Source organism: Pseudomonas sp. 7P_10.2_Bac1 (assembly GCF_025465935.1).
Taxonomy (GTDB): domain Bacteria; phylum Pseudomonadota; class Gammaproteobacteria; order Pseudomonadales; family Pseudomonadaceae; genus Aquipseudomonas.
Window position 1 is genome coordinate 1 of the sequence record NZ_JANLNV010000068.1, and the last position, 57,671, is coordinate 57,671.

General features: G+C 56.9%; 51 protein-coding genes (1 of these 51 running past the window's edge). 39 read left to right on the forward strand and 12 right to left on the reverse strand.

Features of this window, described 5'->3' with window-relative positions; all coding sequences use genetic code 11:
• Positions 1-79: 79 nt before the first annotated feature.
• Together NTD86_RS14155 and NTD86_RS14160 are read right to left on the reverse strand one after the other, a co-directional pair.
• On the reverse strand, positions 80-967 hold the full coding sequence (locus NTD86_RS14155; protein ID WP_262203123.1) for a lysophospholipid acyltransferase: 888 nt from the start codon (positions 965-967) through the stop codon (positions 80-82).
• Positions 968-1,075: 108 nt separating this feature from the next.
• Positions 1,076-1,633 (reverse strand): DNA-3-methyladenine glycosylase I, encoded by a 558-nt coding sequence (locus tag NTD86_RS14160; protein ID WP_262203124.1) that lies wholly within the window; start codon positions 1,631-1,633, stop codon positions 1,076-1,078.
• An 81-nt stretch (positions 1,634-1,714) separates the two neighbouring features.
• On the opposite strand from NTD86_RS14160, the gene glyQ reads away from it, so the two are divergent.
• The 4 genes from glyQ to NTD86_RS14180 all read left to right on the forward strand — a co-directional run bounded on the left by glyQ (position 1,715) and on the right by NTD86_RS14180 (position 6,111).
• On the forward strand, positions 1,715-2,668 hold the full coding sequence (glyQ, locus tag NTD86_RS14165; RefSeq protein WP_003437964.1) for a glycine--tRNA ligase subunit alpha: 954 nt from the start codon (positions 1,715-1,717) through the stop codon (positions 2,666-2,668).
• On the forward strand, positions 2,665-4,719 hold the full coding sequence (gene glyS, locus NTD86_RS14170; RefSeq protein WP_262203125.1) for a glycine--tRNA ligase subunit beta: 2,055 nt from the start codon (positions 2,665-2,667) through the stop codon (positions 4,717-4,719). The genes glyQ and glyS overlap by 4 nt, the downstream gene beginning before the upstream one ends.
• Before the next feature lie 10 nt (positions 4,720-4,729).
• A complete protein-coding gene (gene gmhB, locus NTD86_RS14175; protein WP_262203127.1) occupies positions 4,730-5,263 on the forward strand; it encodes a D-glycero-beta-D-manno-heptose 1,7-bisphosphate 7-phosphatase in 534 nt (177 codons plus the stop codon).
• Positions 5,264-5,340: 77 nt separating this feature from the next.
• A complete protein-coding gene (locus tag NTD86_RS14180) occupies positions 5,341-6,111 on the forward strand; it encodes a lysophospholipid acyltransferase family protein (RefSeq protein WP_262203128.1) in 771 nt (256 codons plus the stop codon).
• Between the two features lie 180 nt (positions 6,112-6,291).
• Here NTD86_RS14180 and NTD86_RS14185 read toward each other — a convergent pair whose 3' ends face one another.
• Both NTD86_RS14185 and NTD86_RS14190 read right to left on the reverse strand, forming a co-directional pair.
• Entirely contained in the window at positions 6,292-7,917 is a 1,626-nt protein-coding gene (locus NTD86_RS14185; RefSeq protein ID WP_262203130.1) for an MFS transporter, read from the reverse strand.
• A gap of 90 nt (positions 7,918-8,007) precedes the next feature.
• The gene (locus tag NTD86_RS14190) at positions 8,008-9,669 is read right to left on the reverse strand and encodes a GMC family oxidoreductase (RefSeq protein WP_262203131.1); all 1,662 of its coding nucleotides are present in this window, start codon (positions 9,667-9,669) and stop codon (positions 8,008-8,010) included.
• A 135-nt stretch (positions 9,670-9,804) separates the two neighbouring features.
• Between NTD86_RS14190 and NTD86_RS14195 the strand changes: the two genes are divergently transcribed.
• From NTD86_RS14195 to NTD86_RS14210, 4 genes are all read left to right on the forward strand, one after another.
• Positions 9,805-10,692: a LysR family transcriptional regulator gene (locus tag NTD86_RS14195; RefSeq protein WP_262203132.1), complete on the forward strand. Its 888-nt coding sequence runs from the start codon at positions 9,805-9,807 to the stop codon at positions 10,690-10,692.
• 107 nt (positions 10,693-10,799) lie between these two features.
• Entirely contained in the window at positions 10,800-11,300 is a 501-nt protein-coding gene (locus tag NTD86_RS14200; protein ID WP_262203133.1) for a sigma-70 family RNA polymerase sigma factor, read from the forward strand.
• A gap of 5 nt (positions 11,301-11,305) precedes the next feature.
• Positions 11,306-12,253: a FecR domain-containing protein gene (locus NTD86_RS14205; protein ID WP_262203134.1), complete on the forward strand. Its 948-nt coding sequence runs from the start codon at positions 11,306-11,308 to the stop codon at positions 12,251-12,253.
• Between the two features lie 100 nt (positions 12,254-12,353).
• Positions 12,354-14,786: a TonB-dependent siderophore receptor gene (locus NTD86_RS14210; RefSeq protein WP_262203135.1), complete on the forward strand. Its 2,433-nt coding sequence runs from the start codon at positions 12,354-12,356 to the stop codon at positions 14,784-14,786.
• 119 nt (positions 14,787-14,905) lie between these two features.
• On the opposite strand, the gene gyrB is transcribed toward NTD86_RS14210, so the two are convergent.
• From gyrB to dnaA, 4 genes are read right to left on the reverse strand one after another with little or no spacing between them, the layout of a single operon-like run.
• Positions 14,906-17,323 (reverse strand): DNA topoisomerase (ATP-hydrolyzing) subunit B, encoded by a 2,418-nt coding sequence (gyrB, locus tag NTD86_RS14215; protein ID WP_262203136.1) that lies wholly within the window; start codon positions 17,321-17,323, stop codon positions 14,906-14,908.
• A 5-nt stretch (positions 17,324-17,328) separates the two neighbouring features.
• On the reverse strand, positions 17,329-18,432 hold the full coding sequence (recF, locus tag NTD86_RS14220) for a DNA replication/repair protein RecF (protein ID WP_262203138.1): 1,104 nt from the start codon (positions 18,430-18,432) through the stop codon (positions 17,329-17,331).
• Between the two features lie 21 nt (positions 18,433-18,453).
• A complete protein-coding gene (gene dnaN / locus NTD86_RS14225) occupies positions 18,454-19,557 on the reverse strand; it encodes a DNA polymerase III subunit beta (RefSeq protein ID WP_262203140.1) in 1,104 nt (367 codons plus the stop codon).
• Positions 19,558-19,595: 38 nt separating this feature from the next.
• Positions 19,596-21,113 carry a chromosomal replication initiator protein DnaA gene (gene dnaA, locus NTD86_RS14230; protein ID WP_262203142.1) on the reverse strand — a complete coding sequence of 506 codons (1,518 nt, stop codon included), beginning with the start codon at positions 21,111-21,113 and terminating at the stop codon, positions 19,596-19,598.
• A 564-nt stretch (positions 21,114-21,677) separates the two neighbouring features.
• On the opposite strand from dnaA, the gene rpmH reads away from it, so the two are divergent.
• The 24 genes from rpmH to NTD86_RS14350 all read left to right on the forward strand — a co-directional run bounded on the left by rpmH (position 21,678) and on the right by NTD86_RS14350 (position 45,754).
• On the forward strand, positions 21,678-21,812 hold the full coding sequence (rpmH, locus tag NTD86_RS14235; protein WP_003213577.1) for a 50S ribosomal protein L34: 135 nt from the start codon (positions 21,678-21,680) through the stop codon (positions 21,810-21,812).
• 16 nt (positions 21,813-21,828) lie between these two features.
• A complete protein-coding gene (gene rnpA / locus NTD86_RS14240) occupies positions 21,829-22,230 on the forward strand; it encodes a ribonuclease P protein component (protein WP_026014053.1) in 402 nt (133 codons plus the stop codon).
• On the forward strand, positions 22,223-22,456 hold the full coding sequence (gene yidD, locus NTD86_RS14245; protein WP_082148803.1) for a membrane protein insertion efficiency factor YidD: 234 nt from the start codon (positions 22,223-22,225) through the stop codon (positions 22,454-22,456). The genes rnpA and yidD overlap by 8 nt, the downstream gene beginning before the upstream one ends.
• A 13-nt stretch (positions 22,457-22,469) precedes the next feature.
• Positions 22,470-24,155: a membrane protein insertase YidC gene (gene yidC / locus NTD86_RS14250; RefSeq protein ID WP_262203144.1), complete on the forward strand. Its 1,686-nt coding sequence runs from the start codon at positions 22,470-22,472 to the stop codon at positions 24,153-24,155.
• Positions 24,156-24,237: 82 nt separating this feature from the next.
• A complete protein-coding gene (mnmE, locus tag NTD86_RS14255) occupies positions 24,238-25,605 on the forward strand; it encodes a tRNA uridine-5-carboxymethylaminomethyl(34) synthesis GTPase MnmE (protein ID WP_262203146.1) in 1,368 nt (455 codons plus the stop codon).
• 180 nt (positions 25,606-25,785) lie between these two features.
• Positions 25,786-27,402: an ABC-F family ATP-binding cassette domain-containing protein gene (locus NTD86_RS14260; RefSeq protein ID WP_262203148.1), complete on the forward strand. Its 1,617-nt coding sequence runs from the start codon at positions 25,786-25,788 to the stop codon at positions 27,400-27,402.
• A 509-nt stretch (positions 27,403-27,911) separates the two neighbouring features.
• A complete protein-coding gene (mnmG, locus tag NTD86_RS14265; RefSeq protein ID WP_262203149.1) occupies positions 27,912-29,804 on the forward strand; it encodes a tRNA uridine-5-carboxymethylaminomethyl(34) synthesis enzyme MnmG in 1,893 nt (630 codons plus the stop codon).
• Entirely contained in the window at positions 29,801-30,445 is a 645-nt protein-coding gene (gene rsmG, locus NTD86_RS14270; protein WP_262203150.1) for a 16S rRNA (guanine(527)-N(7))-methyltransferase RsmG, read from the forward strand. The genes mnmG and rsmG overlap by 4 nt, the downstream gene beginning before the upstream one ends.
• An 18-nt stretch (positions 30,446-30,463) precedes the next feature.
• The gene (locus NTD86_RS14275; RefSeq protein ID WP_262203151.1) at positions 30,464-31,255 is read left to right on the forward strand and encodes a ParA family protein; all 792 of its coding nucleotides are present in this window, start codon (positions 30,464-30,466) and stop codon (positions 31,253-31,255) included.
• Between the two features lie 9 nt (positions 31,256-31,264).
• Positions 31,265-32,137 (forward strand): ParB/RepB/Spo0J family partition protein, encoded by an 873-nt coding sequence (locus NTD86_RS14280; protein WP_262203152.1) that lies wholly within the window; start codon positions 31,265-31,267, stop codon positions 32,135-32,137.
• A 147-nt stretch (positions 32,138-32,284) separates the two neighbouring features.
• Positions 32,285-32,692, forward strand: a complete 408-nt coding sequence (locus NTD86_RS14285; RefSeq protein ID WP_262203154.1) for a F0F1 ATP synthase subunit I — start codon at positions 32,285-32,287, stop codon at positions 32,690-32,692.
• A gap of 16 nt (positions 32,693-32,708) precedes the next feature.
• The gene (atpB, locus tag NTD86_RS14290; protein WP_262203155.1) at positions 32,709-33,575 is read left to right on the forward strand and encodes a F0F1 ATP synthase subunit A; all 867 of its coding nucleotides are present in this window, start codon (positions 32,709-32,711) and stop codon (positions 33,573-33,575) included.
• Positions 33,576-33,695: 120 nt separating this feature from the next.
• The gene (gene atpE / locus NTD86_RS14295) at positions 33,696-33,953 is read left to right on the forward strand and encodes a F0F1 ATP synthase subunit C (protein WP_002555987.1); all 258 of its coding nucleotides are present in this window, start codon (positions 33,696-33,698) and stop codon (positions 33,951-33,953) included.
• A 57-nt stretch (positions 33,954-34,010) separates the two neighbouring features.
• A complete protein-coding gene (locus NTD86_RS14300; protein WP_262203156.1) occupies positions 34,011-34,481 on the forward strand; it encodes a F0F1 ATP synthase subunit B in 471 nt (156 codons plus the stop codon).
• A 12-nt stretch (positions 34,482-34,493) separates the two neighbouring features.
• Complete coding sequence (locus NTD86_RS14305) at positions 34,494-35,030, forward strand: F0F1 ATP synthase subunit delta (RefSeq protein ID WP_048373558.1); 537 nt, start codon at positions 34,494-34,496, stop codon at positions 35,028-35,030.
• A 21-nt stretch (positions 35,031-35,051) separates the two neighbouring features.
• Positions 35,052-36,596, forward strand: a complete 1,545-nt coding sequence (gene atpA, locus NTD86_RS14310; RefSeq protein WP_010207686.1) for a F0F1 ATP synthase subunit alpha — start codon at positions 35,052-35,054, stop codon at positions 36,594-36,596.
• Positions 36,597-36,646: 50 nt separating this feature from the next.
• The gene (gene atpG / locus NTD86_RS14315) at positions 36,647-37,507 is read left to right on the forward strand and encodes a F0F1 ATP synthase subunit gamma (RefSeq protein ID WP_262203158.1); all 861 of its coding nucleotides are present in this window, start codon (positions 36,647-36,649) and stop codon (positions 37,505-37,507) included.
• A 27-nt stretch (positions 37,508-37,534) separates the two neighbouring features.
• Positions 37,535-38,911: a F0F1 ATP synthase subunit beta gene (atpD, locus tag NTD86_RS14320; protein ID WP_262203159.1), complete on the forward strand. Its 1,377-nt coding sequence runs from the start codon at positions 37,535-37,537 to the stop codon at positions 38,909-38,911.
• 53 nt (positions 38,912-38,964) lie between these two features.
• Complete coding sequence (locus NTD86_RS14325; protein ID WP_410016984.1) at positions 38,965-39,384, forward strand: F0F1 ATP synthase subunit epsilon; 420 nt, start codon at positions 38,965-38,967, stop codon at positions 39,382-39,384.
• A gap of 114 nt (positions 39,385-39,498) precedes the next feature.
• Positions 39,499-40,866, forward strand: coding sequence for a bifunctional UDP-N-acetylglucosamine diphosphorylase/glucosamine-1-phosphate N-acetyltransferase GlmU (gene glmU / locus NTD86_RS14330; protein ID WP_262203163.1), 1,368 nt, complete (start codon positions 39,499-39,501; stop codon positions 40,864-40,866).
• A gap of 337 nt (positions 40,867-41,203) precedes the next feature.
• Positions 41,204-41,971, forward strand: coding sequence for a DeoR/GlpR family DNA-binding transcription regulator (locus NTD86_RS14335; RefSeq protein WP_262203164.1), 768 nt, complete (start codon positions 41,204-41,206; stop codon positions 41,969-41,971).
• 9 nt (positions 41,972-41,980) lie between these two features.
• Positions 41,981-43,816, forward strand: a complete 1,836-nt coding sequence (gene glmS / locus NTD86_RS14340; protein WP_262203165.1) for a glutamine--fructose-6-phosphate transaminase (isomerizing) — start codon at positions 41,981-41,983, stop codon at positions 43,814-43,816.
• Between the two features lie 75 nt (positions 43,817-43,891).
• Positions 43,892-44,260 carry a hypothetical protein gene (locus NTD86_RS14345; protein WP_262203166.1) on the forward strand — a complete coding sequence of 123 codons (369 nt, stop codon included), beginning with the start codon at positions 43,892-43,894 and terminating at the stop codon, positions 44,258-44,260.
• A 159-nt stretch (positions 44,261-44,419) separates the two neighbouring features.
• Positions 44,420-45,754 carry a serine hydrolase domain-containing protein gene (locus NTD86_RS14350; protein ID WP_262203168.1) on the forward strand — a complete coding sequence of 445 codons (1,335 nt, stop codon included), beginning with the start codon at positions 44,420-44,422 and terminating at the stop codon, positions 45,752-45,754.
• A gap of 9 nt (positions 45,755-45,763) precedes the next feature.
• Here NTD86_RS14350 and NTD86_RS14355 read toward each other — a convergent pair whose 3' ends face one another.
• Positions 45,764-46,390, reverse strand: coding sequence for a LysE family translocator (locus NTD86_RS14355; protein WP_262203169.1), 627 nt, complete (start codon positions 46,388-46,390; stop codon positions 45,764-45,766).
• A 142-nt stretch (positions 46,391-46,532) separates the two neighbouring features.
• Between NTD86_RS14355 and NTD86_RS14360 the strand changes: the two genes are divergently transcribed.
• The 6 genes from NTD86_RS14360 to cfaB all read left to right on the forward strand — a co-directional run bounded on the left by NTD86_RS14360 (position 46,533) and on the right by cfaB (position 54,391).
• Positions 46,533-47,006 carry an Lrp/AsnC family transcriptional regulator gene (locus NTD86_RS14360; protein ID WP_262203240.1) on the forward strand — a complete coding sequence of 158 codons (474 nt, stop codon included), beginning with the start codon at positions 46,533-46,535 and terminating at the stop codon, positions 47,004-47,006.
• A 140-nt stretch (positions 47,007-47,146) separates the two neighbouring features.
• Positions 47,147-49,084, forward strand: a complete 1,938-nt coding sequence (gene hflK / locus NTD86_RS14365; RefSeq protein WP_262203170.1) for a protease modulator HflK — start codon at positions 47,147-47,149, stop codon at positions 49,082-49,084.
• Between the two features lie 11 nt (positions 49,085-49,095).
• A complete protein-coding gene (gene hflC, locus NTD86_RS14370) occupies positions 49,096-50,127 on the forward strand; it encodes a protease modulator HflC (protein WP_262203172.1) in 1,032 nt (343 codons plus the stop codon).
• The gene (gene hflK, locus NTD86_RS14375) at positions 50,124-51,182 is read left to right on the forward strand and encodes a protease modulator HflK (protein ID WP_262203173.1); all 1,059 of its coding nucleotides are present in this window, start codon (positions 50,124-50,126) and stop codon (positions 51,180-51,182) included. The genes hflC and hflK (NTD86_RS14375) overlap by 4 nt, the downstream gene beginning before the upstream one ends.
• Complete coding sequence (locus tag NTD86_RS14380) at positions 51,179-53,092, forward strand: cation-translocating P-type ATPase (RefSeq protein WP_262203174.1); 1,914 nt, start codon at positions 51,179-51,181, stop codon at positions 53,090-53,092. The genes hflK (NTD86_RS14375) and NTD86_RS14380 overlap by 4 nt, the downstream gene beginning before the upstream one ends.
• A gap of 117 nt (positions 53,093-53,209) precedes the next feature.
• The gene (gene cfaB / locus NTD86_RS14385) at positions 53,210-54,391 is read left to right on the forward strand and encodes a C17 cyclopropane fatty acid synthase CfaB (protein ID WP_262203175.1); all 1,182 of its coding nucleotides are present in this window, start codon (positions 53,210-53,212) and stop codon (positions 54,389-54,391) included.
• Here the strand turns inward: cfaB and NTD86_RS14390 are convergent.
• Both NTD86_RS14390 and cls read right to left on the reverse strand, forming a co-directional pair.
• Positions 54,382-54,864: a hypothetical protein gene (locus tag NTD86_RS14390; protein WP_262203176.1), complete on the reverse strand. Its 483-nt coding sequence runs from the start codon at positions 54,862-54,864 to the stop codon at positions 54,382-54,384. The genes cfaB and NTD86_RS14390 overlap by 10 nt on opposite strands.
• A 135-nt stretch (positions 54,865-54,999) precedes the next feature.
• The gene (gene cls, locus NTD86_RS14395; protein ID WP_262203177.1) at positions 55,000-56,439 is read right to left on the reverse strand and encodes a cardiolipin synthase; all 1,440 of its coding nucleotides are present in this window, start codon (positions 56,437-56,439) and stop codon (positions 55,000-55,002) included.
• 134 nt (positions 56,440-56,573) lie between these two features.
• On the opposite strand from cls, the gene NTD86_RS14400 reads away from it, so the two are divergent.
• Positions 56,574-57,092 (forward strand): DUF3617 domain-containing protein, encoded by a 519-nt coding sequence (locus NTD86_RS14400; protein ID WP_262203179.1) that lies wholly within the window; start codon positions 56,574-56,576, stop codon positions 57,090-57,092.
• A 52-nt stretch (positions 57,093-57,144) separates the two neighbouring features.
• On the opposite strand, the gene folE2 is transcribed toward NTD86_RS14400, so the two are convergent.
• Positions 57,145-57,671 carry the 3' portion of a GTP cyclohydrolase FolE2 gene (folE2, locus tag NTD86_RS14405; RefSeq protein ID WP_262203180.1) on the reverse strand. Its footprint extends 370 nt past the window's final position, so only the last 527 of its 897 coding nucleotides appear in the window; its start codon lies off the right edge, out of view; its stop codon occupies positions 57,145-57,147.

Here is a 57,671-nt window from a genome sequence, read left to right on the forward strand (position 1 = left end):
GCGAGAGGGGCGCCGCAAATTTTAAAAAAAAAAAACCCCCCCCCCCCCACCCCCGCTCCTACAAGGGTTATGTTGTGCCTCAGTACCAGCGCGCCTCGCCCGGCGGGCGTTTTTTGAAGCGCTTCATGCTCCACATGTATTGGCTTGGGTAAGCCCGCACGTATTTTTCCACCACTTGGCTCATGGCCGCGCACGCGGTTTCGGTGTCTTCGCTGTACATGGCTTCGGGTGCCGCCTCCAGCATCACTTTAAAGCCCGAACCGTCCGGCAGGCGCACCGCGTGCAGGAACACACCCACTGCTTTGCCGCCCGCCAGCATGTTGGGGACAAACTTGCTGGTCAGGGCCATGGTGCCCAGGAACGGCACGAAGATACCCGCGGACTCGGCAGGTTCGGGATCGGCGGGAATCCCGACCTGGCCACCTTTGCGCACTTCTTTGATGACGCTCAAGATGCCTTCTTTGGTCGACGCGGCCACGCGGTTGCCCAGTTGCACGCGCTGTTTGCGCAGCAATTCATCGACCGCCTTGAGCTTGGGCGGGCGGTAGAAAATGATCGGTTTGCACTGGCTGCAATAGAAGTGATTGAGCACTTCCCAGTTGCCGAGGTGGCTGGTGATGCCGACCACGCCTTTGCCCGAGGCCAAAGCGTCTTTGAGCACGTCCAGGCCTTCGACTTCGCGCACCAGGTCTATCGACCGCTGGGCCGGCCAGATCCATGCACAAGCGCTCTCGGTCAGGCTTTTACCGATGTCTTTGAGGCTTTGACCAACCAGTTGTTCACGGGCCACCGGGTCCATTTCCGGGAAGCATTTGGCCAGGTTGATCCGCACCACTTCGCGTGAGCGATTGGGCAGTTTCCACATCAGCCAGCCAATGGCCGAGCCTACGCGTTGCACTGCGCCCCAAGGGAGCATTGCAAACAACCGTAAAGCCCCGACCAGCAAGGCGCCTTTAAACTTTTCCACAGGCAAATCTCTCAGAAGTAACGATGTCTGTAGGAGCGAGCTTGCCTGGCGAGCTTTTAAAAGATCGCGAGGCAAGCTCGCTCCTACAGGTTTTGCGCAGGCGGCATTCTAACCGGCGTTGGACAGCTCAGCGTAGCGGTCGCACGTGGTGGCGTGGTCCATGACCATGCCGCTGGCCTGCATGAAGGCGTAGCAAATGGTCGGGCCGACGAAGGTAAATCCGGCTTTTTTCAGCGCTTTGCTCATGGCCTCAGCTTCGGGAGTGACGGCCGGAAATTCATGCCGCTCCGTAAAATGGTTGATCTTGGGCTTGCCGCCGACAAACGACCAGAGGAACTCAACCGGGTCTTTGAGCGCCAGCCAGGCTTGGGCGTTGCGCCGCGCGCCGGTGACTTTCAAGCGGTTGCGCACAATCCCCGGATCCAGCAGCAACGCCTCTATCTCGGCGTCTGTCATGGCGGCCAGGCGGTGCACATCAAAGCCGAACATGACCTTGCGATAGTGCTCGCGTTTGCGCAAAACGGTGATCCATGACAAACCGGCCTGGAACCCTTCGAGCAATAGCAACTCGAAGAGCGCATGCGCATCGCGCAACGGCACGCCCCACTCTTGATCGTGATAGGCCGCATACAAAGGGTCATCAGGGCACCAGAAACAACGTGGCATAGAGGCTCCAAGAGGTGGTGGCGCGACCGAATCGGGTATACTCCCGCTCTTTAAATCGCAGCCCAAGAAACAGGTGAATTTGTGAGCCAGCCTACGCCAGCAGTGCGTACCTTCCAAGACTTGATCCTCGCCCTCCAGCAATACTGGGCCGAGCAAGGTTGTGTGGTGCTTCAGCCCTACGATATGGAAGTGGGCGCCGGCACTTTCCATACCGCCACGTTTTTGCGCTCTCTGGGCCCAGAAACCTGGAACGCCGCTTATGTGCAGCCCAGTCGTCGCCCGACTGACGGCCGCTACGGCGAAAACCCGAACCGTCTGCAGCACTACTACCAGTTCCAGGTGGTATTGAAGCCCAATCCGCCTAACTTCCAGGAGCTGTACCTGGGTTCTCTGAAGCACATCGGCCTGGACCCGCTGGTCCACGATATTCGCTTTGTGGAAGACAACTGGGAATCGCCGACCCTGGGCGCCTGGGGCCTGGGCTGGGAAATCTGGCTCAACGGTATGGAAGTCACTCAGTTCACTTACTTCCAGCAAGTTGGCGGCATCGAGTGCTACCCGGTCACCGGCGAAATCACCTACGGCCTTGAGCGTTTGGCGATGTACCTGCAAGGCGTGGATTCAGTCTACGACCTGGTATGGACTGACGGCCCGTTCGGCAAAGTGACCTACGGGGACGTGTTCCATCAAAACGAAGTCGAGCAGTCGACTTACAACTTTGAACACGCCAACGTCGACAAGCTGTTTGAGCTGTTCGATTTCTATGAAAGCGAAGCCAAGCGCCTGATCGAACTCGACCAGCCGCTGCCGCTGCCAAGCTACGAAATGGTGCTCAAGGCCTCTCACACCTTCAACCTGCTGGATGCGCGCCGGGCGATCTCGGTCACCGCGCGTCAGCAATACATTCTGCGTGTGCGGACCCTGGCACGTTCGGTGGCGCAGGCGTATCTCGAAGCTCGCGCCAAGCTGGGCTTCCCGATGGCTCCCCCTGATTTGCGTGATGAAGTGTTGGCTAAGTTGGAGGCTGCACAATGAGTGCTCAAGATTTTCTGGTTGAACTGGGCACTGAAGAACTGCCGCCAAAAGCCCTCAATACCCTGGCCGAAGCCTTTTTGGCGGGTATCGAGAAAGGCCTGCAAAGCGCCGGCCTGAACTTCAAGGCGAAAAAAGTCTATGCCGCACCGCGCCGTCTGGCCGTGCTGCTGACCCAACTCGACACGCAACAGCCTGATCGCAGCATCAACATCGACGGCCCGCCTCGCCAGGCCGCCTTCGACGCTGAAGGTAACCCGACCCAAGCCGCCCTGGGCTTTGCCAAGAAGTGCGGTGTTGAGCTGAGCGACATCGATCAGAGCGGTCCAAAACTGCGTTTCAGCCAAGTGATCATTGGCAAACCGACCGCCAGCCTGCTGCCGACCATCGTGGAAGACTCGCTGAACGACTTGCCGATCCCCAAGCGCATGCGCTGGGGTGCACGCAAAGAAGAGTTCGTGCGTCCAACCCAATGGCTGGTGATGCTGCTGGGTGATGAAGTCATCGACTGCACCATCCTCGCGCAAAAGGCCGGCCGTGACTCTCGCGGTCACCGTTTCCACCATCCGCAAAGCGTGCGCATCACCGCGCCCGCCAACTACCTCGAAGACCTGCGCAAAGCCCGCGTGCTGGCAGACTTCAATGAGCGTCGCGAGCTGATTGCCAAGCGTGTCGAAGAACTGGCCCGCATGCAGGAAGGCACCGCGATCGTGCCACCAAGCCTGCTCGACGAAGTGACCGCGCTGGTTGAGTGGCCGGTACCGCTGGTGTGCTCGTTCGAGGAGCGCTTCCTGGACGTGCCGCAAGAAGCCCTGATCACCACCATGCAGGACAACCAGAAGTATTTCTGCCTGCTGGACATCGACGGCAAGTTGCTGCCGCGCTTCATCACCGTGGCCAACGTCGAGAGCAAGGATCCAAAGCAGATCATCTCGGGCAACGAGAAAGTGGTTCGCCCCCGTCTGACCGACGCCGAGTTCTTCTTCAAGCAAGACAAGAAACAGCCGCTGGAAAGTTTCAACCAGCGTCTGCAGAACGTGGTGTTCCAGGCGCAACTGGGCAGCGTTTACGACAAGGCAGAGCGTGTGTCCAAGCTCGCCGCGTTCATCGCTCCACGCATCGGCGGCGACGCTCAACGCGCAGCCCGTGCAGGCTTGCTCTCCAAGTGCGACCTGGCCACTGAAATGGTCGGCGAGTTCCCGGAGATGCAAGGTATCGCCGGTTACTACTACGCCCTCAATGACGGCGAGCCGGAAGATGTCGCACTGGCGCTGAACGAGCAGTACATGCCGCGCGGTGCGGGTGCTGAACTGCCGGAAACCCTGACCGGTGCGGCAGTGGCCATCGCTGACAAGCTCGATACGCTGGTAGGGATTTTCGGTATCGGCATGCTGCCTACCGGTAGCAAGGACCCGTATGCGCTGCGTCGCGCCGCGTTGGGTATCTTGCGCATCCTGATCGACAAAAAGCTCGACCTCGACCTGACCGACGCGGTGAACTTCGCGGTCAGCGCCTACGGCTCGAAGATCAAGTCGGCAGGTTTGGCGGATCAAGTGCTGGAATTCATCTTCGACCGCCTGCGTGCGCGTTACGAAGACGAAGGCGTGGATGTGGCGACGTACCTGTCGGTTCGTGCGTTGCAGCCGCGTTCGGCGCTGGACTTTGATCAGCGTGTCCAAGCCGTGCAGGCGTTCCGTCAGTTGCCGGAAGCCGAAGCCCTGGCCGCTGTGAACAAGCGTGTATCGAACCTGTTGAGCAAAGTGGAAGGCAAGATTTCGACGAATGTCGAAGCCAAGTTCTTCGACAACGCCAGCGAGTTCTCGCTGTACTCGGCCATTCAAAAGGCGGACGAAGCGGTACAACCGATGGCCGCTGCCCGTCAGTACAACGAAGCGTTGACCCGTCTGGCCTCGCTGCGCGAGCCGGTGGACTCGTTCTTTGAAGCGGTGATGATCAACGCCGATGATGCCAGTGTGCGGGCGAACCGTTACGCGCTGCTGGCACGCCTGCGCAGCCTGTTTCTGGGCGTCGCTGACATTTCGTTGCTGAGCTAAGGGGCCGACGTTGAAACTGCTGATTCTCGATCGGGACGGCGTCATCAACCATGACTCCGACGCTTACATCAAGTCAGTCGAGGAGTGGATTCCGCTCCCCGGCGCGATTGAGGCCATCGCGCAGTTGAGCAAGGCCGGCTGGACGGTTGCGGTTGCAACCAACCAGTCCGGCATTGCCCGCGGCTATTACGACCTCGCCACGCTGGACGCCATGCACGCACGCTTGCGCGCGTTGGTGGCCGAACAGGGTGGCGAGCTTGGCCTGATCGTGTATTGCCCTCACGGCCCCAATGAAGGCTGCGCATGCCGCAAGCCAAAGCCGGGCATGTTGAAAACCATTGCCGCTCATTACGGTGCCGATCTGGCCAAATGCTGGTTTGTGGGCGACAGTTTGGGTGACTTACAGGCCGCACATGCCGTCGATTCACAGCCCGTTTTGGTAAAAACCGGAAAAGGCCTACAAACTTTGACCAAAGTGTTTCCGGTTAATACCCTAATATTTGACGATCTGGCGGCAGTTGCCGCAGAACTTATCCACAAATAGGGCAGGTTTGAACACGCGCCAGCATTCTGTGCACAGGCCTGTTCAGTCATGCCTTATCCGCAACGGTAAAAGTCGCTATGTCGATACTGCAGGCCATCAGAACTTTTTTCTTTTACCTGCTGCTGGGCACCAGCTCTCTGCTGTGGTGTTCACTGAGTTTTTTTGTTGCTCCCTTTTTGTCCTTTCCAGCGCGTTATCGCTTCATCAACGTGTATTGGTGCCGCTGCGCGTTGTGGCTGACGCGGGTGTTTCTGGGCATCAACGTCAAGGTCACCGGGGCTGAACACATCCCTGAGCGCCCGTGCGTGATCCTGGCCAACCACCAAAGTACCTGGGAGACTTTTTTTCTCTCGGCCTACTTTCAGCCGTTGAGCCAGGTGCTCAAGCGCGAACTGTTGTACGTGCCGTTTTTTGGTTGGGCGATGGCAATGCTGCGCCCGATTGCAATTGACCGGGACAACCCGAAAGCGGCGCTCAAAGACATCGCCAAAAAAGGTGATGAGCTGCTCAAGGACAACATCTGGGTGCTGATTTTCCCCGAGGGCACCCGGGTGCCTTACGGTCAGATCGGCAAGTTCTCCCGGGGTGGAACGGCGCTGGCAGTGAACGCCGAGCTGCCGGTACTGCCGATTGCCCACAACGCGGGTAAATTCTGGCCGAAAACCGGCTGGGCCAAGCGCTCTGGCACCATTGAAGTGGTCATTGGCGAGTTGATGTACGCCAACGGCAGCGGTCCACGGGCCATTGCCGAGCTCAATGACCGGGTCCAAGCCTGGAATGAAAATACGCAGCGGGCCTTGGGCGCCTTACCACCGGTGCCGGTGCAGGAAGAATCGATCGTCAGCTAAGCGTTTTGTGGATAACTTGTGCACAAGTTTTGGATTTCTTTTCAAAAGCAGTCGTAACCCAATGATTTACATGCTTATTTCTAGGTATGACTTTTGAACAGAAAACGTGCATAAGTTTTTCTGACGCATAAAAAAACCGACCTTATGGTCGGTTTTTTTGTGCGTTTTATCCGCCCGGCTTTAAACCTTATCGATATTCACGTTTCGGGTTTCCTTGAGGAACAGCATCCCCACAACGAAGCTGACGCCGGTGATCACAATTGGGTACCACAGCCCGTAGAAGATATCCCCGGTGTACACCACCAGCGCAAACGACACCGTCGGCAGGAACCCGCCAAACCAGCCGTTACCAATGTGGTAGGGCAGGGACATCGAGGTGTAGCGGATACGGGTCGGGAACAGCTCGACCATCACCGCCGCCAGAGGGCCGTAGGTCATGGTGGCGATGAGGGTGAGCACCACCATGATCAACACCACCATCGGCTGGTTCACGGTGCTGGGGTCGGCCTTGGCCGGGTAGCCAGCGGCGGCAACGCTTTCGCGCAGGGCAGCTTCGTTGAAACCGATGATCTTTTGCTCACCCACAGTAACCAGTACATCGGCACCCGTCGGAGCGGACTGCGACACGTATGGCAAACCTTGTTTGACCAGGAAGGTTTTGACCTTGTCGCAAGGGCTGTCAAAGCGCGCCTTACCCACCGGGTCGAACTGGAAGGTGCAGGTGGCCGGGTCAGCCGTTACCACAATCGGTGACTGGCGGCTGGCGGTATCAATCTGCGGATTGGCGTAATGGCTCAGGGCTTTGAACAGCGGGAAGTACAGCAGGGTGGCCAGCAGCAGGCCGAGCATCAGAATCGGTTTGCGCCCGACTTTATCGGACAACCAGCCAAAAAAGATGAAGAACGGCGCGCCAATGACCACGCTGATAATCAGCAGCATGTTGGCCTGGGCCGGGTCCATCTTGAGCATTTGGGTGAGGAAGAACAGTACGTAGAACTGCGCCGCATAGAAGGTCACGGCCTGGCCAGCGTTGATACCGAACAGGGCAATCAGGACGATTTTGAGGTTTTCCCATTTGCCGAACGATTCACGGATCGGCGACTTGCTGGTCTTGCCTTCGGCCTTCATTTTGGCGAACGCAGGCGACTCGTGCATGCTCATGCGGATCCAGGTCGAGATGCCCAGTAACACGATGGACAGCAAGAACGGCAAGCGCCAGCCCCACTCTTCAAATTGATCGCCGGTGATGTAACGGCAACTCAGCACCACGATCAGCGAGAGCAGCAGGCCCAGGGTCGCGGTGGACTGAATCCAACTGGTGTTAAAGCCGCGCTTGCCGGGGGCAGCGTGTTCGGCCACATAGGTCGCCGCACCGCCATATTCACCGCCCAACGCCAAGCCCTGGAGCATGCGCAACAGCACCAGCATGATTGGCGCAGCGATGCCGATGCTGGTGTACGTGGGTAGCAGGCCCACCGCGAAGGTCGACAGGCCCATCAGGATGATGGTCATGAGGAAGGTGTATTTGCGCCCGATCATGTCGCCCAAACGGCCAAACACCAGCGCCCCGAACGGTCTCACCAGGAACCCGGCGGCAAACGCCATCAAGGCAAAGATGAACGCAGTGGTGTCGTTGACCCCGGCAAAAAACTGTTTGCTGAGCACGGTCGCCAATGCGCCATACAAGAAAAAGTCATACCACTCGAACACCGTCCCGAGGGATGACGCAAAAATGATCTTTCGTTCTTCACGGCCGGTCGTCCCTTTCGCGGGGACGGCTGCCGATTGTGCAATTGAGTCCGACATATTCAATGTCCTCAGCCCTGTGGGCCACAGTGATTATTGTTGTTGTCCACTGTCGGTTTCGGATGACTGCGACCGAAACCACGATCGCTGTCAGGCGACCGGTACTGCTGCAGTACGGCTGTTACCTGCTTGTTTCTCCAGTGCGTTTAAAGGTGTTGCCAGAATCAATTGCGCGGCCTTTTCACCGATCATCACGGTGGGCGAACACGTATTGCCCGAGACGATAGTCGGCATGATGGATGCGTCCGCAACTCGCAAGCCGGCGATGCCATGCACCCGCAACTCGGCATCGACCACGGCTTCGGCGTCTTGGCCCATGCGACAAGTGCCGACCGGGTGAAAGATCGTCGTACCGATTTTGGCCGCCGCTTCGTGCAATTCCTGCTCGGTTTGCAAATTAGCGCCGGGTAGGTACTCCTCGGGGCTGAAGGTCTGCAGGGCAGAGCTGGCCACGATGCGCCGGGTCAGGCGGATCGCATCGGCGGCGACTTTGAGATCGTCCGGATGGCTCAGGTAATTGGGGTCAATCAAGGGCGCATCATCCGGGTTGGCTGAGCGAATATCGACCCGCCCACGGCTTTTGGGCCGCAGGTTGCACACTGATGCGGTAAACGCCGGGAAGGTGTGCAGCGGCTCGCCAAAGCGCTCCAGCGACAGCGGCTGGACGTGGTACTGCAAATTGGCCGAAGGCTGGTCCGGATCGGATTTAACGAAGGCCCCCAGTTGGCTCGGCGCCATGGCCAATGGACCGCTGCGGTCGTAGGCATAACGCAGGCCCATGCCGACTTTGCCCCACAGGCTGTTGGCCACCTGGTTAAGCGTGCGGGCATTGCTCAGTTTGAAGACCAGGCGCAATTGCAGGTGGTCTTGCAGGTTGCCACCCACACCCGGCAGTTCGTGCTGCACCGTTATCCCCAGGCTCTCCAGCAATGGCCGGGGGCCAATGCCTGAGCGTTGCAAGATGCCGGGAGAGCCGATCGAGCCCGCACTCAGGATAATCTCGCGCCGTGCTGTGAAAGTGTGATCCGCCCCTTGCCAGCGCGCTTTTACCTGCGTGGCGCGGTGGTTTTCAAGCAGCACCTTGTCGACCTGTACACCGGTCAACACGGTCAGATTGGGGCGTTTGAGCACGGGCCGTATAAAGGCTTTCGAGGCGTTCCAGCGCACACCGGCGCGCTGGTTCACTTGAAAGTATCCACAGCCCTGGTTGTCGCCACCGTTGAAGTCATTGACGCTGGCTATGCCGTTTTGTGCGGCCGCGTCGCGGAAGGCATCCAGAATCGACCAGCTATAGCGCTGTTGCTCCACCCGCCATTCACCATCGGCGCCATGCAGCGTCGAGTTGCCGGCGAAGTGTTTTTCGCTGCGTTTGAACAGCGCCAGCACATCTTTCCAGGCCCAGCCGGGGTTGCCCATGTCTGCCCAGCGGTCGTAATCACTGGCCTGGCCGCGCATGTAGATCATGCCGTTGATCGAAGAACTGCCGCCCAGCACCTTACCGCGCGGGTAACTCAGGCTACGGCCTTGCAAGCCGGGCTGGGCTTCGGTTTTGAAGCACCAGTCAGTGCGCGGATTACCGATGCAATAGAGGTAACCCACCGGGATGTGGATCCACGGGTAGTTGTCTTGCCCACCCGCTTCGAGGAGCAGGACTGAGTTCTTGGGATCAGCAGACAGCCGATTCGCCAGCACCGACCCTGCGGGCCCGGCGCCTACGACAATGTAGTCGTAGATCTGATTGGCTGATGGCATGGAGCACCTCGCCTGTTTATTTTTTGTTCTTGTTGTTCTCCATCCTATTGATTAATTTCGAGTTGAAAACGTGTGATTTCACCCATGGCTTGTGCGTTTTTGCACAGCTCGCTTTGCCGGACACGAGGGATGATGATGTTCGACTGGAATGACCTGCGGTATTTCCTGGAGCTCCAGCGCAGCGGGCGCCTGCTCACGGCGGCCAAGCGCCTCAACACCACGCACAGCACCGTGGCGCGGCATATTGAGAGCATTGAACAACACCTGGGCACGGCGCTGTTTGTGCAGCACGCCCAGGGCTACCAACTGACCCCAGCCGGGCAGGCGCTGCTAAAACATGCCGAAGCGATGGAAAACGTCGCCCTGCTGGCCCAGGAAGAAATCACTCAGGCCATCACCCCCTTGGGCAAAATCCGCCTGGGCGTGACCGAAGGCATCGGCATCATGTTTCTCACCTCGCGGTTGCGCGGGTTGTTCGAGCGCTATCCGGGCTTGGAAGTTGAACTGGTGGCGGTGCCGCGCTTTGTCAGCATCCTTAACCGCGAGGCCGAAATAAGCATCCACCTCGACCGCCCGCATGCCGACCTGTTAATCACGCGCAAACTCACCGATTACCGACTGGCGCTGTATGCCAGCCGTGACTACCTCGACAAGGCACCGCCCCTGAACGATCGCGACGACCTGGCCAATCATTTTTGGATCGGCTACGTCGACGACCTGCTGTTCAGCGAAGAACTGCTGTTTATCAACCACTTCTGCCGCAACCCGACCGTGACCTTTCGCAGCACCAGCGTGATAGCCCAACAACAAGCAGCGCGAGCCGGGCTGGGCATTGCCGTGCTGCCCAACTACATGGCCAGCCAAGACCCTGAGTTGGTGCGCGTATTGCCCGAAGAATCAGTGCAACGCAGCTACTGGATCAGCACCCGTCGGGAGTTGCACAAATCAGTGAGGTTGCGGGTTGTGTGGGATTTTTTGCTGGAGCTGTGCAGGGAAGAGCAGGGGGTTTTGTTGGCGGTTTAACCACGGGCAAACGAGAATTCGGCCAACCCCCTTTGCGCCGGGGTTGTCTTTCGTGATGGATTTCGCCACTATCCAACAGATAATCATTCTCAGTAACAATTCCTACAATGTCTCTCTCAGATTCTTCTGTGTTGCATCGGCTGTACAGCGATCACAACGGTTGGTTAAACGGATGGCTGCGTGCACGTCTGGGCAACTCTAGTGATGCTGCCGACTTGGCGCAAGATACCTTCGTACGGGTACTGACGGCACGTAATGTCGAGGCCATTCGTGAACCGCGGACTTATCTGAGCGCCATTGCGCGGGCACTGATGATTGACAAGTTTCGTCGACGCGCCGTGGAACAAGCCTATCTGGACGTACTGATGCGACGTCCGGAGCCTGTGGATATCTCACCGGAGACCCGCCTGCAAATCCTCGAAACCTTGGTGGCCATCGACACCATGCTTGACGCGTTGGGCAAGCGTGCCCGTGAGATCTTTTTGGCCGTGCAACTCGAAGGCTTGAGCTATGTCGCCACCGCAGAGCGTTTTGGGGTGTCAGTGACCACCGTGAAAAAACACATGGTCAGCGCCATGACCCAGTGCCTCATGCTGGTCGAGGATTGAAGCCCATGACAGGCACGCTGGACGCTCAGGTGCTTAAAGCGGCGGCCACTTGGTATGTGCAGCTCACGGCATGTCCTCCCAGCGCTCATCAGCAGCAAGCCTGGCAGGCCTGGTTAGCGCAAAGTTCAGCGCATGCACAGGCGTGGGCCCGGGTGGAAAAGCTGCAACAACAATTAGGCAGTCTGCCCACAGACGTCGCCTTGCCGACGTTGGTAGGCGTACGGGCGCGACGCCGGGCGGTGCTCAAAACCTTGGTGCTGCTATTGGCGGCCGGCGGCACGGGGTGGGGCACCCTTGAACTTGAGCCAGTACAGGCACGAATGGCACAACATCGCACGGCCACAGGGCAGCGCAAGCATTGGCAACTGGCCGATGGCAGCCAGTTGGATCTCAACACCGACAGCGCGGTCGACGTGCACTACAACGACAGTGTTCGGGCATTGCATTTGATTCGTGGCGAGATCCTCATCCAGACGGCTGCTGACTCGCTTGGAAGGCCTTTTATCGTGCACACCCCACAAGGCAGCGTGCGCGCCTTGGGCACCCGATTTAGTGTGCGAAGTGAGGCAGGCAGCACCGAGGTACACGTGATGGAGCATGCCGTTGAGTTACGACCGCTGGCCGACACGAGCCGCGTGCTGCGCCTGGAGAGCGGCCAACAAGCGCATTTTGATCGCCAGCGAGTTAGCGCCCCCAGCGCTTTGCCTGCGGGGGCGGATGCATGGACGCGCGGTATGTTGATGGTGGTGGATGGACGGTTGGCTGACGTGCTGGATGAAATCGGGCGTTACAGGACCGGCATTCTGCACTACAGCCCGGCGGTGGCTAACGTGCGTGTATCCGGAGCTTTTCGCCTGGATGATAGCGATACGCTTCTGCAAAACCTCAGCCGTTCTTTGCCGATTCGCGTGCGCTACCTGACGCGTTATTGGGTTCGTGTGGAGGCGGTGTAAAAAATAACCCGCTCAAGGGTTGCTGATTTCCATTCTCATTCGGCCAAGCACTAAGCGGCGATAACAGCCGCCCCCGTGCCCCCTACCGAAGGAAATTTTCATGCCCCGTTTATCTCTGCGAGCGGCCATGCCTCTGGCCAGCGCTGTGCATCTGGCGCTGCTGGGTGTGACCGGTGCATCGCTCACCGCACTTTCAAGTCAGACCATTGCCCAGACACAGGTCATCGACTACCACATCAGCGCAGGTTCGCTGACCACCACCCTGAGCCAATTTGCCGCGACCTCGCAGGTAACCCTTTCGTTCGCCAGCGAACAAACCCAAGGCCTTGACTCGCCCGGTCTGCAGGGCCAGTACTCGGTTGATGAAGGTCTCAACCGTCTGCTGGTAAACAGCGGCCTGCGTGCACAGCGCCAGAGTAACGGCAGCTATGTGTTGATCCCGGTGAAAACACTGGGCGATACCGCGCTGGAACTGAGCGCGGTGAGTATTTCTGGCAAGGCGCCCGGCTCGACCACCGAAGGTACGGGCTCTTACACCACCGAATCCTCCAGCAGTTCGACCCGGCTGAACCTATCGATCAGGGAAACCCCGCAGTCGGTCACGGTGCTCACCCGCCAGCGGCTGGACGATCAAAAGCTCGATAACCTCACTGACGCGCTGGATGCGACCACGGGCATTACGGTAATTCGCGAAAGCCTGGGGGCTGACAGCACGACCTACCTGTCGCGCGGCTTCCCGATCACCAACTTCGAGATAGATGGGGTGCCGACCTCTTCGCGCATGGACAATTACACCCAAAACACTGCGATGTACGACCGGGTGGAAGTGGTGCGCGGCGCCACCGGGTTGATCAGTGGCCTGGGCAATCCCTCGGCGACCATCAACCTGATCCGCAAACGCCCCACCAGTACGCCCCAAGTGATTCTATCGGCCGAGGCGGGCAGTTGGGATCGCTATGGGTTGAGCGTTGACGTCGGTAGCCCCTTGAACGATACCGGCACGGTACGCGGACGGTTTGTCGCCGACCAAAAGGTCCAGCGTGCCTGGATTGACCGTTTCAATCAGGAATTGACGACGCTGTATGGCATCACCGAATTCGACCTCACAGAGTCGACACTGCTGACCTTGGGGTTCAGTTATCAGGGCACCCACAGCAATGCGCCGATGCGCACTGGCTTCCCGCTGTTTACAACCAATGGTGACCGGACCGACATCAAACGCTCGTTCAACACCTCGCCAGACTGGAGCTATTACGACCGCCACCAGAGCACGCTCTTCACCTCGGTGGAGCATCACTTTGACAATGGTTGGAGCGGCAAGCTGGAATACAGCCACTCGCGTAATGATTACGACACCGTGATCAGTTACATGGACGGCGAGATCGATCCACAGACCGGTGCTGGCGCCCTCATCATGCCGACTCGCTGGGCTGCAGTCCCGCAACAGGACAACCTGGATGCTTACCTGACCGGCTCGTTCCCGTTTTTGGGGCGTGAGCATGAGTTGATCGGCGGTGTCACCCTGTCGCGCCTCGAAGAGCGCGGAACCCCCAATTACGGAGGCTGGCAACAACCGGGGTCGGGCTATGACGGGACTATTGCAGATATCTACAACTGGGACGGCGTGACGCCGAAACCGCACTTCAACAAAGTCGGGGACAGCGACCTGACCGAAACCCAATACGCGGCCTACCTGACCTCACGCTGGCACCTGACCGACGCCGCCAGCCTGATCGTCGGCGCCCGTGTTGTGGATTGGGAACGCGACAACACAAGCCGCCTCAACACCGGCGTCATCAGCAAGACCAACCGGACTGAAACCGGCGTGTTTATTCCTTATGCCGGGTTTGTCTACGACCTTGATGAGGTATGGACGGCGTACGCCAGCTACACCCAAATCTTCAACCCACAGCCTTCTACCGTACGCGACGTCAACGGAACGCCGCTCAACCCGCTAGAAGGCACTGGGTATGAATTGGGTATCAAGGCCGGGTTCTATGAAGGGCGCCTGAATACCAGCCTCGCGTTGTTCCGGGTCGAGCAAGACAACTTGGCCGTAGCCGATGGCGACAAGCTGGCGCCCAACGGCTTCCAGGCCTACAAAGCTGAAAACGGCACCACCAGCAAAGGCGTCGAACTGGAAGTGAATGGCCAACTGACTGAAGGCTGGCAACTGACGGGCGGCTACTCCTATAGCGTCAGCCTCAACTCGGACGGCCAGCGCATCGTCACCGAAATCCCGCGTAACAGCATCAAACTGTTCACCACCTACAACCTGCCTGGCACATGGGACAAACTCACCGTCGGCGGCGGCTTGAACTGGCAAAGCCAATCCGGCTACGACCTGAGCTACGCCACCACCCAAGGCAGCTATGCCTTGGCAAGCCTGATGGCCAAATACCAAATCACACCTGAAGTATCGGCTTCAGTGCACGTCAACAACCTGTTCGACAAGCAATACCTGACCACAACGGCCGCAGGGTTGTATGGCGCGCCGCGAAACGTCATGACAACTTTGCGGTATGCGTTTTGACGAGATGAAAGCCTGAAGGAAGGCGATTCGGGCCAAATGACAAAAGCCCGCCCTGTCTCTCAACAGGGCGGGCTTTTTTGATGGGTTGGGGATAAGTCGCTATCCCCGCTCATCACGCATCAGAAGTCCAGGTTGGACACGGCCAGTGCGTTGCTCTCGATGAAGTCGCGGCGAGGTTCTACCGCGTCGCCCATCAAGGTGTTGAAGATCTGATCGGCGCCGATCGCGTCTTCAATGGTGACTTTCAGCATGCGGCGCACACTTGGGTCCATGGTGGTTTCCCAGAGTTGATCCGGGTTCATTTCACCCAGCCCTTTGTAGCGCTGGATGGTGTGGCGCTTGGTGCTTTCGGCCATCAACCAGTCCAGGGCTTCTTTGAACTCGGTGACTTGCTTGCGACGCTCGCCACGCTGGATGTAAGCACCTTCGTCGAGCAGGGTGCTCAGTTGCGCGCCCAGGGTCACAACGGTTTTATAGTCGTTGCTGCCGAAGAAGTCGCGGTTGAAGGTGATGAAGGTCGACAGACCATGGGAGATCAGTTCGACTTCCGGCAACCAGACGTTACGCTCGCGGTCTTCACGCAGGCTGGCTTTGTACACCAGACCCGACTTCTCAACCAGACGCAGACGCTCTTCGAACTTGGCCATCCAGGCTTGCATGGCAGCATGGTCGCCCAACTGCTCAAGGGTGACGGCCGGCAGGTAGATGAAGTGCTCGGTCAGCTCCTGGGGGTACAGGCGCGACAGACGCTTGAGAGTTTTCATGACCATGCGGAAGTCGTACACCAGACGCTCCAGCGCTTCACCGGAGATGCCAGGCGCATCTTCGTTGAGGTGCAGGCTGGCGTCTTCAAGGGCCGACTGGGTCATGTATTCTTCCATGGCGTCGTCGTCTTTGATGTACTGCTCTTGCTTGCCCTTTTTCACTTTGTACAACGGTGGCTGAGCGATGTAGATGTAGCCACGCTCGATCAGCTCCGGCAACTGACGGAAGAAGAAGGTCAGCAGCAGGGTACGGATGTGCGAACCGTCGACGTCAGCATCGGTCATGATGATGATGTTGTGATAACGCAGTTTGTCGATGTTGTACTCTTCACGGCCGATCCCGCAGCCCAATGCGGTGATCAGGGTGCCGACTTCTTGCGAAGAGATCATCTTGTCGAAACGGGCTTTCTCAACGTTGAGGATTTTACCCTTCAACGGCAGGATGGCCTGGGTACGGCGGTTACGTCCCTGCTTGGCGGAGCCGCCAGCAGAGTCACCTTCCACGAGGTACAGTTCGGACAGCGCCGGGTCTTTTTCCTGGCAGTCGGCCAGTTTGCCCGGCAAGCCTGCGATGTCCAGTGCGCCTTTGCGGCGGGTCATCTCACGGGCTTTACGCGCCGCTTCACGGGCACGGGCGGCGTCGATCATCTTGCCGACGATCAGCTTGGCTTCGTTCGGGTTTTCCAGCAGGAAATCGGAGAAGAACTTGCCCATTTCCTGTTCAACTGCGGTCTTCACTTCAGAAGACACCAGCTTGTCTTTGGTCTGGGAGCTGAATTTCGGGTCCGGGACTTTCACCGAAATAATCGCCGTGAGGCCTTCACGGGCGTCATCACCGGTGGTGGCGACTTTGTGCTTCTTGGCCAAGCCTTCAGCTTCGATGTAGGTGTTGAGGTTACGCGTTAGGGCGGAGCGGAAGCCCACCAGGTGCGTACCGCCATCACGCTGCGGAATGTTGTTGGTGAAGCACAACAGGCTTTCGTTGAAGCTGTCGTTCCACTGCAGGGCCACTTCGACGCCAATACCGTCTTCGCGTTGCACGTTGAAGTGGAACACTTGGTTGACCGTGGTCTTGTTGGTGTTCAAGTACTCAACAAACGCGCGCAGACCGCCTTCGTATTTGAACAGCTCTTCCTTGCCGGAGCGCTCGTCCTTGAGGACGATACCCACACCCGAGTTCAGGAAGGACAGTTCACGAATACGCTTGGCCAGGATGTCCCAGCTGAAGTGAATGTTCTTGAACGTCTCGGCAGATGGCTTGAAGTGAATCTGGGTACCGGTGGTGTCACTTTCACCAACGATTGCCATCGGCGCTTGAGGCACGCCGTGAACGTAGGTCTGTTCCCAGATCTTGCCGCTGCGGCGTACAGTCAGTACCAGCAGTTCCGACAGCGCGTTGACCACCGACACACCTACACCGTGCAGGCCGCCGGATACTTTGTAGGAGTTGTCATCGAATTTACCGCCAGCGTGCAGCACGGTCATGATGACCTCGGCTGCCGATACGCCTTCTTCTTTATGCACATCAACCGGGATGCCGCGGCCGTTGTCGCGCACGGTGATGGATTCATCCGGGTGAATGATGATGGTGATGTCGTCGCAATGGCCGGCCAGCGCTTCGTCGATGGAGTTATCGACTACTTCAAACACCATGTGGTGCAGACCGCTACCATCGTCAGTATCACCAATGTACATACCGGGACGTTTGCGTACGGCATCCAGGCCTTTCAGCACTTTAATGCTCGTTGAGTCGTACGTATTTTCTTCGCTCAAAGCCTTCACTCCCGATGGTCGTGGGTCTGGGTGATACAGCCCTGTTCCACGTGGAACAGGGCAACTGGCGTTTCCGTCTGCCAGCCTTCCCTCATAAATTCGTGGTCTACACAGGTAATGAACACCTGGCAGCGTAAGTCTTCCAACAAGCGACACAGTGCTTTGCGATGCTGCTCATCCAGTTCGGACGGCAAATCATCCACCAGATAAATACATTGGCCACGCCGGGCTTGGCTGACCAAGTGCCCCTGGGCAATACGCAATGCACAGACCACCAATTTTTGCTGACCACGCGACAGGATGTCTGCAGCGTTGTTGGCGCCTATCTTCAAGCGCAAATCAGCACGTTGTGGCCCGGCTTGGGTATGCCCCATCTGCTGGTCCCGGTGGACAGACGCGGCGAGTACAGCACTCAGCTCACGGTCTTTGTCCCAACCACGGTAATAACTCAGCGTTAATCCTTCGAGTTCAAGCAACTCACTTAAGGTCTGCTCAAAGACAGGTTTCAAGGCCTTGATGTAAGCACGACGGTATTCATCAATTTCAGCACTGGCCAGACACAGTTCCCGGTCCCAGGCCGCTTGTGAAACGGCGTCGAGTGTACCATGCCGCAGCCATGAGTTCCGCTGCCGCAGGGCCTTCTGTAGCCGCTGCCAGGTCGACATAAAGCGCGGCTCGACATGGAATACTCCCCAGTCGAGAAACTGCCTACGGATCTTTGGGGCACCTTCGAGTAGACGAAAGCTGTCAGGGTTGATCAATTGCAGTGGCAGGATCTCGGCCAACTGCGCAGCACTGCGCGCATTTTGGCCGTCGATCCGAATCTGAAACTCCCCGTTGCGGTCCCGCGAAATACCCAAGGCGCTGTGTCCGCCTTCAGCCAGTTCGACCTGGCCAAACACCGTACAGGTCTGCAGTTCGTGCTGAATGACCGGCGTAAGCCGGACACTGCGAAACGAGCGCGCAAGCCCCAGCAAATGGACCGCTTCCAGCACGCTGGTTTTTCCGCTGCCGTTGGCGCCATACAAAATGTTGATGCGGGGGGAGGGGGAGAAGGTCACCGGGTGCAGGTTACGCACGCCGGTGACGGTGACACGGCTAAGGGACATCTAGCTTGAGCTGTGCATAAGTTACAGGCGCATCGGCATGACAACGTAGGCCGAGTCGTCGTTGTCCGACTCTTGCACCAAGGCGCTGCTGTTGGAGTCAGACAGAATCAGACGCACTTGTTCAGTGGTCATCACACCCAGCACGTCCAGCAGGTAGCTTACGTTGAAACCAATTTCGAGCGAGCCGCCGTTGTAGTCGACGCCCACTTCTTCTTCGGCTTCTTCCTGCTCCGGGTTGTTGGCCTGGATTTTCAGCTGGCTATTGGCCAGTTGCAGACGAATGCCCCGGTATTTCTCGTTGGACAGGATCGCAGTACGGCTGAACGCTTCACGCAGTGCCTGACGATCACCAATCACGACCTTGTCGCCACCTTTAGGCAGCACACGCTCGTAATCGGGGAACTTGCCGTCTACCAGCTTGGAGGTGAAAGTGAACTCACCGGTGGTGGCACGAATATGGTGCGCGCCCAATACGATGCTCACTTCGCCTTCTGGCTCGGTCAACAAACGCGCCAGCTCGAGGATACCTTTACGCGGCACGATGACCTGGTGGCGATCTGGCTGACCAATGTCGGCTTTCATAGAGCACATGGCCAGACGGTGACCGTCGGTAGCCACGGCGCGAATGATGCCAGCCGAAACTTCGAGCAACATGCCGTTGAGGTAGTAACGAACGTCCTGCTGAGCCATGGCAAAGCTGGTGCGTTCGATCAGGCGTCGCAGTTTGCTTTGCTGCAGGCTGCAGGTCAGTGAGCCCGGGCCTTCTTCAACCGTCGGGAAGTCATTGGCAGGCAAGGTGGACAGGGTAAAACGGCTACGGCCTGCCTTGACCACCAGCTTTTGATCATCGAGCTTGATGTCGATCAGCGCATCGTTGGGCAAGCTTTTGCAGATATCCATCAGCTTGCGCGCCGGTACGGTGATTTCGCCTGGCTCGGCAGGCTCTTCAAGCTGAACGCGACCAACCAGCTCGACCTCAAGGTCGGTACCGGTCAGCGACAGCTGCTGGCCTTCGACAACCAACAGCACGTTGGACAATACCGGCAAGGTCTGGCGGCGTTCAACAACGCCTGCGACCAGTTGCAGGGGTTTCAACAAGGCTTCGCGTTGAATGGTGAAATGCATGGTCTAGTCCCTTGCCTTAATAAGCTGCATTGGTGTCATCAGGTTGTCAGGGTTCGCAGCAGGTTCTTGTAGTCCTCGCGGATGTCCGCGTCGGATTCCTTGAGCTCATTGATCTTGCGGCATGCGTGCAAGACAGTGGTGTGATCGCGGCCGCCAAACACATCGCCGATTTCCGGCAAGCTGTGGTTGGTCAGTTCTTTGGACAGTGCCATGGCCACTTGGCGAGGGCGGGCGACCGAGCGTGAGCGACGCTTGGACAGCAAGTCCGAAATTTTGATCTTGTAGTACTCGGCCACTGTGCGCTGGATGTTATCCACAGAGACGAGCTTGTCTTGCAACGCCAGAAGGTCCTTCAGAGATTCGCGAATCAGTTCGATGGTGATGTCGCGACCCATGAAGTGCGAGTGAGCAATGACCCGCTTGAGCGCACCTTCGAGCTCACGCACGTTGGAGCGAATGCGTTGGGCAATAAAGAAGGCGGCATCATGAGGCAGCTCGACCTTGGCCTGGTCTGCCTTTTTCATCAGGATCGCCACCCGCGTCTCAAGCTCAGGCGGCTCAACGGCAACGGTCAAGCCCCAGCCGAAACGGGATTTGAGGCGCTCTTCGAGCCCTTCGATCTCTTTAGGGTAGCGGTCACTGGTCAGAATCACTTGCTGACCGCCTTCAAGCAAGGCGTTGAAGGTGTGGAAGAACTCTTCCTGAGAGCGCTCTTTGCGTGCAAAGAATTGAATGTCATCGATGAGCAGCGCGTCTACCGAACGGTAGAAGCGCTTGAACTCATTGATTGCGTTGAGCTGCAGGGCCTTGACCATGTCGGCTACGAAACGCTCGGAATGCAGGTACACCACCTTGGCATTCGGGTTCTTCTTTAACAGGTGGTTACCCACCGCGTGCATCAAGTGCGTTTTACCCAGGCCAACGCCGCCATAAAGGAAGAGCGGGTTATAGCCGTGCTTGGGGTTGTCCGCCACTTGCCACGCCGCTGCGCGGGCCAGTTGGTTGGACTTGCCCTCGACGAAGTTTTCGAAGGTAAAGGTACGGTTCAGGTAGCTGGTGTGCTTGAGCGCACCTTCAACCTGCACGGTACGTTGTTCTGCACGTGCTGGCGCCTGTTGCGAACTGGCACCCGCCATGGGGTCGAAGCTGTCACGCGAAGGCTCTTCGCTCGTCTGGTCCGGCTGCTTGGGGGTCGGCGCGGGAGCGGGGGCTGCACTTGCAGGTGCACTGGGTGCTGGCGCAGGCGCTGCTTGCTGTTGAGAAGCCGCGGCGGCCAATGGCGCATTGGGCGCAGCACGCGGAGCCGAGCTGCGTTTGCTGCCTATTAATAAGGACAGCGCAGGCGCCATGCCATTGCTGTGCTCGTTCAGCAATTCAAGCAAACGGCTCAGGTACTTCTCGTTAACCCAGTCGAGCACAAAACGATTGGGCGCATAGACGCGCAACTCGTCGCCTTCGGCTTCGACCTGTAGTGGACGGATCCAGGTGTTGAATTGCTGGGCAGGCAGCTCATCGCGCAAAAGCTCTACGCACTGCTGCCAAAGTTCCACTGACACGGATATCCCCTAAGTTGAAAGCCGGTGAGGCAAAAACAGGCGCCATTGTAGCGACCACTCGCCCACTTATCCACATGTAGGTTGCCTGCCTATAAGGAGAGGCCAGGTTTTTTACTGTGAACAAAGCGACAAATGGTATGTGCATAAGCTCTGTGGATAAGCGGGCCTAAGCTCGTTGCACAAGTGGGCGGAAAACACTGTGCATAACTGCCCTGTGGATAAAGAAGCGTTTCGTGCACAGCTTATCCGAGGTCGCAGCACAGGCAGAGCACCGCTTCTCGACAGTGTTGTCATTCTATGCAGGCCTTGATTTTTAAGGTCTATAGCCAGTTATCCACAGATAGGTGGCTCCCTAAAGTTAATAAGATTTTTAAAAGAGCTTTAAATACTTCGTCTTTTTATTTTTATGACTGCGTGAACAAATGCTTGTGCACAACACCCCCTCATCTATTTAGGCGTTCACGTTGGTTGGAAATTGACCTATTGGCCTGCATTCACTAGAATCGCCGGTCTCTTAAAACGGGGGCCATTCCGGCCCGTTGTGGACGAACCAGGTAGCACGACATGAAACGTACTTTCCAACCAAGCACTATCAAACGCGCCCGCACTCACGGTTTCCGTGCTCGCATGGCTACTAAAAACGGCCGTGCAGTCCTGTCGCGTCGCCGCGCCAAAGGCCGTGCGCGTCTGGCAGTTTGATAATCAGACAATGGTGGTGAGTCAGGACTTCAGTCGGGAAAAGCGGTTACTCACTCCCCGACATTTCAAGGCAGTCTTTGACTCCCCCACCGGCAAGGTTCCGGGGAAAAATCTCCTGCTCCTTGCGCGCAGCAACGATCTTGATCACCCCCGGTTGGGGTTAGTGATCGGGAAAAAGAGCGTCAAGCTCTCCGTTCAGCGCAATCGCCTTAAGCGTTTGATGCGTGAATCGTTTCGTCTCCACCAGGATCAACTGGTTGGTTGGGATATCGTTATCGTCGCGCGCAAAGGTTTGGGTGACGTAGAGAACCCCGAATTGATTCAGCATTTCGGCAAACTGTGGAAACGTCTGGCCCGTAACACGCCAGTTCCAGCTGTTAAAACCGAAACTGTAGGGGTAGGCAGTCCTGATGCGTAAACTGGCGCTCGTTCCGATCCAGTTTTACCGTTATGCCATTAGTCCTTTGATGGCAAACCACTGCCGTTTCTACCCCAGTTGTTCCTGCTACGCGTTGGAAGCCATCGAAACTCATGGCGTTCTTCGCGGCGGCTGGCTGACCTTTCGTCGTTTAGGTCGCTGTCACCCGTGGAATCCCGGTGGTTACGACCCGGTTCCACCTATCCCTACCTCCCGTTCTTCTTGATGGCCGAGTAATCATGGATATTAAACGCACGATCCTGATCGTCGCTCTCGCAGTCGTGTCCTACGTTATGGTTCTGAAATGGAACCAGGATTACGGCCAAGCTGCCCTGCCGACTCAGAATGTTGCCGCCAGCACTACTACCGCGCAGGGTTTGCCTGACTCGGTGCCAGGTAACAACGCTTCGACCAGTGCCGATGTACCCACAGCCAATGCCGACACCAGCACACCGACAGAAACACCGGTTGCTGCAAGCAAAGACCTGATCCACGTAAAAACCGACGTACTGGATATCGCGATTGATCCACAGGGTGGTGACGTTGCCCAGTTGCGTCTGCCGCTTTATCCACGTCGCCAGGACCACCCGGATGTACCTTTCCAGCTGTTTGATAACGGCGGCGAACGTACGTATCTGGCCCAAAGTGGCCTGACCGGCGTTGATGGTCCGGATGCTCGTACCGCAGGTCGCCCGGTTTTCAGCACTGAGAAAAAAACCTATGAACTGGCTCCAGGCCAGGATCAGTTGGTTGTTGATCTCAAGTTCAGCGATAACGGCGTTAACTACATCAAACGTTTCACGTTCAAGCGTGGTCTGTACGATGTACAAGTCAGCTATCTGATTGATAACGAGAGCGGCAAGCCGTGGACCGGCAACCTGTTCGCGCAATTGAAACGCGACGCCAGCTCTGATCCATCTTCCAGCACCGCCACCGGTACTGCGACTTACCTGGGCGCTGCCCTGTGGACAAGTGCAGAGCCGTACAAAAAAGTGTCGATGAAAGATATCGACAAGGGTCAGCTGAAAGAAACCGTTCAAGGTGGTTGGGTTGCCTGGCTGCAACACTACTTCGTCACTGCGTGGATTCCTCAGAAAGGCGATAACAACGTCGTTCAGACCCGCAAAGACAACCAGGGCAACTACATCATCGGTTTCACTGGCCCAACCTTGACGGTTGAACCGGGTAAAACAGGTGAAACCAGCGCCACGCTGTACGCAGGTCCAAAGAGCCAAGGCGTACTCAAAGAGTTGTCCCCAGGTCTGGAACTGACGGTCGACTACGGCATTCTGTGGTTCATTGCCCAGCCTATTTTCTGGCTGCTGCAACATATCCACAGCCTGGTTGGTAACTGGGGTTGGTCGATTATCTTCCTGACCATGCTGATCAAAGGGATCTTCTTCCCGTTGTCGGCCGCCAGCTACAAATCGATGGCTCGCATGCGCGCTGTGGCACCAAAACTGGCCGCTCTGAAAGAGCAGTTCGGTGATGACCGCCAGAAAATGTCGCAAGCGATGATGGAGCTGTACAAGAAAGAGAAGATCAATCCACTGGGCGGCTGCTTGCCGATTCTGGTGCAGATGCCGGTTTTCCTGTCCTTGTACTGGGTACTGTTGGAAAGCGTTGAAATGCGTCAGGCGCCTTTCATGCTCTGGATTACCGACCTGTCGATTAAAGACCCGTTCTTTATTCTGCCGATCATCATGGGCGCAACCATGTTCATCCAGCAGCGTCTGAACCCGACTCCACCGGATCCGATGCAAGCCAAGGTGATGAAGCTGATGCCAATCATCTTCACCTTCTTCTTCCTGTGGTTCCCTGCAGGTCTGGTGCTGTACTGGGTTGTGAACAACTGCCTGTCCATCGCTCAACAGTGGTACATCACTCGTAAGATCGAAGCTGCTACCAAAAAAGCTGCTGCTTAACTTACTCTGTTGATCACCACTCAAAACGCCCCCTAGTGGGGCGTTTTGCTATCTGTCACTTTTGTTGTTGAGGCCTGTTTTTATGAGTGTTCCAGCACAAACCATTGCTGCTGTGGCAACCGCCCAAGGCCGAGGTGGTGTGGGGATCGTGCGTGTTTCCGGGCCACTCGCCCGTGTCGCGGCGCAAGCGTTCACAGAGCGCGAACTGAAACCGCGCTATGCCCATTACGGACCGTTTTATGGTGAAAACGGCGAAGTCCTGGATGAAGGTATTGCGCTGTATTTCCCGGGCCCCAACTCGTTCACCGGCGAAGACGTGCTCGAATTGCAAGGCCATGGCGGCCCGATCGTTCTGGACATGTTGCTGCAGCGCTGCATTGAACTGGGCTGCCGTTTGGCACGACCGGGCGAATTCAGTGAGCGTGCGTTTTTAAACGACAAGCTCGATCTGGCTCAAGCCGAGGCTATTGCGGACCTTATTGAGGCCAGTTCTGCACAGGCAGCTCGCAACGCATTACGCTCTTTGCAGGGTGCTTTCTCACACCGTGTGCATAACTTGACTGAGCAACTCATCAGTTTGCGTATCTACGTCGAAGCGGCGATTGACTTCCCCGAGGAAGAAATCGACTTCCTGGCCGATGGCCACGTCCTGGGTATGCTCGATAAGGTGCGCGAAGAGTTATCCACCGTTAAGCGTGAAGCTGGCCAAGGCGCCTTACTGCGCGATGGCATGACGGTGGTGATTGCCGGTCGTCCTAATGCCGGCAAGTCCAGTTTGCTTAACGCGCTGGCCGGTCGTGAAGCCGCCATCGTGACCGAGATCGCCGGCACCACGCGCGACGTGTTGCGTGAACATATCCACATTGATGGCATGCCCCTGCACGTGGTGGATACGGCAGGTCTGCGTGACACTGAAGACCAGGTCGAAAAAATCGGCGTGCAACGAGCTCTCAAGGCCATTGGCGAAGCAGATCGTGTGCTGCTGGTGGTGGATGCAACGGCGCCGGAGGCCAATGACCCCTTCGCGTTGTGGCCAGAGTTTTTGGAGCAGCGCCCGGACCCGGCCAAGGTCACCTTGATTCGTAACAAGGCCGACCTCACCGGTGAAGCCGTCGAACTGGAGGTCAGTGCTGATGGCCATGTAACGATCAGCCTAAGTGCGCGATCAACCGATGGACTCGATTTGCTGCGTGAGCACCTCAAGGCCTGTATGGGGTATGAACAGACGTCCGAGAGCAGCTTCAGCGCTCGTCGTCGCCACCTCGAAGCCTTGCAGCACGCCAGCAATGCGCTTGAACATGGCCGGGCACAACTGACACTGGCAGGTGCAGGTGAATTGCTGGCCGAAGATTTGCGCCTGGCCCAGCAATCGTTGGGCGAGATTACCGGGGCATTCAGCTCGGATGATCTGCTGGGGCGGATCTTCTCCAGTTTCTGTATCGGGAAATAATGCCCAGAAATCCGTAGGAGCGAGCTTGCCTCGCGATCTTTTGATCTGTTAAAAGGTCACGAGACAAGCTCGTCTCCTACAGGTATTAGTCCAATGCGCCATTGATGCCGCCGCGAATCTTGCGGCCAGTTCTTGATTCCCCTGCAACAGGGGGTAGATCTGTGCATCTCTGGAGTGCGTATGACTCACGCGACCTGTGTAACGCTGGAAGGCGTTTCTTATCAGTTGCCCGATGGCAGCCCGCTGTTTTCTGACCTAAACCTGCATCTCGATCAACGCCACACCGGCTTGGTCGGGCGAAATGGTGTGGGTAAAAGTGTATTGGCACGTCTGATTGCTGGGGATATCTCCCCTACCACTGGGCGCTGCCTGCGCACCGGAAAGGTGTATTACCTGGCACAGCACATCACCCATGCCCTCGAGCAGACGGTGGCTGATCTGGCCGGTGTGCAACCCATCATCAGTGCGCTGGAACGCATCGAACAGGGCAGTACCACACCAGCGGACTTTGACGCGGTGGGCGAGCAATGGAACATTCGGCAGCAGTTACTCGACCAACTGGCCCACAACAACCTCGAGCACCTCACGCCTTCAACCCTGACCTCACGGCTCAGTGGCGGCGAAGCCATGCGTGTCGCGCTGATGGGGGCGTTTATGTCACAGGCCGAGCTGCTGATTCTGGATGAACCGACCAATCACCTGGACTGTGAGCAGCGTTTGGCATTGCAGGCGCAACTCAGCCACTGGCCGAGGGCGTTGCTGGTGATCAGTCATGACCGTGAGCTGCTGGAGTCCATGACGCGCATCCTCGAACTCTCAGCCTTGGGGCTGGCCAGCTACGGCGGTGGTTATTCGTTTTATGCACAGGCCAAAGCCCAGCAGCAATCCGCCGCCGAACAGCAACTGGCCCACGCCAAGTTGGAACGACACCGGCAAGAACAACGGCTGCGCGATCAAGCTGAACAGGTTGAACGCAGGCAGGCACGGGGCAACAAATCCGCCAGTTCCCGTAATCAGGCGAAGATTTTGCTGGGGCGACAAAAGGAGCGCAGTCAAAACAGCAGCGGCAAATGGCAGCAGCATCAGCAAGCCGCGCGCGCGGTGTTGTCGGTACGCGTCAGTCAAGCTGCCCGCCAGGTTGAAAGACAGCAGGCCATGTTTGTCTATGCCCCCACAACGAGCCAGCACAGCGCTACCCATATCGCCGAGCTGGTTGAAGCACGCTTGCCATATGGCTTCGAACCGTTGCGTACACTCAGCCTTACGCTCAGTCGGGGCCAGCGGGTTGCCTTGCTCGGCCCCAATGGTTGCGGTAAATCAACGGTACTCAAGGTGTTGGCTGGGCAAGTGCCGATCCTGGCTGGGCTAGCGGATGTCAGCGTCAAATCAGCTTATCTTGATCAGCACCTGGCCTTGCTGAACCTTGAATATTCGGTGCTGGAGCAGTTGCAGGCACTCAATCGGCAACTCACGGAGAGTGAATTGCGTACCCGGCTGGCGCAATTAGGGCTTGGCGCCGAGCAGGTGAATCGACCCTGTGCACAACTCAGTGGTGGTGAACAGCTGAAGGCGGCAATGGCCTGTGTGTTTTATGCCGAGCAACCTGCGCAGTTGTTGTTGCTCGATGAACCCGCCAATCACCTCGATCTGGTGTCCTTGCTGGCGCTGGAAAACATGCTCAATCAGTACACCGGCACGTTGGTTGTGACCTCACACGATCAGAGGTTTCTCGACGCTATTGAAATTACCCACAGGCTCATCGCGAGTGCCAACGGCTGGTTGAGCGCCGCCGTTTGAGTACCGGCTAGGCTGCCGTTCATCACCTTTATCCCTTTTTAATCTGCTAGCCGCTGGATGACGTGTTCATCCAGGCGGCTTTCGGCTGCCTTTTTGTTGGCCTGATAGGGAGAATTTCGTCGGTTAAGCTCTGTGTATAACTGGCCCTTAGCTCAGTGGGTAAGTGGCCTCTAAAACTGAAGATAAACCCCTCTGTGGATAACGTTATCATTTACCCACAGGCTTAATGCACTTATTCACCCCGCTCATGGCCACATGACCACAGACTTTCAAATCTCTGTACAGTACGAAAATAAAGGCTTACAGACACTTATCCACAGAAAGGAGCCTCTCTAAGAATAAACATAAAAACAAAGCTTTTATAAATTTCTTCTTTATTTATTTTTCTTTCTATCTGGCCTTATCCACACGCTGGTTAAATTTTGTGCAAAGGGTTCTTTAAGAAGGGCTAAGTCCCTATACTTCTCGGTCTATCCAAAAAACCCCTAGTAACAGGCACGAGGTGCGTGGTGAATTTCCCTTCCCGTTTTGCAGTGATCGTCATCGGTGGCGGTCACGCCGGAACCGAGGCTGCACTTGCTTCAGCACGTATGGGTGTAAAAACCCTGCTGTTGACCCACAACGTGGAAACCCTCGGGCATATGAGCTGCAACCCTGCAATCGGTGGCATTGGTAAAAGCCATCTGGTTAAAGAAATCGATGCGCTCGGCGGCGCAATGGCAGTCGCTACTGACAAAAGCGGTATCCAGTTCCGTGTGCTTAACGGCCGTAAAGGCCCAGCCGTACGCGCAACCCGCGCACAGGCTGACCGCGCTATCTACAAGTCGGTGGTGCGTGAAATTCTGGAAAACCAACCGAACCTGTGGATATTTCAACAAGCGGCGGATGACCTGATTGTTGAAAACGATCAAGTACGCGGTGTTGTGACTCAGATGGGCCTGCGTTTTCTGGCCGACTCTGTGGTTTTGACCACCGGTACGTTCCTGGGGGGACTTATCCACATCGGTTTGCAGAATTACTCGGGCGGACGTGCCGGTGATCCACCGTCGATTGCCCTGGCACACCGCCTGCGTGAACTGCCTTTGCGTGTTGGTCGTCTGAAAACCGGTACGCCGCCACGCATTGATGGCCGCTCGGTTGATTTTTCAGTGATGACTGAACAACCTGGTGACACACCGATCCCGGTCATGTCGTTCATGGGCAACAAGGAACAGCACCCGACTCAAGTCAGCTGCTGGATTACCCATACCAATGCGCGCACTCATGAGATCATTGCGTCCAACCTCGATCGCTCGCCGATGTACTCAGGTGTGATTGAAGGGATTGGTCCGCGTTACTGCCCGTCGATTGAAGACAAGATTCATCGTTTTGCTGACAAGGAAAGCCATCAGGTGTTTATCGAACCCGAAGGTTTGAACACCCATGAGCTGTATCCGAACGGTATTTCGACGTCGCTGCCTTTTGATGTTCAGTTGCAACTCGTGCAATCGATTCGCGGCATGGAAAATGCCCACATCGTGCGCCCAGGCTACGCCATCGAATACGATTATTTCGATCCGCGGGACCTGAAATACAGCCTGGAAACCAAAGTGATTGGCGGGTTGTTCTTTGCCGGGCAAATCAACGGCACCACCGGTTATGAAGAAGCCGGCGCACAAGGTTTGCTCGCCGGGACCAACGCAGCCTTGTTGGCACAAGGCAAAGAGACCTGGTGTCCGCGTCGTGACGAAGCGTATATCGGCGTGTTGGTTGATGACCTGATTACATTGGGGACTCAAGAACCGTACCGAATGTTTACCTCCCGCGCCGAATACCGTTTGATCCTGCGCGAAGACAATGCCGATATGCGCCTGACTGAAAAAGGTCGTGAACTCGGTTTGGTCGATGACGCCCGTTGGGCGGCGTTCTGCACCAAGCGCGAAAGCATTGCCCTGGAAGAACAACGCTTGAGAAGCACGTGGGTGCGCCCGGGGACTGAACAAGGTGAAGCGATTGCGGCCAAATTTGGCACGCCGTTGACCCATGAATACAATTTGCTGAGTTTGTTGACCCGTCCGGAAATCGATTACGCAGGCCTGGTTGAAGTGACTGGCGAGGGCGCAAGCGATCCGCTGGTCGCCGAACAGGTTGAAATCAAAACCAAGTATGCGGGTTACATTGACCGTCAACAGGACGAGATCGCTCGCCTGCGCGCCAGTGAAAACATCAAACTGCCTGTGGATATCGATTACACGACCATCTCGGGGTTGTCGAAAGAGATCCAGAGCAAGCTCGGTGCCACGCGCCCCGAGACGCTGGGCCAGGCTTCGCGGGTTCCCGGTGTCACCCCGGCAGCGATTTCCCTGTTGATGATTCATCTGAAAAAACGCGGCGCTGGCCGCAAGTTGGAGCAAAACGCTTGAGTTCGCTGGTCACTGCACAACACGCCGAAGAATTATCCACAGGTGCGCGCCAGCTGGGCGTTGCACTGACCACAACCCAGCATGAGCAACTGCTGGGTTATTTGGCCCTGTTGATAAAATGGAACAAGGCCTACAACCTCACGGCTGTGCGTAACCCGGACGAGATGGTGTCACGTCACTTGCTCGACAGCCTCAGTGTGATGCCGTTTATCGAAAACGGTCGTTGGCTGGATGTGGGCAGTGGTGGCGGGATGCCCGGCATCCCTTTGGCGATCCTGTTTCCTGAGTCGCACGTGACTTGCCTTGACAGCAACGGCAAGAAAACGCGGTTTCTGACGCAGGTGAAACTCGAACTCAAGCTGGACAACCTGAATGTTATCCACAGCCGTGTTGAGGAGTATCAACCGGAACTGGCGTTCAACGGAATTGTTTCCAGGGCTTTCAGCAGCATGGAGAACTTTACCAACTGGACGCGGCACCTGGGTGACAGCGAAACACGCTGGTTGGCAATGAAGGGCGTTCATCCGGCCGATGAGCTGGTAGCATTGCCGTCTGATTTTCGTCTAGATAGCGAACACGCCTTGACCGTTCCAGGTTGCCAAGGCCAACGCCATCTGCTGATACTGCGCCGAACGGCATGATTGGGAACGCAAGCAAGAATGGCTAAGGTATTCGCAATAGCGAACCAAAAAGGGGGAGTGGGTAAGACCACCACCTGCATCAACCTCGCAGCATCGCTGGTCGCGACCAAGCGGCGCGTGCTGCTGATCGACCTCGATCCACAAGGCAACGCCACCATGGGCAGCGGTGTGGATAAACATGGTCTTGAGAATTCCGTTTACGATCTGCTGATCGGCGAATGCGATCTGGCCCAGGCCATGCACGTCTCCGAGCACGGTGGTTACCAGCTGTTGCCGGCGAACCGTGACCTGACAGCCGCCGAAGTCGTGTTGCTCGAAATGCAGATGAAAGAAAGCCGTCTGCGTACAGCGCTGGCGCCGGTTCGCGAAAGCTACGATTACATTCTGATCGACTGCCCACCTTCGCTGTCGATGCTGACGCTTAATGCCTTGGTGGCCGCTGATGGGGTCATTATCCCCATGCAGTGCGAATACTTCGCCCTTGAAGGCTTGAGCGACCTTGTGGATAACATCAAGCGCATCGCCGAGCTGCTGAACCCCAACCTCAAAGTCGAAGGCCTGCTGCGTACTATGTACGACCCGCGCCTGAGCCTGATGAACGATGTCTCGGCTCAGCTCAAGGAACACTTCGGCGAGCAACTGTACGACACGGTGATACCGCGCAACATTCGCCTGGCTGAAGCACCGAGTTACGGTATGCCGGCATTGGCCTATGATAAAAATTCCCGTGGCGCGATTGCTTACCTGGCCTTGGCCGGCGAGCTGGTTCGTCGTCAACGTCGCACCTCCCGCACTGCTCAGCCAACTTAAGGATATTCCATGGCCGTCAAGAAACGAGGTCTAGGACGAGGACTGGATGCACTCTTGAGTGGTCCTACGGTCAGCTCGCTGGAAGAGCAGGCCGTCAAGGTCGATCAAAGCGAACTGCAGCATTTGCCCCTGGACCTGATCCAGCGCGGCAAATACCAGCCTCGTCGCGACATGGACCCGCAAGCACTCGAAGAGCTGGCGAACTCGATCAAGACTCAGGGTGTGATGCAGCCGATCGTGGTGCGTCCGATCGCTGGCGAGCGGTTTGAGATCATTGCCGGTGAGCGTCGCTGGCGCGCCAGTCAACAGGCCGGTAAAGACACAATTCCGGCAATGGTCCGTGATGTTCCAGATGAAACCGCCATTGCGATGGCGCTCATTGAAAACATTCAGCGCGAAGATCTTAATCCGATTGAAGAAGCGATTGCTTTGCAACGTTTGCAGCAAGAGTTTCAATTGACTCAACAACAAGTCGCTGATGCGGTGGGTAAGTCCCGAGTATCCGTGGCTAACTTGTTGCGTTTAATTTCATTGCCGGAAGTTATTAAGACCATGTTGTCCCACGGTGACCTTGAAATGGGACATGCGCGGGCATTGCTCGGCTTACCTGACAATAAGCAGGTTGAAGGGGCGCGACACGTTGTCGCACGTGGTCTGACAGTTCGCCAGACCGAAGCCTTGGTTCGCCAGTGGTTGAGCGGTAAACAAGAGCCTGCTGAACCGGCTAAACCTGATCCGGATATCACCCGCCTTGAACAGCGTCTGGCCGAGCGCCTAGGCTCTGCGGTGCAGATCCGCCACGGAAAGAAGGGTAAAGGCCAATTAGTTATTGGTTATAACTCTCTTGATGAGCTTCAAGGAGTGCTTGCTCACATCCGCTGAAACATATCCTTTTGTAGCGCGCAGTCGGAAATCACTACCTGACAGTTGAATAGGGGCTTCCACGCCCCTATACTCTGCGCGCATTTTGTCGGCACAAATTATGCCAAGTTTTAGCTTTTGGCCGCCGACCTTTGAGGAGCAGTTGTGATGGAAACCCGCACGCCAAACCGCTTGCCATTCCATCGCTTGGCGGTTTTTCCGGTTTTGCTAGCTCAATTTGTCATTTTATTGCTGGCTGCTTTGGGGCTCTGGCAATGGCATGGAGTTGTAGCCGGATATTCAGGGCTCTGCGGAGGCCTGATTGCTTTGCTGCCCAATGTGTATTTTGCTCACCGAGCTTTCCGGTTTACCGGTGCTCGAGCAGCGCAAGCCATCGTCCGGTCGTTTTACGCCGGCGAGGCAGGCAAATTAATTTTGACGGCAGTGCTGTTCGCGCTGACGTTTGCAGGTGTGAAGCCATTGGCGCCGCTAGCTGTATTCGGCGTCTTCGTGTTGACCCAATTGGTCAGCTGGTTCGCTCCCCTGCTAATGAGAACAACACTTTCGAGACCTTAGGGCGTTTGAGGCAACCATGGCAGAAACAACCGCTTCGGGCTATATCCAGCACCACTTACAGAACCTGACCTTCGGGCAGCTACCTGATGGCGGCTGGGGCTTTGCTCACACCGTTGCAGAAGCTAAAGCAATGGGCTTTTGGTCATTCCATGTCGATACCCTCGGCTGGTCTGTATTCGTTGGCTTGCTGTTTATCTTCATTTTCCGCATGGCGGCCAAGAAGGTAACTTCCGGTCAACCAGGCGCACTGCAGAACTTCGTTGAAGTGATGGTGGAATTCGTTGATGGCAGCGTAAAAGACAGCTTCCATGGCCGTAGCGCCGTGATTGCTCCGCTGGCGCTGACTATTTTCGTCTGGGTATTCCTGATGAACGTCATCGACTTGATCCCGGTTGACTGGATTCCTCAGTTGGCGATCCTGATCTCTGGCGATGAGCACTTCCCATTCCGTGCCGTACCGACGACCGATCCGAACGCTACCTTGGGCATGGCCCTGTCGGTATTCGCGCTGATCATCTTCTACAGCATCAAAATCAAGGGTATCGGTGGCTTCATCGGCGAACTGACCCTGCACCCGTTCAGCAGCAAGAACATCTTTGTTCAGGCCCTGCTGATTCCGGTGAACTTCCTGCTCGAATTCGTGACGCTGGTCGCCAAGCCAATTTCGCTGGCACTGCGACTGTTCGGCAACATGTACGCTGGCGAACTGGTATTTATCCTGATCGCCGTAATGTTCGGCAGCGGCCTGCTCTGGCTTAGCGGTCTGGGCGTGGTGCTGCAATGGGCGTGGGCTGTGTTCCACATCCTGATCATCACCTTGCAAGCGTTCATCTTCATGATGCTGACCATCGTTTATCTGTCGATGGCGCACGAAGAGCACTAAGACCCGTTTCGACGTGTCTTGTGGCCCTCCCGCCTCGGGGGGAGGGCGTAGCAAATTGTTTTTGTTTTACCGCTTTAATCTAAAAACCTAAACCATACGACGTAAAAGTCGGGAGGAAAGATGGAAACTGTAGTTGGTCTAACCGCTATCGCTGTTGCACTGTTGATCGGCCTGGGTGCACTGGGTACTGCAATTGGTTTCGGCCTGTTGGGTGGCAAGTTCCTGGAAGGCGCAGCGCGTCAGCCAGAAATGGTTCCAATGCTGCAAGTTAAAATGTTCATCGTTGCCGGTCTGCTCGACGCCGTAACCATGATCGGTGTTGGTATCGCACTGTTCTTCACTTTCGCGAACCCTTTCGTTGGTCAGCTCGCTGGCTAATCACTCGAATTTTCGAGTTGATTAGAGAGATGGACAACGAACGAGCGAGGTGTTGGCGTGAACATTAATGCAACCCTGATTGGCCAGTCCGTTGCGTTCTTCATTTTTGTACTGTTTTGCATGAAGTTCGTGTGGCCTCCGGTCATCGCGGCATTGCAAGAACGTCAGAAGAAGATTGCGGCTGGACTGGACGCTGCGAACCGAGCAGCTCGTGACCTGGAGTTGGCCCAAGATAAAGCGGGTCAACAACTGCGCGAAGCTAAGGCTCAGGCAGCTGAAATCATTGAGCAAGCCAAGAAACGCGGTACTCAGATTGTCGACGAAGCCCGTGAACAGGCTCGCGTTGAAGCTGAACGTGTGAAGGCTCAGGCTCAGGCCGAGATCGAACAGGAACTGAACAGCGTCAAAGACGCCCTGCGTACCCAACTGGGTGGCTTGGCTGTTGAAGGCGCAGAGAAGATCCTGGGTGCCACAATCGATCAAAACGCGCACGCGGAGCTGGTTAATAAACTGGCTGCTGAAATTTAAGCGAGGGCGATCATGGCAGAATTGACCACGTTGGCCCGACCTTACGCTAAGGCAGCCTTCGAGCATGCCCAGGCCCACCAGCAACTGGCCTCTTGGTCAGCCATGCTCGGCCTGGCTGCAGCAGTGTCGCAGGACGACACTATGCAGCGCGTGCTCAAGGCCCCGCGACTGACGAGCGCAGAAAAGGCCGCCACGTTTATTGACGTGTGCGGCGACAAGTTTGATGTGAAAGTGCAGAACTTCATCCACGTCGTTGCAGAAAACGACCGTCTCCTGCTTCTGCCGGAGATCGCCGCACTGTTCGACCTGTACAAGGCCGAGCAAGAGAAGTCGGTAGACGTTGAAGTGACCAGTGCTTTCGCATTGAACCAAGAACAGCAAGACAAACTCGCCAAGGTTCTCAGTGCACGACTCGACCGGGAAGTGCGCCTGCAAGTTGCGGAAGACAAGTCCCTCATTGGGGGCATCGTCATTCGCGCCGGCGACCTGGTTATCGATGGCTCGATTCGCGGCAAACTCGCGAATCTTGCCGAAGCATTGAAATCTTGAGTTTGAAGGGGCAGCAGAGCAATGCAGCAACTCAATCCTTCCGAAATAAGTGAAATTATCAAGGGCCGCATCGACAAGCTCGATGTGACCTCCCAAGCCCGTAACGAAGGCACTGTCGTCAGCGTATCTGACGGTATCGTGCGGATTCACGGTCTGGCCGACGTAATGTCCGGCGAGATGATCGAGTTTCCGGGCGGCGTCTTCGGTATGGCCCTCAACCTGGAGCAAGACTCCGTAGGTGCCGTTATTTTGGGTGCTTACCAGTCTCTGGCTGAAGGCATGAGCGCCAAGTGCACTGGCCGTATCCTGGAAGTTCCGGTTGGTAAGGAACTGCTGGGTCGCGTAGTCGACGCACTGGGTAACCCTGTTGACGGTAAAGGTCCACTGGGCAACACCGAGACCGACGCGGTCGAGAAAGTTGCTCCAGGCGTGATCTGGCGTAAGTCCGTAGACCAGCCTGTACAGACTGGCTACAAGGCTGTCGATGCCATGATTCCTGTCGGCCGTGGCCAGCGTGAGCTGATCATTGGTGACCGTCAGATCGGTAAAACCGCTCTGGCGATCGACGCGATCATCAACCAGAAAGACAGCGGCATTTTCTGTGTCTACGTAGCGATCGGTCAGAAGCAATCGACTATCGCCAACGTGGTTCGCAAGCTGGAAGAAAACGGCGCACTGAAAAACACGATCATCGTGGCAGCCAGTGCTTCTGAATCGCCTGCGCTGCAGTACCTGGCACCTTATGCCGGTTGCACCATGGGTGAATTCTTCCGCGACCGCGGTGAAGACGCGCTGATCGTTTATGACGATCTGTCCAAGCAAGCAGTGGCTTACCGCCAGATTTCCCTGCTGCTGCGCCGTCCACCAGGCCGTGAAGCTTACCCAGGCGACGTGTTCTATCTCCACTCCCGTCTGCTGGAGCGCGCATCCCGCGTTTCGGAAGAGTACGTAGAGAAGTTCACCAACGGCGCAGTGACTGGTAAAACCGGTTCCCTGACCGCATTGCCGATCATCGAAACTCAAGCTGGCGACGTTTCCGCGTTCGTTCCGACCAACGTGATTTCCATCACCGACGGTCAGATCTTCCTGGAATCGGCCATGTTCAACTCGGGCATCCGCCCTGCAGTGAACGCCGGTGTTTCGGTATCCCGTGTGGGTGGTGCCGCTCAGACCAAGATCATCAAGAAGCTGTCCGGTGGTATCCGTACCGCTCTGGCTCAGTACCGTGAACTGGCGGCATTCGCCCAGTTCGCATCTGACCTGGACGAAGCGACCCGTAAGCAACTTGAGCATGGTCAGCGCGTTACCGAGCTGATGAAGCAGAAGCAATACGCCCCTATGTCGATCGCTGACATGGCGTTGTCGCTGTATGCCGCTGAGCGTGGGTTCCTGACTGACGTCGAAATCGCCAAGGTCGGCAGCTTTGAACAAGCGCTGATTGCTTACTTCAACCGCGATCACGCCGACTTGTTGGCCAAGATCAACGTGAAGGGTGACTTCAATGACGAAATCGACGCTGGCCTGAAAGCCGGTATCGAGAAGTTCAAGGCCACCCAAACCTGGTAAGCCGCAGCGGGAGCCGCAAGGCTCCCGCTTGCTAACCTGATAGGTGTTACATGGCAGGCGCAAAAGAGATTCGCAGTAAGATTGCGAGCATCAAAAGCACGCAAAAAATTACCAGCGCCATGGAAAAAGTGGCGGTCAGCAAAATGCGCAAGGCACAAATGCGCATGGCTGCTAGCCGTCCTTATGCGGAGCGCATCCGCCAGGTTATTGGGCATTTGGCCAACGCCAACCCGGAATACCGCCACCCGTTCATGATCGACCGCCCAGTTAAGCGTGTTGGTTATGTGGTTGTGAGCAGTGACCGTGGTTTGTGTGGTGGTTTGAATACCAACCTGTTCAAGGCCCTGGTCAAGGACATGGCGGTAAACCGCGATAACGGCGTCGAGATTGATCTGTGTGTCGTTGGTAGCAAGGGTGCGGCCTTTTTCCGCAACTTCGGCGGTAACGTCGTTGCAGCTATCAGCCACCTGGGTGAAGAGCCGTCGATCAATGACCTGATCGGCAGTGTGAAGGTGATGTTGGATGCGTACCTGGAAGGCCGGATTGACCGCCTGTCCGTGGTATCCAACAAGTTCATCAACACCATGACCCAGCAGCCAACCGTGGAGCAATTGATTCCACTGGTGGCGACCCCGGATCAAGAACTCAAGCACCACTGGGACTACCTCTACGAACCAGACGCCAAAGAGCTGCTTGACGGCTTGATGGTGCGCTACGTGGAGTCGCAGGTGTACCAGGCGGTGGTCGAGAACAACGCAGCTGAACAAGCGGCGCGGATGATCGCGATGAAAAACGCTACCGATAACGCCGGTGATCTGATCAGCGAATTGCAGCTGGTCTACAACAAGGCGCGTCAGGCTGCGATCACCCAAGAGATCTCGGAAATCGTCGGCGGCGCTGCCGCGGTTTAACGGTTCAAATATTCAGAGGATCCAGCTATGAGTAGCGGACGTATCGTTCAAATCATCGGCGCCGTTATCGACGTGGAATTCCCACGCGACAGCGTACCGAGCATCTACAACGCGCTGAAAGTACAAGGCGCGGACACTACTCTGGAAGTTCAGCAGCAGCTGGGCGACGGCGTAGTTCGTACCATTGCGATGGGTTCCACCGAAGGCTTGAAGCGCGGTCTGGACGTTGTCGACACTGGCGCAGCCATCTCCGTACCGGTCGGTAAAGCGACCCTGGGCCGGATCATGGACGTACTGGGTAACCCAATTGACGAAGCTGGCCCGATCGCCACTGAAGAGCGTTGGGGTATTCACCGTGCAGCGCCTTCGTTCGCCGAACAAGCGGGCGGCAACGATCTGCTGGAAACCGGTATCAAGGTTATCGACCTGGTTTGCCCGTTCGCCAAGGGCGGTAAAGTAGGTCTGTTCGGTGGTGCCGGTGTAGGCAAAACCGTAAACATGATGGAACTGATCCGTAACATCGCCATCGAGCACAGCGGTTATTCCGTGTTCGCCGGTGTGGGTGAGCGTACTCGTGAGGGTAACGACTTCTACCACGAGATGAAGGATTCCAACGTACTGGACAAAGTAGCACTGGTTTACGGTCAGATGAACGAGCCGCCGGGTAACCGTCTGCGCGTTGCACTGACTGGCCTGACCATGGCTGAGAAGTTCCGTGACGAAGGTAACGACGTACTGTTGTTCGTCGACAACATCTACCGTTACACCCTGGCCGGTACTGAAGTATCCGCACTGCTGGGCCGTATGCCTTCGGCAGTAGGTTACCAGCCGACCCTGGCTGAAGAGATGGGCGTTCTGCAAGAACGTATCACTTCGACCAAGGAAGGTTCGATCACTTCGATCCAAGCGGTATACGTACCTGCGGACGACTTGACTGACCCGTCGCCAGCGACCACCTTCGCCCACTTGGACGCCACCGTTGTACTGTCCCGTGACATCGCCTCCCTGGGTATCTACCCAGCGGTCGATCCACTGGACTCGACTTCGCGCCAGTTGGACCCGAACGTAATCGGTCAGGATCACTACGACACCGCTCGCGGCGTTCAGTACGTGCTCCAGCGTTACAAAGAACTGAAGGACATCATTGCGATCCTGGGTATGGACGAGCTGTCGGAAGCCGATAAGCAGTTGGTAAACCGTGCTCGTAAGATCCAGCGTTTCTTGTCTCAGCCGTTCTTCGTGGCTGAAGTCTTCACTGGCGCTTCGGGTAAGTACGTTTCCCTGAAAGACACCATTGCTGGCTTCAAAGGCATCCTCAACGGTGACTACGACCACCTGCCAGAACAAGCGTTCTACATGGTCGGCGGCATCGAAGAAGCGATCGAGAAAGCCAAGAAACTGTAATTCGGGCGCCCGGAAACGGGCGCTAATCAGGTTGAGGCAATCAGATGGCTAATATGACAGTCCATTGCGATATCGTCAGCGCGGAAGGAGAAATCTTTTCCGGTCTGGTTGAGATGGTGATTGCGCACGGTGCACTGGGTGATCTTGGTATCGCTCTGGGCCACGCTCCGCTGATCACTAGTCTGAACCCAGGTCCGATCCGCCTGATCAAACAGGGTGGCGAAGCCGAGGTGTTTTACATCTCGGGTGGTTTCCTCGAGGTTCAGCCGAACATGGTCAAGGTTCTTGCCGACACTGTGCAACGTGCTGCCGACCTGGATGAAGCCTCCGCTCAGGAAGCCGTCAAGGCTGCCGAGAAGGCCCTGAACGAAAAAGGCGCAGATTTCGATTACGGATCTGCTGCTTCTCGTCTGGCCGAGGCCGCAGCTCAGCTGCGCACCGTCCAGCAAATCCGCAAGAAGTTCGGCGGCTAAGCCGCTTGCTGATTGTGTGATTGATTAAAAAGGGTAGCCTCGGCTACCCTTTTTTCTTTTCCGCGAACTACTTTTTGGTCGCATCCGCTGACCACCCAGGATTGGTAGCCAGTCATGTCTCTCGATATCGTTATTCTCGCTGCAGGCCAGGGCACTCGCATGCGTTCGTCCCTGCCCAAAGTTCTTCATCCCGTGGCCGGCAACTCCATGCTCGGGCATGTTATCCACACCGCGCGCCAGCTCAAGCCAAACGGCATTCATGTAGTTATCGGTCACGGTGCCGAGTTGGTCCGTGAGCGTCTGGCAGCGGACGATCTGAATTTTGTCCTGCAGGACAAACAGCTGGGTACCGGCCACGCCGTGGCTCAGGCCCTGCCATTTTTGACGGCAGAAAACGTATTGGTGTTGTACGGCGATGTGCCGTTGATCGAAGTCGAAACGTTGCAGCGCCTGCTCAAGCAAGTGGGCCCGGAGCAACTGGGACTGCTGACCGTTAACCTGGCTGACCCGACCGGTTATGGCCGAATCGTGCGTGATGCTGCGGGCAAGGTCAGCGCCATCGTTGAGCATAAAGATGCAACCGATGAGCAACGCGCTATCACCGAAGGCAATACTGGCATTCTGGCCTTGCCGAGTGCGCGTCTCTCTGACTGGATGAGCCGCCTGTCGAACAACAACGCTCAAGGCGAGTATTACCTGACAGACGTGATCGCCATGGCCGTGAATGATGGTTTGCTCGTTGCCACCGAGCACGCCCACGACCCGATGGAAGTGCAGGGCGCCAATGACCGTAAACAGCTCAGCGAACTGGAGCGTCATTACCAGTTGCGTGAAGGTCGTCGATTGATGGCGCTGGGTGTGACCTTGCGTGACCCGGCCCGTTTCGACGTGCGCGGTGAAGTAACTGTCGGTCGCGACGTGCTGATCGACATCAACGTGATTCTTGAAGGTCGCGTCGTCATCGAAGATAACGTGGTGATCGGCCCCAACTGTGTGATCAAAGACAGCACCTTGCGCAAAGGCGCGGTGGTCAAAGCCAACAGTCATCTGGATGGCGCAGTGCTGGGTGAGGGCAGCGACGCTGGCCCATTCGCGCGCTTGCGTCCGGGCAGTGTGCTCGATGCCCGCGCCCATGTGGGTAACTTTGTAGAATTGAAAAATGCCCATCTGGGCGAAGAAGCCAAGTGTGGTCATCTGACCTATTTGGGCGACGCCGAAGTCGGCCCGCGCACCAACATCGGGGCGGGCACCATCACCTGTAACTACGATGGCGCCAACAAGTGGAAAACCGTGTTGGGGGCTGACGTATTTATCGGTTCCAACAATTCCTTGGTCGCACCTGTGGATATCTCTGATGGCGCCACCACTGCGGCCGGTTCAACCATCAACCAAGCCGTGGGGGCCGAACAACTGGCCGTGGGTCGTGCGCGCCAACGCAACATCGACGGTTGGAAACGCCCGGTGAAGCAACCCAAGCCGTAAGTTTACGTTCTCTGTAGGAGCCAACTTGCCTCGCGATCTTTTGCCCCATCGAAAGATCGCAGCCTTCGGGGGAGCAGTTATCCACAGCTGTGAAAGGTGTTTTGTTACACATTTAAGTCATCGTATAACTGTTTTAAATCAATGAGTTACACAAAGCCTTATCCATCGCCTGTGGATAAGGCTTTGTTTTATCTGCCATTTGTTGCCCGCCAAACCCCCGGCCGCTGGGGACGAAAGTGAGTTATTCACAAAATAATCTGCAACAATTTCTTGACGAGCATTTCGAGATCAGGTTTCATTGCTTTCGTTTTCTTTCGAACCGAAACTTAGAGCCAGCATGTCCAAGCGCAACACGCCCCAACGCAGACACAACATCATGGCCTTGCTCACCGAGCAGGGCGAAGTCAGCGTAGATGAATTGGCCAAACGCTTCGAAACTTCCGAGGTCACGATTCGCAAAGATCTGGCGGCACTTGAAAGTAATGGCCTGTTACTGCGTCGTTATGGCGGTGCTATCACTATGCCGCAAGAACTGGTGAGTGACGTCCCTCAGCCGGCCTCTCTTTATAAGCAAGCCATTGCCCGCGCGGCAGTTGGCCTGATTAAAGAACATGCGCGGATCATCATCGACAGCGGCAGCACTACAGCTTCGATGATTCCGCAATTGGGCCTGCAACCGGGCCTGGTGGTGATGACTAACTCCTTGCACGTAGCCAACGCGCTCAGTGAACTTGAGCACGAACCCGTCCTGTTGATGACAGGTGGCACGTGGGATCCGCACTCCGAGTCCTTTCAGGGACAGGTGGCGGAGCAGGTATTGCGCTCTTACGACTTCGACCAATTGTTCATCGGTGCTGACGGGATCGACCTGCAGCGTGGCACGACAACGTTCAATGAGTTGTTGGGGCTGAGCCGGGTCATGGCCGATGTCGCGCGTGAAGTGATTGTGATGGTCGAGTCCGACAAGATCGGCCGCAAAATACCCAACCTGGAACTGCCCTGGAGCAGCGTCCATACCCTTATTACAGATGATCGCCTGCCCGCCGAGGCGCGCGAACAGATTCAGGCCCGGGGCATAACGTTGTTATGCGCCGCCCTCGATTAGGAGAAATTTATGTGTGGAATCGTTGGCGCAGTCGCCGAACGTAATATCACGGCCATTCTGCTCGAAGGCCTGAAGCGTCTTGAATACCGTGGCTATGATAGCGCCGGTGTCGCTGTGTTTACCAATAACGGTGCGCTGGAGCGCACGCGTCGTAACGGTAAAGTATCTGAGCTGGAACAAGCGCTGGCCGGCGAACCGCTGGTTGGTCGCCTGGGCATCGCCCACACCCGTTGGGCCACCCACGGTGCGCCATGCGAGCGCAATGCGCACCCGCATTTTTCGGGCTCGGATCTGGCCGTTGTACACAACGGCATTATCGAGAACCACGAAGCCCTGCGCGAACAACTCAAAGGCCTGGGTTACGTATTTACTTCGGACACCGACACCGAAGTCATCGCCCACCTGCTGCATCACAAACTCAAAGAACAAAGCGACCTGACCGAAGCCCTCAAGGTCACGGTCAAAGAACTGCACGGTGCTTACGGCCTGGCCGTTATCAGCGCCAAACAACCTGATCGTCTGGTTGCTGCCCGCAGTGGTAGCCCGTTGGTGATTGGTCTGGGCCTTGGGGAAAACTTCCTCGCGTCCGACCAATTGGCCCTGCGCCAGGTCACTGACCGCTTCATGTACCTGGAAGAAGGCGACATCGCTGAAATCCGCCGTGACAGCGTGCAAATCTGGGATGTGGACGGTCAGACCGTTCAGCGCGAAACCGTGCAATACCGCGACGGTGCCGAAGCTGCCGACAAAGGCGAGTTCCGTCACTACATGCTCAAAGAAATTCACGAGCAGCCAAGTGTTGTCCAGCGCACCCTGGAAAACCGTCTGGGTCAGGACCACGTTCTGGTTCAAGCATTTGGTCAAAACGCCAAAGAACTGTTCGCCAAAGTGCGCAACGTTCAGATCGTGGCCTGCGGTACCAGCTACCACGCCGGTATGGTTGCCCGTTACTGGCTTGAAAGCCTGGCCGGCATCCCGTGCCAGGTTGAAGTGGCGAGCGAGTTCCGCTATCGCAAAGTCGTGGTGCAGCCAGACACCTTGTTCGTTTCGATCTCCCAATCGGGCGAAACCGCTGACACCCTGGCCGCGCTGCGCAATGCCAAAGAACTGGGCTTCCTCGGCAGCCTGGCGATTTGCAACGTCGGCATCAGTTCGCTGGTCCGCGAGTCTGACCTGACCCTGCTGACCCAAGCCGGCCGTGAAATTGGCGTGGCCTCCACCAAAGCCTTCACCACACAATTGGTTGGCCTGTTGTTGCTCACCTTGTCCCTGGGCCAAGTGCGCGGCACCCTCGAAGCCGGTGTTGAAGCACAGTTGGTTGAAGAACTGCGCCGCCTGCCGACCCGCTTGGGTGAAGCGCTGGCAATGGACGCTACCGTGGAAAAAGTGGCCGAGTTGTTCGCCGACAAACACCACACTTTGTTCCTGGGCCGTGGTGCTCAGTACCCGGTAGCCATGGAAGGATCGCTCAAGCTCAAAGAAATTTCGTACATCCACGCTGAGGCGTACCCGGCTGGCGAATTGAAGCACGGCCCGTTGGCCCTTGTGGATAACGACATGCCAGTGGTGACCGTTGCACCGAACAATGAACTGTTGGAGAAACTGAAATCCAACCTGCAAGAAGTTCGCGCCCGTGGTGGTGAGTTGATCGTGTTTGCAGACGAACAAGCCGGCATGAGCAACGGCGAAGGCACCCACGTGATCAACATGCCGCACATCCACGACGTGCTGGCGCCGATCCTCTACACCATCCCGCTGCAACTGCTGTCTTACTACGTCGCCGTGCTCAAAGGCACCGACGTCGACCAGCCGCGTAACTTGGCTAAATCCGTGACCGTTGAATAAAGCGCAGCGCGATATTCAGTAAAAGCATTCGACCCGCCCTGTGCGGGTCGAATGCTTTCAGGAGCTATAAAACCGATGGACTGTACTTTCCATAACATCAGCCAACGCATGAACAATCGCCGGTTTGCCGTGGCGAGTAACGCCAGCGGTCTCTCCGACGCCAGCACGGTGTTTCACTACCACGTCGATGGCAATGCGATCACCGGGACTTACCAAGGCGGGCATATCCGCACGGGGCATTTGGTCGGCCGCGCCACCGGCCACGACACTATCGAGTTGTTGTACCAATGCCTGACCGCAGACGGCGAGTTGCTGGCCGGTTGGTCGCGGGGCACGGTGGGCGTTGATGAGAGTGGGCGCACCACGTTGAGTTTTATCTGGGGCTGGTTGTCTGGCGCGACCGGAGGCGGGGAGTCGAGCTACGTTGAAGTTGCCGATGCTTGAAATCGGCGCGTCCACCGGGCACCGCTCAACCCCATAAAAACACGCCCGGGTATACAAGCTAACCTCTCATACCGCAGGGTAGTACGCGGCTATGGGTTGGTAATGAGACAGTCAACTTAGCGCTTGGCCGAGTCTCGTTCCTTTTTGTGAGGCGTTTGTATGCTTGAGCATTTGTTTAAACCCGCCCGCATCAGCGCGGTTTTTTGGCTGTCTTGCCTGGCAGCGTCCATCGCCTGTGCTGGCGATAAAATAACTTACCCCGATGCGGCCGCCAGTGACCCCAAGACGCTGGGCTGGATGGTTGGCTCGCCACCACCGCCTGACCGGATTGTGCGGTTTGCCGATGGCAGTTATTTCAAGTTTCCGGCCATGCGCTGGAGTGTTTCCAATTTCCGCCAACTGATGCCGACCACCAATGTGTCTCGTGGGCTGGGTGCTCCCGTTCCTTTGGCGCGGGCGTTGCGCAGCGATATAGATGCACTGACGTTTACGCCCCTCGGCGCACAAAAAACGATGACCTGGGAGCAATCGCTGGCGGCCAATTACACCGACGGCATTGTGGTGCTGCACCGCGGCAAAATTGTCTATGAGCGTTATTTCGGCGTGTTGAGCCCCGAAGGCCAGCACGGTGCGATGTCGATGACTAAATCTGTAGTGGGCACCATGGGCGCCATGCTGGTGGCCGATGGCACGCTGGATGCCAATAAAAAAATCGCGGATTACGTGCCAGAGCTGGCCACGTCAGCCTTTGGCAACGCCACATTGCGCCAGGTGCTGGACATGACCACCGGGCTTAAATACAGCGAAGACTATGCCGACCCTAACGCTGAAGTGTGGAAGCACGCGCAGGCGGGTAACCCTTTGCCTAAACCCAAGGACTACACCGGGCCGCAAAGTTACATGGAGTACTTGCAGACCGTTGAGCCCGAGGGGGAACACGGTAAAGCCTTCGCCTATAAAACGGTGAACACCGATGTGCTGGGCTGGGTGATTGCACGGGTCACCGGGAAGAATGTGGCGCAACTGTTGTCGGAAAAAATCTGGCAGCGCCTGGGCGCTGAGCAGGATGCGTACTTCTCCGTGGACTCCATCGGTACACCGTTTGCCGGTGGCGGGTTGAATACCGGGCTGCGTGATATGGCGCGGTTTGGCGAGATGATCCGCAATAACGGTCAGTACCTGGGCGAGCAAATCGTACCCAAGACCGTGGTGGATGATATTCGCGCGGGTGGCGATAAAGCTGCGTTTGCCAAGGCTGGATATGACCTGCTCAAAGGTGGCAGTTATCGCGATATGTGGTGGGTGACGCACAACGCCGATGGCGCCTTTATGGCGCGGGGCGTGTATGGCCAGCGTACCTATATCGACCCCAAGGCCGAGATGGTAATCGTGCGTTATGCATCCAACCCGATTGCCAGCAATTCGGCAAACGACCCGGTGACCATCCCAGCATTTGAGGCTTTGGCCAAGCAGTTGATTGCGCACCCCGAGTAAGTCACTGGCTCAGGCCTGTTGAACAAACGCCAGGCGCAAGGCAAAACCAATCAGCAGGCTGCCAAACAACCACTGCTGGACACGTTGTGCCCGCGGGCTGCTGTTGAGCCACTGGCCCAGTGAAGCGCCGGCCATGGCGTAGAGGCTGTCAAACACCAGGCCCACGATCACCAGTATTACGCCCAAGCCCAAGAACTGTGCGCTGACGCTACCGGCCTGGTTGTTGATAAATTGCGGCAGCAGCACCGAGCAAAACAGGAGCGCCTTGGGGTTGAGCAGGTTGGTCAGCAACCCACGTTGCAGTGCGCCGCCCCAAGTCAGTTGCGGTTCTTTCAGCGCGCCGGGGGCGAGCGTCAGTTGGGTCAGCGTGCCGGGTTTTAACATTCTTACGCCCAACCACACCAAGTAGGCGGCACCGATCAAGCGCACACCATCAAAGGTCCAGGGCGCTGTTTTGAACAGTGCGGCCAAACCCACGGCGGCCAAAAAAACATGGCAGGCGCGGGCAATGCCCAAACCCAGCGCGGTGCTCAGGGCCAAGGCGCGTCCATGCCGGGCGCCGGTTTGCAGCAGCAAGATCATGTCCGGCCCAGGCATTACATAAATCACAGCCAATGCAATCAGAAACATCCACATGGCAACCCACCTTGATAGCAACACAGAGCCACGATTCTAGGGGGGAAAGCCCCAGCAGGTGGTTGCGTATTCAGCTGCAAAAAGGGCTAGTCTTGGCATAAACCGCTTATTTGGGCTGATAAAGAATTTGAATATGCCAACAATAAAACTGGATGCTTTTGACCGCCGTATTCTCGATGCGCTACAGCGAGATGGACGCCTCAGCAATGTGGAGTTGGCCAATGAAATTGGTCTCTCGCCATCCCCATGTTTGCGCCGGGTTCGGTTGCTGGAAGAGGCGGGTGTGATCCGCGGCTATCAGGCCAACCTGGACCGCGATGAAGTGGGGTTGGGTTTGACCGTGTTTGTCGGGATCAAAGTTGAGCGCCATCACGAAGATGAGGCCGAGGCCTTTCGCGTCGCCGTCACGGCATTGCCCGAAGTGATTTCGGCGTTTCTGGTATCGGGCGAATCGGATTTCTTGCTACAGGTAGTGGTGCCTGATTTACGCGGCTATGAACGCTTCTTGACGGGCGTGTTGCTCAAACTGCCGGGTGTCAGCGATATACGCAGCAATTTTGCGATCCAGACGGTTAAGACACCTACGGTTTTGCCGCTTAATCATTTGCCGGTCTAACTTCAAAAAATAGACGCTGAACTGGCGTTGTTGCGCGTGTTTAACGCTCGCACGCGCCAAGATGAAGATCGTCGCCCGCCCGCAGAAGTTTCACATTGTTTGTTATATCGTAACTATATATATCAAATAGTGGAGCTTCCATGCGTGTCGATTTAGATGCCGAGGAGGGTGGCCTTGAGTCGTTATCTCGATTTCAAAGCGCAGCCGTCCAGGCACGTCAGCTTTTTCAGTTAGGCGTTGTACTGGCCGCCCTGGCGATCATGCTGTGGACTGTCGGCTTTTTTATTGGTTTGTTTGCTGCTAACTCCTTGTGGCCAGCACTGCTCAATAACAACGTCGCCGCGTTACTGGTGCTGGCGGCCGGGGCGCAATCAGCGTTTTGGGTCGCTCACTGGCGTAAAACAGCGCTCGATCCTATCCCCGAAGTCACAGAAGAACAGCCAACCGAGCCGCTCAGCGCGTACGAGCGATTTTGCCAACGCCTGAGCCAGGGCTCGTATCGGCTTCTGGCCAGTATCGGTGCGCCGGTGTTTTGGCTGGCGGGCGTCGGTGGCCTGGCCGTGTGGTGTGTACAACGTAATTGGGACCTGGCCCTGACTGGGGCCGAATTAGGCACATGGGGGTCCATTGCTGCTGGTTTAGCGGTGTTGCTGGCGTTTGTGCTGTTGGTGTTTGAGCGCTATCTGGCGCAGCAACCCGAAGCGCGGTGGCCTGAAGCCCGGTTGCTGGCACCGCTGGTACGTGTGCCGATCATCACCTTTATACTCAGTGCGTTATGCCTGCTTTTTAGCAGTGAAGGCGCCGAGTGGCCGGTCCGACTCGGCGTGTTGCTGGGCGTGCTGCCGGCGGCGGTGGCGGTTGAGTTGATTCTGCGGGCTGTGGCAGCTGTCTTCAGCCCACGGCGTGACAGGCTCGAACCACGCATGATCGCGCAGAGTTTTATTGCCGGGATGCTGCGCTGGCCACCCCAACCGCTGTTGGCGCTGCAGCACGAATTGCATAACCGGTTTGGCATCGACCTGCGGCAAATCTGGGCGTTCAGCTACATGCGCAAAGCATTCCTCCCGGTGCTGGCGGTCATCGTCGCAGTGGGTTGGATACTCAGCGGTGTAAATGAAATCCCGCTGCAAGGGCGCGGCATTTACGAACGTTTTGGCAAGCCGGTTGAGGTGTTCGGGCCCGGTTTGCACGCGGGGCTGCCTTGGCCATTAGGCCGCGTGTTGATGGTTGAAAACGGCGTGGTGCATGAGCTGGCGACCAGCACGGAGTCGGCGGCGGATCCCGTGCTGGCATCTGCTGATGGGCTGCCGCCGTTGAGCGCCAACCGCCTGTGGGACGCAACGCATGTGAACGACAAATCCCAGGTCATTGCCAGCGGTGGCGGTGACAAACAGGGCTTTCAGATCGTGAACATGGACGTACGTTTTGTGTACCGCATTGGTTTGAGCGATCAAGCCGCCATTGCCGCGACATACCACAGTGCCGATGTGCCGACGCTGATTCGCAGTACTGCGAGCCGCATCCTGGTGCACGATTTTGCGTCACGCACTCTCGATGATTTGCTCGGCGAACAACGTACCGAGTTGGCCGCTGACATTGGCCGGGCCGTGCAGGCAGATCTGGACTCGCTCGGCAGCGGTGTCGAAATTCTGGCTACGGTGGTCGAGGCTATTCACCCGCCCGCCGGTGCGGCCAACGCGTATCACGCCGTGCAGGCTGCACAAATCAGCGCCCAGGCATTGATTGCCCGTGAGCGCGGAGCGGCCAGCGAACAGGCCAACGTCGCACAGTTGCAAGCCAGCATGGCGCTGGATCAGGCCAACGCCTCTGCGCGTGAAGTGAACGCGACGGCACAGACCTCAGACCTGCGCTTTGGCGCCGAACAAAAAGCCTACCGCGAGGCTGGTCACGCCTTTGTCCTTGAGCAGTACTTGAGCCAGCTCAGCCAAGGCATGAACAACGCCAAACTTTTGATTCTCGACCACCGCCTTGGGGGTAACGGCAACGCGCCGACCCTCGATCTGCGTTCTTTCACGCTGCCGGCCGATCCAGTCGCGCCGCGTAAAGCTGTTCAGTAAGGAGCTTTGTTTTGAGCCACTCACACGATCATCACGCGCACGGCGGCCATCACCACGGCCACGGGCATCACGGCCATCATCATCACCACCATCATGGTGACGAACATGAATCCGGCCCGTTCCCATGGCGGCGCATGGGCTGGGCCGCCTTGCTAGTTTTATTTGCTGTTGCAGCCGCCAGCCTGGTCCAGGTGCGATCTGGCGAAGCCACCGTTATCACCCGTTTCGGTAACCCGGCGCGGGTGTTGCTGGAGCCTGGATTGAGCTGGCGCTGGCCTGCGCCTTTTGAAGTCAGCGTGCCGGTAGACCTGCGTTTGCGCACCACCTCCAGTGGTCTGCAAGACGTAGGCACCCGCGACGGTCTGCGCATCATCGTGCAGGCCTACGTGGCCTGGCAGGTGCAGGGCGACCCCGAAAACGTGCAGCGTTTTATGCGCGCGGTGCAGAACCAGCCCGATGAAGCAGCTCGGCAGATTCGTACCTTCGTAGGCTCCGCACTGGAAACCACCGCCGCCAGCTTTGACCTCTCAAGCCTGGTGAACACCGATGCCAGCCAAGTCAAAATCGCTGACTTTGAAGCGCAACTGCGCCAACAAATCGAACAGCAATTGCTCAGCACCTATGGCGTGCGTGTGCTGCAAGTGGGGGTAGAGCGGCTGACATTGCCGTCGGTGACGCTCACGGCGACGGTCGACCGCATGCGCGCCGAGCGCGAAACCATCGCTACGGAACGCACGGCGGTGGGCAAGCGCGAAGCGGCGCAAATCCGCTCGGCGGCCGAGCGTGATGCGCGCATTCTGCAAGCTGATGCCAGCGTAAAAGCGGCCGACATCGAAGCGCAGTCGCGAGTCGAGGCGGCGAAGATCTATGGGCAGGCCTACGCCAGTTCCCCAGAGCTGTACAACATGCTGCGCTCGCTCGACACCCTGGGGACTATGGTTAACCCCGGTACCAAAGTGATTTTGCGCACCGATGCGGCGCCATTCCGGGTACTGGTCGACGGCCCGCCGTCAATGGACAACAAGGCCGGGGCGCGTCCATGAGTCGTACTTCAGATGACACGCCACGTGTCAGCAGCCCATGGCAACAAGCCGGGCGATTAGCTTTTTTGGGACTGTATGCCGTGACGGTATTCGCCGCTGTGGCGTGGGGTGTGTCCAATGTGCGGCAGATCGATCCGCAGAACCGCGCGGTGGTGCTGCGCTTCGGGGCGCTGGACCGCATTCAGAATGCCGGGTTGCTGCTGGCCTGGCCGCGCCCTTTTGAGCAAGTGGTGATCGTGCCCGCGGCCGACCGCGTGAGTGAACGCCGGATAGAAAACCTGCTGCGTTCGGACAGCGCCCTGCAGGCGGATCGCGTCGCCACCTTTGCCACGCCTATCAACGATGCCCTGGCCGGCTCCGGGTATTTGCTGACCGGTGATGCAGGTGTCGTGCAACTGGATGTCCGGGTGTTTTACAACGTCATCGACCCTTATGCCTATGTGCTGCAAGGCGAGCATGTTTTGCCTGCACTGGACCGTGTGGTCACGCGCAGCGCAGTGGCGCTGACCGCGGCCCGGGATCTGGACACCATTCTGGTGGCACGCCCTGAACTGATCGGCAGCGATAAACAGTCGGCTGAACGTCGTGAGCGTTTGCGCGGTGATTTGGTGCAAGGCATCAATCAGCAATTGGCGGCGCTGACGGCAACGGGGCAGGGCATTGGTTTGGAGGTGGTACGGGTCGATGTGCAATCGAGTTTGCCCGGCCCGGCCGTCAACGCGTTTAACGCGGTACTGACAGCAAGTCAGCAAGCCGATAAAGCCGTGGCCAACGCGCGCAACGATGCCGCTAAAACTACCCAAAACGCCACCCAGGAAGCCGATCGCACGGTTGAGCAAGCCCATGCCCAAGCCAGCGAACGATTAGCCCTGGCGCAATCGGACACGGCCGCCATCGTCAATTTGGCCAAGGTGCAACAGGCCGGTAATGACCCCGGTTTGCTGCTGCGTTTGTACCGCGAGCGTGTGCCGAAAATTCTCGGTCAGGCGGGCTCTGTTACCACCGTTGATCCTAAAGATGATTCCCGTCTGATTATTCAGGGAGCCGAACAATGAGTACGTCTGCAACGCAACCCGCCGTCAGCATGCTGAGCAGCGCCGAGCAACGCAGCGCGGCTCGCCAATTGACGCTGGCGATGCTGGCGCTGGGGTTGTTGGCCCTGGGGCTGGTGTGGCGCTGGTTCATGCCGCTGCAAGTGGGCACCAGTCAGTTGTTACTGGGCTTTGCTTCGTTGCTGGTGGCGGTGCCGGTCATGCGCTCGGCGTGGTACAGCCTGCGCTACCCGAGCCTGCACGGCATCACCGATCAACTGATTGCCCTGGCGATGTTGGGGGCTTGGGCCACCGGCGATTTGCTGACCGCGGCACTGCTGCCGATCATCATGATCTTCGGCCACGTACTTGAAGAGCGCAGCGTGATTGGCTCGCAGGAGGCCATTCATGCGCTTGGCAAACTGACCCGCAGCCAGGCGCGATTGTTTCAGGCTGACGGTCGTTTGCTGGACGTGGATAACGGCACACTCAAGACCGGCGATCAGGTTGAGGTCCGCGCTGGGGATCGGGTGCCTGCCGACGGTGTGGTGTTGTCGGGTCAGGCCAGTCTCGACACCGCCTCCATCACCGGCGAGTCGGTGCCACTGGAAGTCAGCGTGGGCATGCCCATTTATGGTGGAGCGATCAACCTGGATGGTTTGTTACGGGTTGAGGTGACGCGTACCGGCGAGGAGTCGACGCTGGGCAAAGTCATCGCCTTGATGCAAAACGCCGAGCGCGCCAAGCCGCCCATTACCCGTTTGCTCGAACGCTACGCGGGCGGCTACATGGTGCTGGTGTTGATGATCGCCGCCGTGACCTGGTTTATCACCAACGATGCCCAAGCCATGCTCGCCGTGTTAGTGGCTGCGTGCCCGTGTGCGCTGGTGTTGTCGGCACCGGCTACAGCTATTGCCGGGATTGCCGTGGCGGCGCGTCACGGGATCTTGATTCGAAGCTCGGCGTTCCTTGAAGAACTGGCCGATTTGACGTCCTTGGTTGTGGATAAAACCGGGACCCTGACTTACGGCACGCTGCGTCTTCAAGGCATCGATACACCGCTCACGGATCATTCACCGTTACTGCAACTGGCCGCCAGCTTGGGGGCGGCCAGCAGCCACCCGGTAAGTCGGGCGCTGGCTGGGCTGGTGACTCATCAACATCTATTAACGCTGAGTGACGTGCGCGAGCGTCAAGGCTTGGGTGTGGTGGCCAGCACTGAACGGGGCGAAGCGGCACTGGGACGTCCCGAGTTATTCGACCAATTGACTATTACCTCGACCCCGGTGCCGGAACATGATGGTCCTATTGCAGGACTTTCATTGGACGGGAAATTCCTCGGCTGGTTATTGTTGGCAGACAGCGTCAAGCCAGAAGCCCATCAGGCATTGCGTGAACTACGCGACCTGGGTTTGGGGCGTCAGGTGTTGTTGACGGGAGACCGTCAAAGCGTGGCCGAACATTTGGCTCAGGCGGTGGGCATCAGCGAGGTTCAGGCCCAGGCCTTGCCTGAAGACAAATTGAAGCGTGTACTGAGCGAAATCGACAGTGGCTTCAGGCCGATGGTGGTGGGCGACGGGATCAATGATTCGCTCGCGCTCAAAGCCGGTGTGGTCGGTGTTGCGATGGGAGCGGGCGGGGCGGACATTGCCTTGGCCTCGTCCGACATCGTTTTGATCGGCAGTGATTTGCGGCGCCTGGGGACGTGCGTGCGACTGAGCCGCGAATGCCGCCAGACCTTGCAGGTCAATGTGATTATCGGATTGGGATGGACACTGGCGATTGTGGCCGCTGCTGCGTTTGGTTGGTTAGGCGCTGCGGGCGCCATGATCGCGGCGCTGCTGCACAACTTGAGTACGTTATTGGTGTTGGGGAATGCTGGACGTTTGCTTCGTTTTCATGAGCCGTTGGTGGCGTCAGAAACGCCGCAGTAACTGTCTGAAAACGCATCACGCAAGCTCTGGCTTCAGGCTGTCAGCTCACTGAGCTGACAGTTTCTGTTAATCGACTACCCTATAGTTTCGATGTCTGAATTGAAGGAGGACTTACTGATGCTCGCGCAACTGCCACCGGCTTTACAGAAACTTCATCTTCCATTACGCCTTAAGCTTTGGGATGGGAACCAATTCGATCTAGGGCCAGAGCCCAGCGTCACCATTGTGGTCAAGGACCCGCAACTTGTTGCCGACTTTACCCACCCCAGCCTTGACCTTCTGGGTAGCGCTTTTGTTGAAGGAAAACTCGAACTTGAAGGTTCCGTCAACGAAGTGATTCGTGTGTGTGATGAGTTGAGTCAGGCGCTGGTAGAAGATGAGGACACTCGTCCTACGCGCATTCACCATGACAAAGAAATCGACGCTGCTTCGATTTCTTATCACTACGACCTCTCCAACGAGTTTTATCAACTGTGGCTCGACCGCGACATGGCCTATTCCTGTGGCTATTTCGAGACCGACGATGCAACCCTTGATGAAGCCCAGCAAGCCAAATTCCGACTCCTGTGCCGCAAGCTGCGCCTCAAGCCGGGTGAGTACCTGCTGGACGTAGGCTGCGGCTGGGGCGGGCTGGCGCGTTTTGCTGCACGTGAGTACGGGGTCAAAGTCTTTGGTATTACCCTGAGTAAAGAACAGCTGGCGTTGGGCCGTGAGCGCGTCAAAGCCGAAGGTCTGCAAGACAAGGTTGACCTGCAGTTGCTCGACTACCGTGATCTGCCACAAGACGGTCGTTTCGACAAAATCGTCAGCGTGGGCATGTTTGAACACGTGGGCCACGCCAACCTCAGCGAGTATTGCAACATCCTCTCCAAAGCGGTGCGTGAAGGCGGCCTGGTGATGAACCACGGCATTACCGCCAAGCACACCGATGGCCGTCCAGTGGGGCGGGGTGCTGGTGATTTTATCGACCGTTATGTGTTCCCGAACGGAGAGCTGCCACACCTTTCAATGATTACCGCCGAGATCAGCGAAGCTGGGCTGGAAGTGGTCGATGTCGAAAGCTTGCGTCTGCATTACGCGCGCACGCTGGAGCATTGGAGTCAGCGTCTGGAAAACAATCTGGAAGCCGCAGCGAAAATGGTGCCAGAGAAAACCTTGCGCATCTGGCGTCTGTACCTGGCAGGTTGTGCCTACGCGTTTGCCCATGGCTGGATCAACATCGATCAAATCCTGGCAACCAAACCGCATGCCGATGGCTCGATTGAGCTGCCACCGACACGCGCGGATATTTATCGCTGAGCGTGTGATTCCCAGGTGATTGCAACTGGGCTTTCTTCAGGGTTTTTTTCCTGGCGATAAAGCCCATGTTGCAATGGGATGTGTTGATCAACCTGTGCCAGGGCTTTCTGTTCGAAGGTCAGCCCACTCTTCTTAAACACAAGATCATGGCGAGCTACGTTCCCACCCCAATCAACGGATGGTAAGGAGATGTAGCTGATCTTGTATTCCTCATCGGTGAAGTCCCCTTCAACCACATATGCGCCGTAGTGGTTCTCCCCCGGGGAAATGATTTTGTACAAGCCATTGTCGTAGTAATAAAGGATGGCTTCTTCAAAAGGTTTCTCGCTGTACATCTTCTTGTAGTGCAAACGATGAATATACGTTGGCTTTCCAAACTCAACGGTAATGGACGGTTGGGCGGGAGGTGGGGCGGTATCGGCCAAGGCCGGTGAAGTGATGCTAAACAGAATACCCATCAGCGAAAATTTCATTGGTGTCGATCCTTAGAGTGAGTCGCTCGGCATTGCACCGAGCCACTCAGCTTAAGGAGGGTTATCTCTAATATCTCTGCGTTGAGAGCTTTTCAGGCATGGCTGATAACCGACGCAGAGATGTCCTACACGTGCTTATAAAACGGGTGAAACAAGACGCGCCACCCGCATGCCCAGTTGCTGTAAGCGGTGTGTCGATTTGATGTCTTCACTGGTGATTTCACGACCCAGCGCAAAGTCATCCAGCAGCATGTGTTCCACCTCGGTCGCGAAGGCTTCATCGACCGTCAACAGCATCACTTCGAAGTTGAGACGGAACGAACGGTTGTCCATGTTGGCGCTGCCAATGGCGCTGATTTCGTTGTCGACCAGCACCGCTTTCTGGTGAATAAAACCGGGCTGGTAACGGAAGATCCGCACGCCTGCGCGGACCGCTTCAAAGGCGTACAGGCTGGAGGCGGCGAAGACAATTTTATGATCGGGGCGAGATGGGATCAGGATGCGTACATCCACGCCGCGCAGCACTGCGAGACGCAAGGCCGAGAACACCGCTTCATCGGGCACAAAGTAAGGGCTGGTTATCCACACCCGCTCATTGGCCGCGTGGATGGCTTCGACAAAAAACAGCGAGCATGTCTCGTACGGATCAGCCGGGCCGCTGGCCATGAACTGGCAGAGCACGCCACTTTCGGGATAGCTTTTGGGCAGGATCAACGGCGGCAATTGTCGCGATGCCCAGAACCAGTCTTCCGCGAACGACTCCTGCAAACACGCGACCACGGGGCCAGTGACTTCGACGTGTGTATCACGCCATGGAGAGAGCGGCGGCTTGGCGCCCAAGTATTCATCGCCCACGTTGTGTCCGCCGACAAAGCCCAGTACTCCATCCACGACCACGACTTTGCGGTGATTGCGGAAGTTGATCTGGAAGCGGCTGATCCAGCTTCCTCGGGTGGCAAACGCGTAGGTTTGCACGCCGCCAGCGCGCAGTGTTTCACCGTAGCTATGAGGCAGGGCGTGGCTGCCAATGCTGTCGTACAGCACATAGACCGCCACCCCTTGAGCTGCTTTTTCCAGGAGTAATGCGTGCAGCTTCTTGCCCAAGTCGTCGTCGTGGATGATGAAAAACTGAACCAGCACCACCTTTTCGGCCGCGCGAATGGCTTTGAAGATCGCGTCAAAAGTGGCCGTGCCATTGATTAGCAAGCGCACGCTGTTATTCGCCAGGCACGGCATCCGACCCAGCCGAGGCATGGCGCGCAACGAGCCATAGGCTTTGGAGTTGCGAGCGGCGAGGGCTTCTTCCACCCAGGGGCGCCAGTTGAGATCGGTGATGGCTTCACGCATTTCCTGATTGGCCTCGCGGCGTGCCTTGATGTAATCGTCAAAGGTACTGCGGCCAAAAATCAAATACGGGATAAGGGTCACATAGGGAATAAAGAACAGTGACATGGCCCAGGCAATGGCACCTTGAGCTGTTCTGACGGTTAACACTGCATGCACTGCAGCAATCAAGCCTAAGCTGTGGAGCAATAGAATCAGGTAACCAATGACGTGCGGGCCTAAAAAATCCATGCGTATCCTTACTCCTCAATGTCCAACGCTGAGTACAACAGACCGTGTTCTGATGCGAATGTCCTATTTGCTTTCGAGTGCAACACCCGCTTTCATTTGACGTCTAACGCGGACAATTCCATAGGAGTGACTCAATGAATGTTCGTCTGCTAGGGGTATTTCTAGCGTGTAGTGTGTCGATTCCTGTGGCCCAGGCCCAAATGCTGCAACCGGGGTTGTGGGAAGTGACGTCCAGCAATATGCAGGTAGAAGGCCAGCAGCTGCCAGACCTGCAGCTAATGTTAGGACAGTTTCAGAACATGATGACTCCAGAGATGAAAGCCCAACTGGAAAGCCAAGGCATCACCTTGGGTGGCAAGGGCATTCGTGTGTGTCTGACACCCGAACAGGTGCAGTCGGATGATATTCCACTGGCCGATCCCAAATCGGGCTGCAGTCAGCAGATTACTGAGCGTAGTGGAAATCAGTGGAAGTTTCGCTTTAGTTGCCCCAATGCACAGGGAGCTGGAGTGGCCACCTTTGCCAGTGATCGTGAGTTCACCACCTCGGTGCTGGGTTCATTCAATGCGACAGGTGTTGCGCAAAAAGGCAGCATGGATACGCGGGCTGTCTGGTTGGGGCAAAACTGTGGAGCCGTTAAACCCCGCACCTGAAATGAGTTCTGCCGCGCAGGTGTTACACACGGTGCGCGGCAACCCCTTCTTTTTATCGCATGCCCCAATTCCAGCGACTCTCTGCCACAGCATCGTGACTGTGCAGACTTTCAGCGTGGACTACCTTCACGTTAAAACCCTTCACCCCTGGCACCGTCTTCAAGGTCACATTCAACCGGCGTGCCGCGTCTTCACAAAACATCAGGTTCTGCCCATTGGCCAATGCGAAAGCTTGCTCGTCGGCACGTTTTACCGCGGTTTGTACGGCGGTACCCAATGCCCGTTCAGCCTCATCAATGATCACTTCGATCGGCAGCGTGTGCTGGTCATTGCTGATCAAGGCCTGCAACGTGGCTGTGCTTCGTTGGCTGTGCGGCGTTGCGACTATGCCCTGAGAGCTACCCAGCCAAGTTAAAACCTCCGCATGCTGCAACGGTTTGTTGGCGAAATCATTCACGAACTGCTGCTGGATAAGTTGACGAGCCAAGGCCGCTGAGCAGGGGCAAGTCGACGAATAGTTCACGTCTATTTTTAGTTCCACGTGGAACATTCCGTTTTTCAGAGAGGCATCGATGGTCA

Coding starts and splice junctions, on each gene's coding strand:
- dnaN (WP_262203140.1), bottom strand. CDS start 19,557: ATGCATTTCACCATTCAACGCGAAGCCTTGTTGAAACCCCTGCAACTG.
- NTD86_RS14180 (WP_262203128.1), top strand. CDS start 5,341: ATGTCGATACTGCAGGCCATCAGAACTTTTTTCTTTTACCTGCTGCTG.
- NTD86_RS14285 (WP_262203154.1), top strand. CDS start 32,285: ATGGAAACCCGCACGCCAAACCGCTTGCCATTCCATCGCTTGGCGGTT.
- NTD86_RS14275 (WP_262203151.1), top strand. CDS start 30,464: ATGGCTAAGGTATTCGCAATAGCGAACCAAAAAGGGGGAGTGGGTAAG.
- cfaB (WP_262203175.1), top strand. CDS start 53,210: ATGCTCGCGCAACTGCCACCGGCTTTACAGAAACTTCATCTTCCATTA.
- atpA (WP_010207686.1), top strand. CDS start 35,052: ATGCAGCAACTCAATCCTTCCGAAATAAGTGAAATTATCAAGGGCCGC.
- atpB (WP_262203155.1), top strand. CDS start 32,709: ATGGCAGAAACAACCGCTTCGGGCTATATCCAGCACCACTTACAGAAC.
- NTD86_RS14195 (WP_262203132.1), top strand. CDS start 9,805: ATGTTCGACTGGAATGACCTGCGGTATTTCCTGGAGCTCCAGCGCAGC.
- NTD86_RS14305 (WP_048373558.1), top strand. CDS start 34,494: ATGGCAGAATTGACCACGTTGGCCCGACCTTACGCTAAGGCAGCCTTC.
- cls (WP_262203177.1), bottom strand. CDS start 56,439: ATGGATTTTTTAGGCCCGCACGTCATTGGTTACCTGATTCTATTGCTC.
- glmU (WP_262203163.1), top strand. CDS start 39,499: ATGTCTCTCGATATCGTTATTCTCGCTGCAGGCCAGGGCACTCGCATG.
- NTD86_RS14280 (WP_262203152.1), top strand. CDS start 31,265: ATGGCCGTCAAGAAACGAGGTCTAGGACGAGGACTGGATGCACTCTTG.
- NTD86_RS14335 (WP_262203164.1), top strand. CDS start 41,204: ATGTCCAAGCGCAACACGCCCCAACGCAGACACAACATCATGGCCTTG.
- mnmE (WP_262203146.1), top strand. CDS start 24,238: ATGAGTGTTCCAGCACAAACCATTGCTGCTGTGGCAACCGCCCAAGGC.
- glmS (WP_262203165.1), top strand. CDS start 41,981: ATGTGTGGAATCGTTGGCGCAGTCGCCGAACGTAATATCACGGCCATT.
- NTD86_RS14185 (WP_262203130.1), bottom strand. CDS start 7,917: ATGTCGGACTCAATTGCACAATCGGCAGCCGTCCCCGCGAAAGGGACG.
- NTD86_RS14160 (WP_262203124.1), bottom strand. CDS start 1,633: ATGCCACGTTGTTTCTGGTGCCCTGATGACCCTTTGTATGCGGCCTAT.
- glyS (WP_262203125.1), top strand. CDS start 2,665: ATGAGTGCTCAAGATTTTCTGGTTGAACTGGGCACTGAAGAACTGCCG.
- atpD (WP_262203159.1), top strand. CDS start 37,535: ATGAGTAGCGGACGTATCGTTCAAATCATCGGCGCCGTTATCGACGTG.
- hflK (WP_262203170.1), top strand. CDS start 47,147: ATGCGTGTCGATTTAGATGCCGAGGAGGGTGGCCTTGAGTCGTTATCT.
- NTD86_RS14260 (WP_262203148.1), top strand. CDS start 25,786: ATGACTCACGCGACCTGTGTAACGCTGGAAGGCGTTTCTTATCAGTTG.
- atpE (WP_002555987.1), top strand. CDS start 33,696: ATGGAAACTGTAGTTGGTCTAACCGCTATCGCTGTTGCACTGTTGATC.
- NTD86_RS14355 (WP_262203169.1), bottom strand. CDS start 46,390: ATGTGGATGTTTCTGATTGCATTGGCTGTGATTTATGTAATGCCTGGG.
- NTD86_RS14390 (WP_262203176.1), bottom strand. CDS start 54,864: ATGAAATTTTCGCTGATGGGTATTCTGTTTAGCATCACTTCACCGGCC.
- NTD86_RS14325 (WP_410016984.1), top strand. CDS start 38,965: ATGACAGTCCATTGCGATATCGTCAGCGCGGAAGGAGAAATCTTTTCC.
- yidD (WP_082148803.1), top strand. CDS start 22,223: ATGCGTAAACTGGCGCTCGTTCCGATCCAGTTTTACCGTTATGCCATT.
- recF (WP_262203138.1), bottom strand. CDS start 18,432: ATGTCCCTTAGCCGTGTCACCGTCACCGGCGTGCGTAACCTGCACCCG.
- yidC (WP_262203144.1), top strand. CDS start 22,470: ATGGATATTAAACGCACGATCCTGATCGTCGCTCTCGCAGTCGTGTCC.
- rpmH (WP_003213577.1), top strand. CDS start 21,678: ATGAAACGTACTTTCCAACCAAGCACTATCAAACGCGCCCGCACTCAC.
- NTD86_RS14200 (WP_262203133.1), top strand. CDS start 10,800: ATGTCTCTCTCAGATTCTTCTGTGTTGCATCGGCTGTACAGCGATCAC.
- NTD86_RS14350 (WP_262203168.1), top strand. CDS start 44,420: ATGCTTGAGCATTTGTTTAAACCCGCCCGCATCAGCGCGGTTTTTTGG.
- NTD86_RS14190 (WP_262203131.1), bottom strand. CDS start 9,669: ATGCCATCAGCCAATCAGATCTACGACTACATTGTCGTAGGCGCCGGG.
- NTD86_RS14210 (WP_262203135.1), top strand. CDS start 12,354: ATGCCCCGTTTATCTCTGCGAGCGGCCATGCCTCTGGCCAGCGCTGTG.
- NTD86_RS14345 (WP_262203166.1), top strand. CDS start 43,892: ATGGACTGTACTTTCCATAACATCAGCCAACGCATGAACAATCGCCGG.
- atpG (WP_262203158.1), top strand. CDS start 36,647: ATGGCAGGCGCAAAAGAGATTCGCAGTAAGATTGCGAGCATCAAAAGC.
- NTD86_RS14400 (WP_262203179.1), top strand. CDS start 56,574: ATGAATGTTCGTCTGCTAGGGGTATTTCTAGCGTGTAGTGTGTCGATT.
- hflK (WP_262203173.1), top strand. CDS start 50,124: ATGAGTCGTACTTCAGATGACACGCCACGTGTCAGCAGCCCATGGCAA.
- NTD86_RS14205 (WP_262203134.1), top strand. CDS start 11,306: ATGACAGGCACGCTGGACGCTCAGGTGCTTAAAGCGGCGGCCACTTGG.
- NTD86_RS14380 (WP_262203174.1), top strand. CDS start 51,179: ATGAGTACGTCTGCAACGCAACCCGCCGTCAGCATGCTGAGCAGCGCC.